The 56,208-nt window shown below is 45.6% G+C and carries 60 protein-coding genes, 2 tRNA genes and 1 pseudogene (1 of these 63 only partly in view); 35 read left to right on the top strand and 28 right to left on the bottom strand.

The features are described from left to right. The 5 genes in view from GC130_RS00310 to GC130_RS00290 are tightly spaced (at most 8 nt apart) and all read left to right on the top strand, a layout consistent with a single transcriptional unit that may run on beyond the window. A protein-coding gene (locus GC130_RS00310; protein WP_151996252.1) for a RidA family protein crosses the window boundary here: on the top strand, positions 1-304 show its 3' portion. The gene continues 80 nt to the left of window position 1, outside the view; the window shows 304 of its 384 coding nt (coding positions 81-384); its start codon lies beyond the left edge, outside the window; the stop codon is at positions 302-304. Further along, a complete protein-coding gene (locus tag GC130_RS00305) occupies positions 301-762 on the top strand; it encodes a hypothetical protein (protein ID WP_151996251.1) in 462 nt (153 codons plus the stop codon). Before GC130_RS00310 ends, GC130_RS00305 begins: the two co-directional genes overlap by 4 nt. Next, the gene (gene gltX / locus GC130_RS00300) at positions 759-2,309 is read left to right on the top strand and encodes a glutamate--tRNA ligase (RefSeq protein ID WP_151996250.1); all 1,551 of its coding nucleotides are present in this window, start codon (positions 759-761) and stop codon (positions 2,307-2,309) included. The genes GC130_RS00305 and gltX overlap by 4 nt, the downstream gene beginning before the upstream one ends. Continuing rightward, positions 2,306-2,518 carry a hypothetical protein gene (locus GC130_RS00295; protein WP_151996249.1) on the top strand — a complete coding sequence of 71 codons (213 nt, stop codon included), beginning with the start codon at positions 2,306-2,308 and terminating at the stop codon, positions 2,516-2,518. The genes gltX and GC130_RS00295 overlap by 4 nt, the downstream gene beginning before the upstream one ends. A gap of 8 nt (positions 2,519-2,526) precedes the next feature. Then, entirely contained in the window at positions 2,527-3,297 is a 771-nt protein-coding gene (locus tag GC130_RS00290) for a TIGR00266 family protein (protein WP_151996466.1), read from the top strand. Positions 3,298-3,299: 2 nt separating this feature from the next. Here the strand turns inward: GC130_RS00290 and GC130_RS00285 are convergent, their stop codons facing one another. Then, positions 3,300-3,860: an isoprenylcysteine carboxylmethyltransferase family protein gene (locus GC130_RS00285; protein WP_151996248.1), complete on the bottom strand. Its 561-nt coding sequence runs from the start codon at positions 3,858-3,860 to the stop codon at positions 3,300-3,302. A 59-nt stretch (positions 3,861-3,919) separates the two neighbouring features. Here GC130_RS00285 and GC130_RS00280 point away from each other — a divergent pair, with 59 nt between their 5' ends. After that, a complete protein-coding gene (locus tag GC130_RS00280) occupies positions 3,920-5,134 on the top strand; it encodes an NAD(P)-dependent oxidoreductase (RefSeq protein WP_151996247.1) in 1,215 nt (404 codons plus the stop codon). A gap of 72 nt (positions 5,135-5,206) precedes the next feature. Here GC130_RS00280 and rho read toward each other — a convergent pair whose 3' ends face one another. Then, positions 5,207-6,952, bottom strand: a complete 1,746-nt coding sequence (rho, locus tag GC130_RS00275) for a transcription termination factor Rho (protein WP_151996246.1) — start codon at positions 6,950-6,952, stop codon at positions 5,207-5,209. 264 nt (positions 6,953-7,216) lie between these two features. Here rho and serS point away from each other — a divergent pair, with 264 nt between their 5' ends. From serS to GC130_RS00255, 4 genes are all read left to right on the top strand, one after another. Then, positions 7,217-8,491 (top strand): serine--tRNA ligase, encoded by a 1,275-nt coding sequence (serS, locus tag GC130_RS00270; RefSeq protein WP_151996245.1) that lies wholly within the window; start codon positions 7,217-7,219, stop codon positions 8,489-8,491. A 62-nt stretch (positions 8,492-8,553) separates the two neighbouring features. Beyond that, a complete protein-coding gene (locus GC130_RS00265) occupies positions 8,554-10,692 on the top strand; it encodes a prolyl oligopeptidase family protein (RefSeq protein ID WP_151996244.1) in 2,139 nt (712 codons plus the stop codon). Positions 10,693-10,788: 96 nt separating this feature from the next. Next, positions 10,789-11,550: a hypothetical protein gene (locus GC130_RS00260; RefSeq protein WP_151996243.1), complete on the top strand. Its 762-nt coding sequence runs from the start codon at positions 10,789-10,791 to the stop codon at positions 11,548-11,550. A gap of 21 nt (positions 11,551-11,571) precedes the next feature. Further along, positions 11,572-12,021: a GNAT family N-acetyltransferase gene (locus tag GC130_RS00255; RefSeq protein ID WP_151996242.1), complete on the top strand. Its 450-nt coding sequence runs from the start codon at positions 11,572-11,574 to the stop codon at positions 12,019-12,021. A gap of 5 nt (positions 12,022-12,026) precedes the next feature. Here GC130_RS00255 and GC130_RS00250 read toward each other — a convergent pair whose 3' ends face one another. Together GC130_RS00250 and GC130_RS00245 are read right to left on the bottom strand one after the other, a co-directional pair. Continuing rightward, positions 12,027-13,601, bottom strand: coding sequence for a serine hydrolase (locus GC130_RS00250; RefSeq protein ID WP_151996241.1), 1,575 nt, complete (start codon positions 13,599-13,601; stop codon positions 12,027-12,029). A 92-nt stretch (positions 13,602-13,693) separates the two neighbouring features. Then, on the bottom strand, positions 13,694-13,996 hold the full coding sequence (locus tag GC130_RS00245; RefSeq protein WP_151996240.1) for a DUF4286 family protein: 303 nt from the start codon (positions 13,994-13,996) through the stop codon (positions 13,694-13,696). Between the two features lie 105 nt (positions 13,997-14,101). Between GC130_RS00245 and GC130_RS00240 the strand changes: the two genes are divergently transcribed. From GC130_RS00240 to GC130_RS00195, 10 genes are all read left to right on the top strand, one after another. Next, complete coding sequence (locus tag GC130_RS00240; protein WP_151996239.1) at positions 14,102-14,725, top strand: carotenoid biosynthesis protein; 624 nt, start codon at positions 14,102-14,104, stop codon at positions 14,723-14,725. Between the two features lie 98 nt (positions 14,726-14,823). After that, positions 14,824-15,717 carry a MerR family transcriptional regulator gene (locus GC130_RS00235; RefSeq protein ID WP_151996238.1) on the top strand — a complete coding sequence of 298 codons (894 nt, stop codon included), beginning with the start codon at positions 14,824-14,826 and terminating at the stop codon, positions 15,715-15,717. A 212-nt stretch (positions 15,718-15,929) separates the two neighbouring features. Next, a complete protein-coding gene (locus GC130_RS00230; protein WP_151996237.1) occupies positions 15,930-16,442 on the top strand; it encodes an RNA polymerase sigma factor in 513 nt (170 codons plus the stop codon). Positions 16,443-16,445: 3 nt separating this feature from the next. Beyond that, entirely contained in the window at positions 16,446-17,924 is a 1,479-nt protein-coding gene (locus GC130_RS00225; protein ID WP_151996236.1) for an NAD(P)/FAD-dependent oxidoreductase, read from the top strand. A gap of 10 nt (positions 17,925-17,934) precedes the next feature. Then, the gene (locus GC130_RS00220) at positions 17,935-18,777 is read left to right on the top strand and encodes a phytoene/squalene synthase family protein (RefSeq protein ID WP_151996235.1); all 843 of its coding nucleotides are present in this window, start codon (positions 17,935-17,937) and stop codon (positions 18,775-18,777) included. Next, positions 18,777-19,472, top strand: coding sequence for a lycopene cyclase domain-containing protein (locus GC130_RS00215; RefSeq protein WP_151996234.1), 696 nt, complete (start codon positions 18,777-18,779; stop codon positions 19,470-19,472). Before GC130_RS00220 ends, GC130_RS00215 begins: the two co-directional genes overlap by 1 nt. A 21-nt stretch (positions 19,473-19,493) precedes the next feature. Next, complete coding sequence (locus tag GC130_RS00210; RefSeq protein ID WP_193217718.1) at positions 19,494-20,339, top strand: 4-hydroxy-3-methylbut-2-enyl diphosphate reductase; 846 nt, start codon at positions 19,494-19,496, stop codon at positions 20,337-20,339. Positions 20,340-20,364: 25 nt separating this feature from the next. Next, a complete protein-coding gene (locus tag GC130_RS00205; RefSeq protein WP_226940346.1) occupies positions 20,365-20,820 on the top strand; it encodes a beta-carotene hydroxylase in 456 nt (151 codons plus the stop codon). A 46-nt stretch (positions 20,821-20,866) separates the two neighbouring features. Next, positions 20,867-21,502 carry a DUF4190 domain-containing protein gene (locus GC130_RS00200; RefSeq protein ID WP_151996233.1) on the top strand — a complete coding sequence of 212 codons (636 nt, stop codon included), beginning with the start codon at positions 20,867-20,869 and terminating at the stop codon, positions 21,500-21,502. Between the two features lie 196 nt (positions 21,503-21,698). Beyond that, a complete protein-coding gene (locus GC130_RS00195; RefSeq protein ID WP_151996232.1) occupies positions 21,699-22,229 on the top strand; it encodes a DUF4190 domain-containing protein in 531 nt (176 codons plus the stop codon). A 46-nt stretch (positions 22,230-22,275) separates the two neighbouring features. On the opposite strand, the gene GC130_RS00190 is transcribed toward GC130_RS00195, so the two are convergent. The 3 genes and pseudogenes from GC130_RS00190 to GC130_RS00185 all read right to left on the bottom strand — a co-directional run bounded on the left by GC130_RS00190 (position 22,276) and on the right by GC130_RS00185 (position 25,209). Then, positions 22,276-24,642, bottom strand: a complete 2,367-nt coding sequence (locus tag GC130_RS00190) for an ABC transporter permease (protein ID WP_201568620.1) — start codon at positions 24,640-24,642, stop codon at positions 22,276-22,278. Between the two features lie 45 nt (positions 24,643-24,687). After that, positions 24,688-24,873: pseudogene (locus tag GC130_RS29185) on the bottom strand (permease prefix domain 2-containing transporter); the annotation flags it as partial. Positions 24,874-24,876: 3 nt separating this feature from the next. Then, positions 24,877-25,209, bottom strand: a complete 333-nt coding sequence (locus GC130_RS00185; protein WP_151996230.1) for a PadR family transcriptional regulator — start codon at positions 25,207-25,209, stop codon at positions 24,877-24,879. Between the two features lie 127 nt (positions 25,210-25,336). On the opposite strand from GC130_RS00185, the gene GC130_RS00180 reads away from it, so the two are divergent. Further along, the gene (locus GC130_RS00180) at positions 25,337-26,107 is read left to right on the top strand and encodes a thioredoxin family protein (protein ID WP_193217717.1); all 771 of its coding nucleotides are present in this window, start codon (positions 25,337-25,339) and stop codon (positions 26,105-26,107) included. 13 nt (positions 26,108-26,120) lie between these two features. Here GC130_RS00180 and GC130_RS00175 read toward each other — a convergent pair whose 3' ends face one another. Then, positions 26,121-27,380, bottom strand: a complete 1,260-nt coding sequence (locus GC130_RS00175) for a dipeptidase (protein WP_151996228.1) — start codon at positions 27,378-27,380, stop codon at positions 26,121-26,123. Positions 27,381-27,656: 276 nt separating this feature from the next. Here GC130_RS00175 and GC130_RS00170 point away from each other — a divergent pair, with 276 nt between their 5' ends. Genes GC130_RS00170 through GC130_RS00155 form a run of 4 tightly spaced genes read left to right on the top strand, consistent with a single transcriptional unit; the run spans position 27,657 to position 30,154 of the window. Next, entirely contained in the window at positions 27,657-27,926 is a 270-nt protein-coding gene (locus tag GC130_RS00170) for a cytochrome b5 domain-containing protein (RefSeq protein WP_151996227.1), read from the top strand. Next, complete coding sequence (locus GC130_RS00165) at positions 27,923-28,786, top strand: BadF/BadG/BcrA/BcrD ATPase family protein (protein WP_151996226.1); 864 nt, start codon at positions 27,923-27,925, stop codon at positions 28,784-28,786. Before GC130_RS00170 ends, GC130_RS00165 begins: the two co-directional genes overlap by 4 nt. Next, complete coding sequence (gene murQ, locus GC130_RS00160) at positions 28,783-29,592, top strand: N-acetylmuramic acid 6-phosphate etherase (RefSeq protein WP_151996225.1); 810 nt, start codon at positions 28,783-28,785, stop codon at positions 29,590-29,592. The genes GC130_RS00165 and murQ overlap by 4 nt, the downstream gene beginning before the upstream one ends. Further along, positions 29,585-30,154, top strand: a complete 570-nt coding sequence (locus GC130_RS00155; protein WP_151996224.1) for a hypothetical protein — start codon at positions 29,585-29,587, stop codon at positions 30,152-30,154. The genes murQ and GC130_RS00155 overlap by 8 nt, the downstream gene beginning before the upstream one ends. A gap of 7 nt (positions 30,155-30,161) precedes the next feature. On the opposite strand, the gene GC130_RS00150 is transcribed toward GC130_RS00155, so the two are convergent. The 7 genes from GC130_RS00150 to GC130_RS00120 form a co-directional block, all read right to left on the bottom strand. Next, positions 30,162-30,650 (bottom strand): hypothetical protein, encoded by a 489-nt coding sequence (locus GC130_RS00150; RefSeq protein ID WP_151996223.1) that lies wholly within the window; start codon positions 30,648-30,650, stop codon positions 30,162-30,164. Next, complete coding sequence (locus GC130_RS00145; protein ID WP_151996222.1) at positions 30,634-31,341, bottom strand: hypothetical protein; 708 nt, start codon at positions 31,339-31,341, stop codon at positions 30,634-30,636. Before GC130_RS00145 ends, GC130_RS00150 begins: the two co-directional genes overlap by 17 nt. Before the next feature lie 10 nt (positions 31,342-31,351). Continuing rightward, positions 31,352-32,077 (bottom strand): hypothetical protein, encoded by a 726-nt coding sequence (locus tag GC130_RS00140; RefSeq protein WP_151996221.1) that lies wholly within the window; start codon positions 32,075-32,077, stop codon positions 31,352-31,354. A gap of 208 nt (positions 32,078-32,285) precedes the next feature. After that, a complete protein-coding gene (locus GC130_RS00135) occupies positions 32,286-32,888 on the bottom strand; it encodes a transcription elongation protein SprT (protein WP_151996220.1) in 603 nt (200 codons plus the stop codon). Between the two features lie 6 nt (positions 32,889-32,894). Continuing rightward, positions 32,895-33,248, bottom strand: a complete 354-nt coding sequence (locus GC130_RS00130; protein WP_151996219.1) for a hypothetical protein — start codon at positions 33,246-33,248, stop codon at positions 32,895-32,897. Between the two features lie 14 nt (positions 33,249-33,262). Continuing rightward, entirely contained in the window at positions 33,263-34,573 is a 1,311-nt protein-coding gene (der, locus tag GC130_RS00125) for a ribosome biogenesis GTPase Der (RefSeq protein ID WP_151996218.1), read from the bottom strand. Between the two features lie 173 nt (positions 34,574-34,746). Continuing rightward, positions 34,747-34,819 (bottom strand) — tRNA-Met (locus GC130_RS00120). Positions 34,820-34,896: 77 nt separating this feature from the next. On the opposite strand from GC130_RS00120, the gene era reads away from it, so the two are divergent. The 6 genes from era to GC130_RS00090 all read left to right on the top strand — a co-directional run bounded on the left by era (position 34,897) and on the right by GC130_RS00090 (position 40,515). After that, the gene (era, locus tag GC130_RS00115) at positions 34,897-35,811 is read left to right on the top strand and encodes a GTPase Era (RefSeq protein WP_151996217.1); all 915 of its coding nucleotides are present in this window, start codon (positions 34,897-34,899) and stop codon (positions 35,809-35,811) included. A gap of 203 nt (positions 35,812-36,014) precedes the next feature. After that, on the top strand, positions 36,015-36,845 hold the full coding sequence (locus GC130_RS00110) for a hypothetical protein (RefSeq protein ID WP_151996216.1): 831 nt from the start codon (positions 36,015-36,017) through the stop codon (positions 36,843-36,845). Between the two features lie 2 nt (positions 36,846-36,847). Further along, complete coding sequence (locus GC130_RS00105; RefSeq protein ID WP_151996215.1) at positions 36,848-37,681, top strand: tail fiber protein; 834 nt, start codon at positions 36,848-36,850, stop codon at positions 37,679-37,681. A 47-nt stretch (positions 37,682-37,728) separates the two neighbouring features. Continuing rightward, complete coding sequence (locus tag GC130_RS00100; RefSeq protein ID WP_151996214.1) at positions 37,729-38,505, top strand: phage tail protein; 777 nt, start codon at positions 37,729-37,731, stop codon at positions 38,503-38,505. Positions 38,506-38,595: 90 nt separating this feature from the next. Next, on the top strand, positions 38,596-39,489 hold the full coding sequence (locus GC130_RS00095; RefSeq protein ID WP_151996213.1) for a bile acid:sodium symporter family protein: 894 nt from the start codon (positions 38,596-38,598) through the stop codon (positions 39,487-39,489). Positions 39,490-39,504: 15 nt separating this feature from the next. Next, a complete protein-coding gene (locus GC130_RS00090) occupies positions 39,505-40,515 on the top strand; it encodes a 1-acyl-sn-glycerol-3-phosphate acyltransferase (RefSeq protein WP_151996212.1) in 1,011 nt (336 codons plus the stop codon). Here the strand turns inward: GC130_RS00090 and GC130_RS00085 are convergent. The 6 genes from GC130_RS00085 to GC130_RS00060 form a co-directional block, all read right to left on the bottom strand. Beyond that, entirely contained in the window at positions 40,512-41,684 is a 1,173-nt protein-coding gene (locus tag GC130_RS00085; protein WP_151996211.1) for an AIR synthase related protein, read from the bottom strand. The two genes, GC130_RS00090 and GC130_RS00085, sit on opposite strands and share 4 nt — an antisense overlap. A gap of 88 nt (positions 41,685-41,772) precedes the next feature. After that, positions 41,773-42,321: a 2'-5' RNA ligase family protein gene (locus GC130_RS00080; RefSeq protein WP_151996210.1), complete on the bottom strand. Its 549-nt coding sequence runs from the start codon at positions 42,319-42,321 to the stop codon at positions 41,773-41,775. Next, entirely contained in the window at positions 42,321-44,339 is a 2,019-nt protein-coding gene (locus GC130_RS00075) for an OmpA family protein (protein WP_151996209.1), read from the bottom strand. Before GC130_RS00075 ends, GC130_RS00080 begins: the two co-directional genes overlap by 1 nt. Positions 44,340-44,394: 55 nt before the next feature. After that, a complete protein-coding gene (locus GC130_RS00070; protein WP_151996208.1) occupies positions 44,395-44,898 on the bottom strand; it encodes a hypothetical protein in 504 nt (167 codons plus the stop codon). Between the two features lie 99 nt (positions 44,899-44,997). Further along, positions 44,998-45,795, bottom strand: coding sequence for a (Fe-S)-binding protein (locus GC130_RS00065; RefSeq protein WP_151996207.1), 798 nt, complete (start codon positions 45,793-45,795; stop codon positions 44,998-45,000). Between the two features lie 3 nt (positions 45,796-45,798). Next, positions 45,799-47,133 (bottom strand): (Fe-S)-binding protein, encoded by a 1,335-nt coding sequence (locus tag GC130_RS00060; protein WP_151996206.1) that lies wholly within the window; start codon positions 47,131-47,133, stop codon positions 45,799-45,801. A gap of 85 nt (positions 47,134-47,218) precedes the next feature. On the opposite strand from GC130_RS00060, the gene GC130_RS00055 reads away from it, so the two are divergent. Beyond that, positions 47,219-47,291, top strand: a tRNA-Phe gene (locus GC130_RS00055). 262 nt (positions 47,292-47,553) lie between these two features. Here GC130_RS00055 and GC130_RS00050 read toward each other — a convergent pair. The 7 genes from GC130_RS00050 to GC130_RS00020 form a co-directional block, all read right to left on the bottom strand. Next, entirely contained in the window at positions 47,554-48,684 is a 1,131-nt protein-coding gene (locus GC130_RS00050) for a pseudouridine synthase (RefSeq protein WP_151996205.1), read from the bottom strand. A 26-nt stretch (positions 48,685-48,710) separates the two neighbouring features. Then, the gene (gene scpB, locus GC130_RS00045) at positions 48,711-49,277 is read right to left on the bottom strand and encodes an SMC-Scp complex subunit ScpB (RefSeq protein WP_151996204.1); all 567 of its coding nucleotides are present in this window, start codon (positions 49,275-49,277) and stop codon (positions 48,711-48,713) included. Between the two features lie 21 nt (positions 49,278-49,298). Then, on the bottom strand, positions 49,299-49,688 hold the full coding sequence (locus GC130_RS00040) for a TraR/DksA C4-type zinc finger protein (protein ID WP_151996203.1): 390 nt from the start codon (positions 49,686-49,688) through the stop codon (positions 49,299-49,301). Between the two features lie 110 nt (positions 49,689-49,798). Beyond that, positions 49,799-50,095 (bottom strand): ribosome hibernation-promoting factor, HPF/YfiA family, encoded by a 297-nt coding sequence (gene hpf, locus GC130_RS00035; RefSeq protein WP_151996202.1) that lies wholly within the window; start codon positions 50,093-50,095, stop codon positions 49,799-49,801. Positions 50,096-50,121: 26 nt separating this feature from the next. After that, positions 50,122-51,000: a tyrosine-type recombinase/integrase gene (locus GC130_RS00030; RefSeq protein WP_151996201.1), complete on the bottom strand. Its 879-nt coding sequence runs from the start codon at positions 50,998-51,000 to the stop codon at positions 50,122-50,124. A 48-nt stretch (positions 51,001-51,048) separates the two neighbouring features. Continuing rightward, complete coding sequence (rpsU, locus tag GC130_RS00025; protein ID WP_151996200.1) at positions 51,049-51,243, bottom strand: 30S ribosomal protein S21; 195 nt, start codon at positions 51,241-51,243, stop codon at positions 51,049-51,051. 56 nt (positions 51,244-51,299) lie between these two features. Further along, a complete protein-coding gene (locus tag GC130_RS00020) occupies positions 51,300-52,463 on the bottom strand; it encodes an acyl-CoA dehydrogenase family protein (RefSeq protein WP_151996199.1) in 1,164 nt (387 codons plus the stop codon). Positions 52,464-52,657: 194 nt separating this feature from the next. Here GC130_RS00020 and GC130_RS00015 point away from each other — a divergent pair, with 194 nt between their 5' ends. From GC130_RS00015 to rfbB, 3 genes are read left to right on the top strand one after another with little or no spacing between them, the layout of a single operon-like run. After that, entirely contained in the window at positions 52,658-53,974 is a 1,317-nt protein-coding gene (locus GC130_RS00015; RefSeq protein ID WP_151996198.1) for a UDP-glucose/GDP-mannose dehydrogenase family protein, read from the top strand. Further along, positions 53,964-54,995, top strand: a complete 1,032-nt coding sequence (gene galE, locus GC130_RS00010; RefSeq protein WP_151996197.1) for a UDP-glucose 4-epimerase GalE — start codon at positions 53,964-53,966, stop codon at positions 54,993-54,995. Before GC130_RS00015 ends, galE begins: the two co-directional genes overlap by 11 nt. Continuing rightward, positions 54,992-56,044 carry a dTDP-glucose 4,6-dehydratase gene (gene rfbB / locus GC130_RS00005; protein ID WP_151996196.1) on the top strand — a complete coding sequence of 351 codons (1,053 nt, stop codon included), beginning with the start codon at positions 54,992-54,994 and terminating at the stop codon, positions 56,042-56,044. Before galE ends, rfbB begins: the two co-directional genes overlap by 4 nt. The last annotated feature ends 164 nt before the right edge of the window (positions 56,045-56,208 follow it).

The raw sequence follows: 56,208 nt of genomic DNA, 5'->3' as shown, positions 1-56,208 counted from the left end.
GCTGGTATCAGGTCAAGTGGCTATCAACCCTGCAACGGGTCAGTTTGAGTCGGGTGATATTAAATCACAGACAAAATTGGTGATGGAAAACCTAAAGGCCATCCTTTTGGAAGAAGGCCTTTCCTTTGCAGAGGTGTTAAAGTGTTCCATCTTTATCAAAGACATGAACGACTTCCCGGTGATCAATGAGATTTACGGAGGATACTTCAAGAGTGAGCCCCCGGCACGGGAAACCGTTGAGGTGGCCAGGCTGCCCAAAGACGCCCTGGTTGAAATTTCCCTGATTGCCGGCATTGATGCATGAGGTTAGTACCTTTTGAAAGAGAGACGATTGTTTCATCGGCCAAGGCCGCCAGCATCATCGCTCTTTTAAAAACGGAGACTAAATCAGAAGCAAGCGCAGGAAAAGACTTTTCATTTACCGGCCTTGTCTACGAAAAATCATTCCGGGTTTCGGTGAACGTAGCCAAGCCTCAAAATTTCATTCCATTGTTAGAGGGAATCGTCGACCAGACATCGACAGGCTCGCTGATTCAGGTAAAGTATCGCCTTTTCCCCAGCACCCGTTTCTTTCTGGTTTTCTGGTGCCTGTTGACTTTTCTACTCACACTTATTTTCCTGGGGCCAGCCAAAAATTACCTCTACGGTTGTCTTTCTTTGGCAGGCTGCATTGCCAATTATCTGATAGCATTGGCTAACTTTGACGTCCATTTGAAACAAACACAAAAAGCACTTTACCAAGTACTTGATAAGTTAACATGAACAACTCAGAAGTTAGGGTTCGTTTCGCTCCAAGTCCCACCGGAGCCCTTCACATTGGAGGTGTAAGAACCGCTCTTTATAACTACCTCTTTGCCAGAAAAAACAACGGTACAATGCTTTTGCGCATAGAAGACACCGACCAGTCGAGGTTTGTGCCAGGCGCCGAAGCCTATATTGTAGAGTCGCTAAAGTGGGTCGGGATAGAGATTGACGAAGGCCCTTTGAACGGCGGCCCCCATGCCCCCTATAAGCAATCTGAAAGGAAAGATATTTATGCGCAGTATGCCCAGCAGTTGATCGACCAGGGCAAGGCCTACTACGCCTTCGATACGTCGGAAGAGCTTGAAGCTATGCGTGAGAAGTTGAAGGCTGCCAAGGTAGCCAACCAGCAGTACAACGCCGTGACACGCAACTCTATGCAGAACTCCCTTACCCTGCCCGAGGCTGAGGTAAAAGCAAAACTTGCCAACGGAGATCCCTATGTAGTCCGTTTGATGGTGCCTCGCAAAGAGGACATTAGGTTTCATGACCTGATAAGGGGCTGGGTGGTTGTGCATTCATCTGTGCTAGATGATAAAATATTATTGAAGTCGGATGGCATGCCCACTTATCATCTCGCCAATATCGTCGACGATCACCTCATGAAAATCACTCATGTCATCAGAGGAGAAGAATGGCTGCCGTCGGCACCACTGCATGTGCTGATGTACAGGTACCTTGGCTGGGCGGACACCATGCCAAAGTTTGCTCACCTACCGTTGCTGTTGAAACCAGACGGCAACGGCAAACTGAGCAAGAGGGACGCCGACAAGGCAGGCTTCCCGATCTTTCCACTCAATTGGACAGACCCGGTGTCGGGAGAGCTTTCTCAAGGGTTTAGGGAAAAAGGCTACCTGCCAGAGACGATGATCAACTTTCTGGCTTTGTTGGGCTGGAGCCCTGGCACCGAAAAGGAAATATTCAGCATAGAAGAACTTATCCAGGAGTTCTCCATTGAGCGCATAAGCAAGGCCGGAGCCAAATTCGATATTGACAAGGCCAACTGGTTCAACCAGCATTATATAAAAAGCAAATCAGCAGAGGAGCTGGCTGTTTATTTGGAAAAAGACCTGGAAAAAGCCGGTTTAAAGGCTTCCTCAGAAAACACAATCAGGATTTGTGAAGTGCTAAGAGAGAGAGTCTCCTTTCCACAAGAGCTGTGGGAACAGGGCAGGTTCTTTTTTGAAGCTCCAACCACCTACGACCAGCAAGTTGTTGAAAAGAAGTGGAACCCGGACGTGGCAGCGGTTCTTCAAGACTTATCGAAGCGTATTTCCCAACTTGAAGGTTCGGTTACGGCCACAACCGCTCATGACACGATAGAAAATTTCTTTGCTACCAAAGAGTTGAAAATGGGCAAGTATATGCAGCCTCTAAGGCTGTCAATTACCGGACAAGGCGGCGGACCCGATCTCATGGCCATCATAGAAATACTTGGCGCCAAAGAAACTGCTAAACGAATTGACTCGGCTATCGTTATATTAGGAGGACAAAGCACACAAGCATGAGCAAGAAAGAAACCGAAAAAAAGAAACCGAAAGTAGCCAAAGACCTGAGCGGCTTTGAAATAAGCATAGATACGTTTGGCGAAATCTCCTCCAACCTTCAGATTGATAAGATTAACGAGTTTCTTAACAAAAACGTAGATGACAAGAAGCTGCGTGACAGAGAAGACATCGAAGAAATAAAAAAGAAAACAAGCAAAGACGAAGAGTAACTATGGCGATACGGTCACACGAAATTGATTACAAGATTTTTGGTGAAAGCATTCAAACAGTTGAAGTAGAGCTTGATCCACGAGAAACTGTCATAGCCGAAGCTGGGGCGATGCTGTACATGGAAGATGGCATCATCTTCGAAACCAAAATGGGAGATGGTTCCGAGCCCGATCAGGGTTTCCTGGGCAAGCTACTTTCAGCCGGCGCCCGGGCGTTAACGGGCGAGTCTGTTTTTATGACGCATTTCACCAATCACGGCGTTGGCAAAAAGAAAGTAGCCTTTTCTGCCCCCTATCCCGGCACCATCATCCCTATTGACCTGGCTACGCAGCAGGGCAACCAATTAATTGTACAGAAAGATGGGTTTCTATGTGCGGCACTTGGCACCAAAGTATCCATCACTTTCAATAAGAAAATTGGCTCCGGACTTGTCGGTGGTGAGGGCTTCATTCTTCAAAAGCTCCAGGGAGACGGGAAGGCATTTGTCCACGCAGGCGGTACGGTGATAGAAAAGCAACTCAATAACGAAACGCTAAGGATCGACACAGGCTGCGTTGTGGCCTTCGAACATACACTGGACTTTGATGTGCAGAGCTCAGGAGGACTAAAGTCGATGCTTTTCGGTGGAGAAGGCCTTTTTCTGGCCACTCTAAAAGGCACCGGAAAAGTTTGGCTACAGTCGATGCCAATCAGAAAACTAATTCAGGTATTGGCTCCCTACGGTAAAAACAGCGGCAAGGAGAGTAGCTCTATTCTTGGAAGCATCCTTGAATCATAGGTCTAGAATAACTTTGGAAACACGGCAGGGACTCTGGAACGGTACTCTTCATAGTCTCTGCCATATTTTTTTATAAGTTTCTTCTCTTCCAGCCAAATCCCAATCGGCAAGTAGGCGAAAATCCACACGACAGTTACCAAATTGATCATTTTAGGAATGTAAAGCAGAAAGCCCAGGCAAAGCAATATTGTGCCCGAGTAAATCGGGTGCCTGACCCTTTCAAGAATACCTCCCGACTTAAACTCGATATCCTCTACCTCCCTTTTCAAACCAAGAAAAGCACGGAGAGAAAATTGTCGAAAAGAAAGCCTTATGATAATGACTCCATATGCGGCCAGAGAAAAAGCGAAAAAGTCAGTAACGGGTGTCTTACCAAATACAAATGGCGAGTCGACGGTAGCCATGTAAAGCACAATAGCCAGCAGTGACAGCAGGGCCACAGTGTTGTAAAAAAGCCGAAACCATTGGCTACTAAACCTCCGTTTCACAAAATCTGTCGCCAGAAAGCTATGGAGGGAAAAGTAAAGCACCCAGAACAGGCTTACCAAAATTAATCCTTCCATATGATTATGCTTGTCTTTGCATCTTAGTAATATTGGGCAAGAATACAACTCCCAATTCAATGATGAAAACAAAGGTAGGCATAATCAAAGAGGGAAAAGTTCCCATCGACAAAAGAGTCCCTATTACTCCCGATCAGGCACTTGAAATACAGGCGAAGTTCCCGAATGTAGAAGTCCTTGTGCAAAGAAGCGATGTCCGCTGTTTCCCCGACGCCGCCTACGAGGAAAAAGGGCTGAAAATGGTTGATTCTATGGACATGTGCGACATCATATTTGGGGTCAAAGAAGTGCCTATGGCGCAGCTCATCCCTGGCAAAACCTACTTCTTCTTTTCACACACTATCAAAAAGCAGGAATACAATAAGCCATTGCTAAAAGCGCTGCTGGAAAAGAAAATCAAAATGGTGGACTACGAAACCCTTACTGACGAAAACGGTCAGCGGGTGATCGCCTTTGGTCGGTGGGCAGGGATAGTGGGTGCCTACAACGCTATTTGGACATACGGAAAAAGATATAATCTTTACCATTTAAGGCGGGCGCATGAATGCTTTGACCTTGAAGACTTGAAAACCGAGTTTTCTAAGGTAAAACTGCCCCCAATTAAAATGGTAGTGACGGGTGGTGGCCGGGTAGCCAAAGGAGCCATGGAAGTACTGGTGGGTATGAACATCAGAAAAGTGACACCAGCTGCCCTGTTAACACAGTCCTTCGACTTTCCTGTATTTGCTCAGCTGAATTCAAGAGACTACAATACGCACAATGAAGGCAAAGAATTCAACCGTGGTGAATTCTATTCCCATGCTGAAAACTTTCATTCTGACTTTCTTAGATATGCCAAAGTAGCTGAGATCCTAATTGCAGCAGCCTTCTGGGAGCCAAAGGCACCCACACTCTTTGAACGGGCGGATGCCACAAAAAACGACTTTTGTCTGCATGTGATCGCCGACGTTACCTGCGACATTGAAGGATCGATCCCGTCAACAAAAAAGCCGTCGACAATAGATGACCCGGTTTACGACTATGACCCTACTCAAGACGAGATAATGCCCGCATTCAGCGAGGAGGGTAACATATCGATGATGGCAGTCGATAATTTGCCATGCGAGTTGCCGAGAGATGCTTCGAATGATTTTGGGAATATGCTGGTCAGTAATGTACTGCCTCACCTGTTCACAAATGATGAGTTCAGAATAATTCAAGACGCCACAATAACCGATGACGGAAAACTAACAAGCCGCTACCAATACCTTAAAGAATGGGTTGAAGGAAGTTAGTCGATCAGGTTTAGCAGGGCACAAAAAAAGAGCGGTTTTAGGCCGCTCTTTCAATTTACAAGTGTTTATTTCTTATCCGTTCATGGAGATCAGGAACTCGGCATTGTTCTGGGTTCCCTTCATTTTGTCGAGAAGGAATTCCATCGCCTCCTGAGAAGTCATGTCGGACATGTATTTTCTGAGTATCCAAACCTTGGATAGCTCGTCTTTTTCCATGAGAAGATCTTCACGACGAGTTCCGGATGCTGGCACATCAATAGCAGGGTACACACGCTTGTTGGACAGCTTGCGATCCAGTTGCAATTCCATGTTACCAGTACCTTTGAATTCTTCAAAGATAACCTCGTCCATTTTAGAGCCTGTCTCGATCAATGCAGTTGCAATGATTGTCAACGATCCACCGTGCTCAACATTCCTGGCAGCACCGAAGAATCTCTTAGGCTTGTGCAGTGCGTTGGCATCCACACCGCCTGAAAGTATTTTGCCTGATGAAGGAACTACGGTATTGTAAGCCCTCGCCAAACGAGTGATCGAGTCAAGAAGAATAACAACGTCGTGTCCACATTCCACCATTCTCTTGGCTTTCTCAAGCACGATGCTCGCCACTTTCACGTGACGGTCGGCCTGCTCATCGAAAGTTGATGAAATAACCTCAGCATGCACGCTGCGAGCCATATCGGTTACTTCTTCAGGACGTTCGTCAATGAGAAGAATGATCAGGTAAATCTCAGGATGGTTCTCTGTAATGGCGTTCGCAATTTGCTTTAGAAGAACCGTTTTACCAGTCTTCGGCTGTGCTACGATCATTCCACGCTGCCCTTTTCCAATTGGAGCAAACAAGTCGAGAATTCTGGCTGAGTAATGATCAGGTCTCTTAGGAGAGCTAAGTCTAATTTTTTCTTCAGGGAATAGCGGCGTCAGGTATTCAAAGGAAACCCTGTCCCGTATTTCCTCAGTTGTTTTACCGTTAACGGTTTCAACTCTTAGCAAGGCGAAATACTTTTCTCCTTCTTTTGGAGGCCTGATTTGACCCTTTACAGAATCCCCAGTTTTTAAGCCAAACAGCTTAATCTGCGAAGGTGAAACATAAATATCGTCAGGACTAGCCAGGTAGTTATAGTCAGGAGAGCGAAGGAAGCCATAGCCATCCTGCATGATTTCCAGCACGCCTTCGTTGACTATAATGCCGTCGAACTCTTTGATATTGGTGTTATAATTTCTTTTGGGCTTGAATGGAGCACGTTGCTCTTTTTGATCGCCCTTGTCTTCTCTACCAGGCTGATCACCTCTGTCTTCACGATTTCTCGTGTCTTCTCTAAGCTCTCCTCTCGAGTCGTTAGATATTTCTTTTTCAACCTTCTTACCTTCTTCTACCACTTCTTTTGCTGAGGAGTCACTGCTGTTGTCATCGTCATCAGTTTCCAGATTGAAAGACTGAAGGAGCTCATCGGCACTGCTTACCTCTCTCTTCTTCGGACGGTCGTCCGATTTGCCTTCAGCAGGCTTTGCTGCGTCCTTTGCTACCACATTCTCCCTGCGAATCTTCGGCTTGTTGTTAGGCCTTCTATCGTCGTCCCTTGGCGGGCGAGCGGGCTTGGGTTTGTCCTCCGGGGCCGGAGCTGCGGCTACAGGAGTCGCAGCCTTATCTGATTTCTTTATTTTAGATACTTCCTCTTCTGGCATGACGGCCTGGTGATCGAGGATTTTGTAGACTAATTCTTGTTTTGCAGCTTTTTTGTAGTTGGGAACTCCAAGTTTTTCTGCGATGTCTTTTAATTCTGAAAGAAGACGGACATTAAGGTCGTCAATGCTGTACATAAACTATGAATTGAGATAGTAATATTCTAAATGAAGTGGTTACAAAAAAAAGGTCGAGATTCTATTCCGTTAAAACAAAATTGATAATGAGAAACGGCCTGAGGTTTGTCGGAAAATGACGCCGCAATTATATGCTAAGCATTCATTAATAACAAGTAATTGCTGAAAAAAGACCGCTGGAGACACAAGAGAATTTAAGCGGAACCCAGCCTGAATATTTCTTTGTAAATCTCTTACTTTTGCAAACTTAACTAATTAGGCATAATGTTACAAGTTTCTGAAATACGTGCTAATAAAGAAAAGGTTCTAATCGGGCTCCGAAAAAGAGGTCTGAAAGAGGTAGAGGAAAAGATTGACGAGGTGCTGGCCCTGGACGACAAGCGGAAATCTCTGAAAACAGAGATGGATGTGGCTCTGGCAGAAGCGAACCAACTAGCCAAACAAATTGGGCAGTTGATGCAAAGTGGCCAAAAAGAGGAAGCTGAGAAGATCAAATCACAGACATCAGATCTCAAGGAAACTTCTAAGAAATTAGGTGGTGAGCTGGAATCTACTGAAGAGCTGCTTACAAATAAACTCTATGAGCTTCCCAACGTACCGCATGAAAGCGTCCCGGAAGGACGAACAGCCGAAGATAATGAAGTAGTGTTTCAGGTAGGCACGTTACCCAAGCTACCGGAAAGTGCCAAGCCGCATTGGGATCTCATTAAGGAGTACGACATCATCGATTTTGACCTTGGCATAAAAATAACCGGAGCTGGCTTCCCTGTTTACAAGAAACAAGGGGCCAGAATTGTGCGGGCAATGATCAACTACTTTCTTGATCAGGCATTGGATGCAGGCTACCTCGAAATGAGACCACCAATCGTGGTTAATAAAGAATCGGGCTACGGAACGGGCCAGTTGCCTGACAAAGAGGGGCAAATGTATCATGCCACCGCCGACGACTTGTATCTTATCCCTACAGCAGAAGTGCCCATTACCAACCTTTACCGGGATGTAATTCTGGCTGATGACGAGCTACCTGTAAAGAATGTGGCTTATACGCCCTGCTTCAGGAGAGAAGCTGGAAGCTGGGGAGCGCATGTGCGTGGGCTTAACAGGCTACACCAATTTGACAAAGTGGAGATAGTACAGGTAACTACGCCCGAGGAGTCGTACAAAGCACTCGACGGAATGAAGAACCATGTGGAGCGGCTTATCAAAAACCTGGAGCTCCCTTACCGCATTCTGAGGCTGTGCGGAGGAGATATGGGCTTTACCTCTGCGCTTACATTCGACTTCGAAGTATATTCTGCGGCTCAGAAAAAATGGTTGGAAGTGAGCTCTGTATCTAACTTTGAAACTTACCAGGCTAACAGGCTCAAGCTGAGACGTAAGGTGGACAAAAAGACTGAACTGCTTCACACCCTCAACGGAAGTGCACTGGCCCTGCCAAGGATACTGGCAGCTATGTTGGAAAACAACCAAACGCCTGATGGAATCAAGATTCCGAAGGTGCTGGTTCCGTACACAGGATTCAATATGATCAAGAAATAATTTAACGCATAAGCCTGAAACCAATCTTTCAGGCTTTTTTTATCCCTTTAACCCATTCAACCATGAGAAAATTTTTCATTCTTGTCGTTTTAGCCGGCTTTGTCAGTTATTGCTCACAACCTCCGAAAGAAGAAGCTGTCATTTACCCTACCACCGAAAAGGTAGCACATGTTGACGAGTACTTCGGCACCAAAGTAGAGGATCCCTACCGATGGCTGGAGAACGACACATCAGCAGCCACCGCTCAATGGGTAGAAGCAGAAAACAAGGTAACCTTTGGCTACCTGAACAATATCGACTTCAAAGACGCAGTGAAAGAAAGGCTTACGAAGCTTTGGGACTATGAAAAAGTGTACGCCCCGTTCAAGCGTGGAGATTACTACTACTTTTATAAGAATGACGGGCTTCAAAATCAGAACGTCCTTTACCGGGTGAAAAATCTTGGTGATGAACCTGAAGAGTTTTTGAACCCGAATACTTTTTCTGCTGACGGTACTGTGTCACTCGCAGGTCTGAGCTTTTCTAAAGACGGTTCACTTGCCGGTATGCTGCTGTCTGACGGCGGCTCCGACTGGAGAAAAGGGGTGCTTTTTAATACCACCACCAAAGAGCTTGTTGGAGATACTTTGAGAGACTTGAAGTTCACCGGCTTTTCATGGAGAGGCAACGAAGGCGTGTATTACAGCAGCTATGACAAACCTAAAGATGGTAGCGTGCTTTCGGGTAAGACTCAACACCACAAACTGTACTTCCACAAGCTCGGCGAACCTCAGGCCAGCGACAAACTGATCCTGGGCGGGGCTGAATTTCCCAGGCGCTATGTGGGAGCTAACCTGACAGAAGATGAGCATTTCCTGGTTATTTCCGCTTCTGTTAGTACTACTGGCAATGAGCTCTACATTCAGGACTTAACGGTTCCCAACAGCCCAATAAAGCCAATTGTTGACAATGTAGACAAAGAGCACTATGTAATCGACAACGACGGAGAAACCCTATTTATCTTCACTAATCTGGACGCACCCAACAACAGGATTGTGAAGACCTCGTTTGCTGATCCAACACCAGCCACATGGGCAGATGTGATTCCCGAAACGAAAAACGTACTCAGTGCGAGCACTGCCGGAAAGAAAATTTTTGCTGAGTATCTGGTAGATGCCAAGTCTGAAATCAAACAATACAACCGAAAGGGCGAGCTGGAAAGAGACGTTGAACTACCCGGCATCGGAAGCATTTACGGCTTTGGAGGCGAAGAAAGTGACACTCACATCTATTACACGTTTACCTCATTCACTTATCCAAGTTCGATCTTCTCTTATAACATTGCCTCAGGAAATTCCACCCTGTATCAGCAACCAAAGGTCGACTTCAACCCAGAAGACTACACTACAGAGCAGGTTTTCTATAGCAGCAAGGACGGCACCAAAATCCCTATGTTTATCACCTATAAGAAAGGGGTTGAAAAAAATGGAAAGAACCCCACCTACCTTTACAGCTATGGCGGGTTTAATATCAGCATGACGCCTGGCTTCAGTGTTTCCAGGATTGTATGGTTGGAAAACGGCGGCATCTATGCGCAACCCAGCATCCGTGGTGGTGGAGAGTACGGCGAAGAATGGCACCTGGCTGGCACCAAGATGAAAAAGCAAAATGTGTTTGACGATTTCATAGGTGCAGCAGAGTACCTGATCAAAGAAGGTTATACCAGCAGCGACTACCTGGCTATTGCCGGTGGTTCCAACGGAGGGCTTCTGGTGGGTGCTACGATGACACAACGGCCTGAGCTATTTAAGGTGGCGCTCCCGGCAGTAGGCGTAATGGACATGCTTCGCTATCACACTTTCACGGCAGGCGCCGGCTGGGCCTACGACTATGGAACTTCCGAGGAATCGGAAGAGATGTTCAAGTATATTCTGGGTTATTCTCCTGTTCACAATGTGAAAGCAGGTGTGAAATACCCTGCGACTTTAGTTACCACCGCCGACCATGATGATCGGGTGGTGCCTGCTCACTCATTTAAGTTTGCTGCTCAGCTGCAAGCCAAGCAGGCGGGAGACAATCCAGTGTTGATAAGAATTGAAACCAGGGCAGGTCATGGGGCCGGAAAGCCAACCTCCAAAATAATTGAAGAGGCAGCTGATCTTTACTCTTTTACCTGGTATAACATGGGTGTTGTGCCTGAAGTAGCAAAAAAAGCAATGTAAATAGCAGCTGGCTTGATGTATCAACTGAAAGGGGCATTTTGGCCCCTTTTTTGTTTACAGTTCGACAGGTTCATTTTTTCAACTAAGGACAATTTTATGAAACGAGCCAAAATACTGTGCCCGCTACTGGGGCTAATGTTGGCTTTCGGCACCGCCGAGGGGCAGGTAGGCGAGGTAAGAAAAGACGCCCGGGCAAACAAGGAGAGCACGAAGTCCAACAACAATGGCGACAGGCGTTCTGGAGAAAGCAGCGCATTTATGGGAAGGCTATTCATCGACGCATTCAGAATAAGTTTCCGTGGCATTGGGCTTGCCCATCATAAGATGCTCGACCGCCGATTCGACCAGCCATGGATTGTTTCGCTGGATGCGAGTATGCCCCTCGGTTACCACTTTCCTCATCACACTAAATTCATTGCGCCGGAAATCACCGGCAAATGGGGCCTTTTTGCTACCAACGCACGTATTAACCGAATTTGGGATCGAACTGGCAACTTCCAAACAGTCGACTGGCAAATCTTGCAGTTCAATTTTGCTACCAGTGCTCATTTTTCATTGCGGGCCGGGGTTGGCATCTCCGTTGATACCGAGTTTAATCAGGCCTACCCCGAATTTACCATCAATTCGGGAATTCACTTTCAAGAGAGAAGCCTGAACACTTTGCTGGAATATCGGGTGTCGCATGATCCGGAAAATGGAGCTACACCCCGGAGGGAGTTCATTATAAAACAGGAAAAGCTATTGGCCACTACCGGCCCATTCAATTTTGGAGGTTTTGGAGGCTTCACGTTTCAACGCTGGTTTAGTAATACTAATTTTTATTTCATTCAGGCTGGGATGTCTATACATTTGAGGTAATACCTACCCTTTTTATCAGGCATGGAAATAAAAATACGTGAAGGTCAAATTGAAGACCTGGCCCAAGCACTGGAGCTGGTGAAGGAGTTGGCTGAATACGAAAAGGCATTAGATCAGGTCAACAACAGCGTAGAACAAATGGCAGTGGATGGCTTTGGTGAGCACCCAGTCTTCGGTTTTTTTGTGGCGGAGAAAGGCGCAACCATCGTAGGCATTGCCTTGTACTATTACCGTTACTCAACCTGGAAAGGCAAGAGGATTTACCTTGAAGACATAGTGGTCACCCAGTCGGAAAGAGGAAGCGGAATTGGCAAACAACTCTTCGACGCCACCATTCAAAAAGGAAAAGATGCGAGTTGCACAGGTATGATGTGGCAGGTTCTTGATTGGAATGAACCTGCCATCAATTTCTACAAGAAATACGGCACAAGGTTTGACGATGGATGGCTCAATTGCCATCTCGACTTTTAACCAACTTACTGTGCCTCCATCAGTTCCCCTTCTATCACCGGTGCCTTCATAGTTGGCGCAAAGCTCCATTTGAAATCAAGCATGACATCTTCACCTTCAAAAGTGCAGGTGATTGTCTCGGTATGGGGGCTTTCAATATATCGCAGGGTTAACTCCAGCACATTCTCTTCTTTCCAGGAATAGGCTGCGGCCACTTTGAATGGTGGCAATCCATTCAACGCATTTTTCGCTCTCGCTACCAAATATGGGCCTGGTCTTTGTGTCTGTGAAAATTTCCACTCCCCCCAACCAATGGGTATGGCGTAGGTGGTGTCCTTGTATTTCATCACCACGTTACTGCCTGTCGCTCCAAACTGGAATTGAATACTTTCTATTTTCCTTCCATTTGAGTCCAGCTCAAAGACTTTTTCGGAAATAGCGCCCTCCAAGGTGGAGGCAAGGCTGGCAGCAGGAATCGTGAGCGCTAGTGAGGCAACCTTTCTTTCAAGCGATGCAACGGCCGCCGCATCAACGGGCAGCTCATCGTCGGACATCGCTGGCAGCAACTGATCCCAAACCATGTTTAAGATTCCCTGCATATCAGACGTCTCCGAGGTAATAGCAATGACTGCGTCCTGATCTGGCATCACGATGATGTATTGACCAAATGCACCGTCGCCCCGAAAGGCATTATTGCGGCACCGCCAAAACTGGTAGCAATAGCCCTGCAGCCAGTCACTCTTTGCTTTGGTTTCTGCCGACAGCTCCGGCGACTGCTGTATTTTGAAAGAAGTTGCTTCGGCTATCCACTCCTCTGAAAGGACTTGCTCCCCGTTCCACTTACCTTTTTGGAGCAAAAGTTGTCCAAATTTAGCCATGTCCTCGGTCTTCAGCCTTAGCCCCCAACCACCCGTGTTGTTGCCCGCCGGATCAGTCTCCCAATCAATCCCCTGTATATGCAAAGGATCGAACAGCCTTGGCTTCAAATAGTCGATGACTTTTTGCCCCGTTACTTTAGTAACAATAGCCGACAGCATATAAGTAGCCATCGAATTGTAGAGAAATTTAGTTCCAGGCTCGTTGATGATGGGCGTGTAAAGAAATGACTTTACCCAGAGGCTGTCGCCAGGTATGGTGGCCGACGGGTCTGGATCCTGCCCCACCGACATGGTGAGCAGGTCTTTGACAGTGAGGGCTGCCATGAAGTCGCTAACTGTATCAGTAACATATTCTGGGAAAAACGAAATAACCGAGTCATTGACAGTCAACAGCTTTTCCGTGACCGCAAAACCAATGGCGGTTGAGGTAAAGCTTTTGCTTGTAGAGTACATGGTGTGAGGCAGCTCTGGCCCATAAGGGCTCCACCAGCTCTCTGCGATCACTTTCCCATGGCGGAGAAACATGAAACTGTGGAATTCGTGCTTGCTGGTATCGGCCGATTCAAGAAAGGCCTGAATGCTGGATGAGGGCACACCCTCTGCTTCCGGAAAACCCCTTGGAAGGTCAATGATTTTTTCCTCTACAGGCTTTTCGCAGGCGGCAAGAAAAAGAAAAAACAGGTATGCCCCATAAAGGGCCTTCATATTGAACTGCTTGACCATAACGAAAGTAGTATAGAGTAAATTTAGCTAATAAAACTACTACTACTTCCTTTGATTAGCAATGGGATGATGCAAGGGCAGAACAGCAATTACTACACCTCCTCCATCAGCGTTCGAAAAGCTACGTGTTTATTTTTATACCTTTCCATATGAGCTTGTACAAGAGCTGGTGCGTAAGTTTCAAGATATTCGTTTACCTGTTTCACAGAGGCAGCAAAAAACTGCACACTGTATGTGGCACTTCCGTCCCCTTCGTCGTGCAATAGCTTGAATATTTTGCTCTCAACAAACATTCCGGTCGCCATTACTTTTGGCACATGGATGGACTTTATCCAATGCAGCCATTCGTCTTCAACTACTGATTCTATATTAACCGTTACGTTGTATAATACCATAAATTCAGCCCTTTGGTAGGGGTAGACTGTTAAACAAGTTGGCAAATTCTGTACTATTTTCAAACCAAACAAGCAGCGGCAAGTTTACCTTTCTAACTTTGAATAATGAGCAGTAAAAACAAGGCGGCACTGGTAATTGTGGTACTTCATGTGGTTGGCACTATCGGTATGCTGCTGCCTGAATGGGCGCCCTTAATGAGGCAGCTGACCCCGCTGAACCTTTTGATAGTGGCAGCGCTTGTGATCGTTTTTCAGCAAAACAAAACCCCTTCCTTCTACGCCTATGCATTGCTGTGTTTTCTAATCGCCTTTTTTAGTGAGGTAGTTGGCGTACAAACCGGCTGGCCATTCGGAAGTTACGAATATGGAGCCACATTAGGGCCCAAGCTCTTCGGCGTGCCTTTGCTTATCGGCACCAACTGGCTGATACTGGTAGTATGTACAGCTTCTCTTACACGCTCCATCAACAACAAGTGGCTCGCATCACTGGCTGGTGCATTGCTAATGGTGGGATTGGATATATTGCTGGAGCCGGTAGCTATCATGTCGGACTACTGGAGCTGGCAAGGGTCGGGCATTCCAATTCAGAACTATATTAGCTGGGGAGCACTTGCCTTTATTCTCCATATCGTACTCCACAATTTTGGTTTTGAAAACAAAAATGAGTTAGACAAATACGTTATTTTGTCTCAGGCATCTTTCTTTGCGCTCGTTGGCTACCTGGGCTAGCAAAGTTTTTCAAACATTTTAGTTGAGCATTAAGTTTGTCTCATCATAAACCGATTATAAGATCACATTTAAATTAGAGTGCGATAACGTTTAAGTAAGTGAGCAACTATTCAATCAAAGACCTCGAGCATTTATCTGGCATCAAAGCCCACACTATCCGGATTTGGGAGCAACGGTACAATTTTATCAAACCCAGCCGTTCCGAGACTAATATAAGGAGCTACGACGATCTCGATTTGAAGCTTATCCTCAATGTTTCGTTGTTGAAAGACAACGGATTCAAGATTTCTCACATTGCCGACATGAGTTCTCAGGAAATAGCCGAGGAAGTGCTATTGCTGACTGAGAAACACCTGCGTTTTCCAGAGCAAATTCATGCACTCACTTTGGCGATGATTGATATGGACGAAGACAGGTTCGAAAAGATCATGTCGTCTAACATTCTAAAGCTAGGGTTTGAAAAAACCATGCTTAATATCGTCTATCCTTTTCTCTCTAAAATCGGCGTCCTTTGGCAAACCGGAAGTATCAATCCCGCACAGGAGCATTTCATTTCGAACCTGATCCGTCAAAAGCTGATAGTTGCCATTGACGGGCAATATTCGTCGGACCCTTCAAATGCACCCAAATACCTCCTTTATCTTCCGGAAGGTGAGCTTCATGAGTTGAGCCTTCTTTTTGCCGACTATGTGATCAGGTCAAGGCACAATAAGAGCATTTACCTTGGGCAGTCGCTACCTCTTCAGGATCTGGTGTCTGTTTATAACCTGCACAAGCCCGAATTTATTCTTTCCATTCTCACATCGGTTCCTGGTATCGACCAGGTGCAAGGCTATGTCAATAAGCTTTCGGGGCTTTTCCCGGAGTCAACCATTCTCCTGTCAGGGTATCAGGTAATAGGACAGGATATCCAAACCCCCGACAATGTGATCATTTTTACACGCTCAGAGCAGATCACGAGTTTTGTTGAAGAACATAGCGCCGAAGCGTAGTATTCTCAAAGTCCACAGTCTTCTTTTTTTTGAAAAAAACAGGATACACGTGTATTGACAGGTAAAAAACCGCATGCCATGTTTCGGTTTGCGCACGGGGTTACTCTGTCTTTCCTAACTATTTTGTTTAACTATTTTAAAATTAAATTAAACAAAACATTGTAATCTGTTTAATAGTTTGTAGTTTTGATTAAACAAAATAACTGAACGATATGACGGCTTTAGAATTCAATTACACTCTCAAAGAAATGTCAGGATCATTGAAACCATTCGCACTGAAGCTAACCAGGGACATGGAAGATGCGAATGACCTCATTCAGGAAACAATGTTGAAGGCATTCAAAAACCGTGAAAAATTTGCCCCCGGCACCAATATCAAAGCATGGTTATACACAATTATGAAGAACACCTTTATTACCAACTACCAAAGAATGGTGAGAAGGAACACCTTTATAGACACTACTGATAACCTGCACTACATCAACTCATCAGGGAGCAGTGTGCAAAACGATGCCTATTCCAGCTTTACAATGGAGGACATTGAACAAGCGCTGAACAACGTAGATGATGTGTACAAGAGCCCGTTCATGATGTATTTCCGGGGATTCAAGTACCACGAGATTGCAGACAAGTTACAAATACCAATTGGAACTGTTAAAAACCGTATTCATATTGCCCGCAAGGAATTAAAAGCTAAATTGACTCCTTACGCTCACAGCTTCTAATTTATGCCAGCACTGGATATTTGCGTCATCGGCTCAGGTTTTGCGGGGCTATCAGCAGCCACTTGCCTGGCTGATCATGGTCACAATGTCACTTTACTAGAAAAAAATAAAACGATAGGAGGCAGAGCAAGGAAACTTGAGGCCGATGGCTTTGTGTTTGACATGGGCCCCTCATGGTATTGGATGCCTGATGTTTTTGAGCGGTATTTTGCGCTTTTCGGCAAGAAGCCCTCTGACTACTATCATTTGAAAAGGCTTGACCCATCTTACACTGTGGTGTTTGATAAGAATGACCACATGAAGATCCCTGCCAAAATGAGCGAACTGGAGGCTCTTTTTGAATCACTTGAAAAGGGTGCCGGAAAAAAATTGCAAGCGTTTCTTTCACAGGCTGAATACAAATACGAAGTTGGTATTAACGACCTTGTATACAAACCAAGCCGGTCACTACTCGAGTTTATTGACCCACGGCTCTTAAAAGGCCTGGTAAAGATGGATGTGTTTCAAAGCATGCACAGCCATGTCCGAAAATTCTTCACTAACGACAAACTCATCCGGCTGATGGAGTTCCCTGTGCTCTTTCTTGGTGCTATACCCGAAAACACACCGGCATTGTACAGCCTGATGAATTATGCCGACATGTCGCTGGGCACCTGGTACCCGGAGGGAGGCATGTATAAAGTGATTGACGCAATGGTCAGCCTGGCAGAGGAGAAGGGTGTGAAGATCCTGACTGACCATGAAGTGGAGAAAATAGTGGTAAAAAATGGGAAAGCTGAAAGTGTGCTTACCTCCAAAGGCGCCTTCAAGGCTGATGTGGTGGTGGCTGGTGCCGACTACCACCATGTAGACCAGCACCTGCTCGACTACGAATACAGAAATTATACCCCAAAATACTGGGAGAAAAGAACCATGGCTCCTTCCAGCCTTTTGTTCTATATCGGGCTGAACAAGAAACTAGAAAATATTACCCATCACATGCTGTTCTTCGACGAGGATTTTGGCCCTCATGCGAAAGAAATTTATGAAACGCCGGATTGGCCAAGCAATCCTTTATTCTACTTGTCTGCCACTTCTGTAACAGATGACACCGTGGCCCCAAAAGGTTGCGAAAACCTTATTCTACTCATCCCGGTAGCACCTGGGCTGAAAGATGATGAGGCAACGAGAGAAAAATATTATAACATCATCATGGACAGGCTGGAGATTTTAATCGGGCAGGAGGTGAAAAACCATGTGACTTTTAAACAAAGCTATGCGCACAACGATTTCATAAAGGATTACCATGCATTCAGAGGAAATGCCTATGGCCTTGCAAATACGCTGAAACAAACGGCTATTTTGAAACCATCCCTAAAAAATCGACATCTAAAAAATTTATATTATACCGGGCAACTGACAGTACCCGGTCCTGGCGTGCCTCCTACGCTTATTTCGGGCCAGGTGGTAGCCAACGAAATAAAAAAAGACTTTGTCAGATAATAGTAACACTATGAACCACATAGATCTTTTTGACAGCACCGCATTAAAAGTCAGCCAGCTGGTGACAGAGCGCTACAGTACGTCCTTTACTCTCGGGATTAAAACGCTGCACAAAAAATTTAGAGATCCTGTGTTTGCCATTTATGGGTTTGTCAGGTATGCCGACGAAATCGTGGATACGTTTCATGACCACAACAAAAAGATGCTGCTGGAAAGGTTTAGAAAAGACACCTACGATGCAATTGATGAAAAGCTAAGTTTCAATCCGATACTGCATTCATTTCAGTCAGTTGTCAATCAATACAAGATAGAGAGCGAACTCATCGACGCCTTTCTGCACAGCATGGAAATGGACATTCTTCAGAATGAATACAATGAAAGTGGCTATCAGGAGTATATCTACGGCTCGGCAGAGGTTGTTGGCCTCATGTGTCTTAGAGTGTTTTGTGAGGGGGATGACAAAGAATTCCAATCGTTGAAAGCACCTGCCCGAAGGCTGGGAGCGGCCTTCCAGAAGGTGAATTTTCTAAGAGACATCAAAAGCGATTTTAAGGACAGGGGGCGCACCTATTTTCCAGGTGTAGACTTCAATAATTTCTCACAAATCAGCAAGGCTCAGATTGAATCAGACATTCAGCAGGACTTCGACGCTGCCTACGAAGGCATCAAAAGGTTGCCCAAGGGGGCCCGGCTTGGTGTGTACCTGGCTTACGTGTACTATCTGACACTTTTCAGCAAAATTAAGAGGCTGCCGGTTACCAGAATTATGACTGAAAGGATCAGGATACCTGACTCGAAGAAGATCATTTTGCTGTTCCAAACTTACCTGAAACACAGTTTAAACGGCTTCTGATGTCACTCTATCTTTGGCTACATATTGCCACAGTCTCATTTCCCCTCGTCAGGTCATTCGAGCCAAGAATTGCCTATGCATCCAGATGGAGGGCGCTATTTCCAGGTATCTTGCTCACTGCTGCTTTTTTTATTATTTGGGATGTCATCTTCACAAAAGATGGCGTCTGGGGCTTCAACGCCGATTACCTCACCGGGCTGTTTTTATTTCATCTTCCCATTGAAGAATGGCTCTTCTTTTTCACCGTCCCATTCGCATCTGTGTTTATTTATGACTGTGTTGTTTATTTTGACAAAGGAAATAAGCTAAACATAAAGCTAAACTGGCTGGCGACTCTACTTGGAGCATTGCTAATCATTCTGGCTTTGGTGTCCTATGGAAAAGACTACACCTTCTACAATTTTCTGTTCGCCGGACTCCTGTTGGTTATACATGGCTTATGGTTAAAATCTGCTTACCTCGGGCATTTCTTTATAGCATACCTCATCCACCTTATCCCTTTTCTTCTGGTCAATGGTGTCCTTACTGGAGGGGTGACCGAGGAGCCTATCGTCTGGTACAACAATGCAGAAAATATCGGAGTAAGGATTTGGACGATACCTGTTGAAGACACGGTGTATGCGCTGCTGCTGTTGCTCATGAACATTACATATTACGAATTCTTTAAATCGAGACTTGGTCTCAAACATAATTGAAGTTAGACGGTTAAGTAAAGTATGTTGGACCTACGTGTAAATATCGATCCTCATTCTGGCTTCTGCTTTGGAGTGGTGTATGCCATAGAAATGGCGGAAGACATTCTGGAGGAGGAAGGTCGGCTGTTTTGCCTCGGCGATATTGTACACAACGACGAGGAAGTGAAACGGCTTGAAAAGAAAGGCCTCAAGATCATCAATCACGACGAGTTAGGTGACATCAGGGACGCCAAAGTGTTGATCAGGGCACATGGCGAGCCGCCATCGACCTATTCTTTGGCCGTTGACAACAACCTGGAGCTGATAGATGCGTCGTGCCCTGTGGTGCTCAAGCTTCAAAACAGGATCAAGAATTCTTTCGACAAAAAGGAAACGATCTACATCTATGGCAAGCCAGGCCACGCCGAAGTGGTGGGACTGCTTGGCCAAACTAACAATCAGGCAGTGGTTTTTCAGGACATCGCCGAATTAGACATCCCGTCGCTGCCAAGGGAACTGACACTATATAGTCAGACTACCAAAAGCACTGATAAGTTCTATGAAATCACCCGCTTGCTTACAGAAGCCGGCATAAGAGTGAATCCCAATGACACCATTTGCCGACAAGTGTCGAACAGAGATAAGGAACTGAGAGACTTTGCCCGGCACTTTGACAAGATTGTGTTTGTGTCAGGCACAAAGTCGTCGAACGGCAAAGTGCTTTATCAGGTGTGCAAAAACACCAACCCCGACACGCACTTTATCAGCAACGCTGCTGAGTTGGAGAAACAATGGTTTAAGCCCGGCGACACTGTCGGCATTTGCGGTGCCACCTCCACACCCATGTGGCTAATGGAGTCAGTAAGAGATGAATTGCTGACTTATTGATTATCTTTGGTAAGAATTTCTTCGAATGATCTGGCTGTTTTACACCTTTCTTGTCATAGGCACTTTCTTCTTTATGGAAGCTGTGGCCTGGTTTACTCATAAATACATCATGCATGGGATTTTATGGACGTGGCACAGATCGCACCACAAGCTGCACAACCACACACTAGAGCGAAATGATCTCTTTGCACTTGTCTTCAGTATCCCATCCATTGCCTGTATAGTCTTTGGATCCGAATTTCCCGAAATTCGCTGGCTGATGTTCGTGGGCTTTGGCATTCTGGCGTACGGCCTGTTTTACTTTATTTTCCATGATGTGATTGTGCATCGACGCATCAAGATCAAGTACAAAGCCAAAAGCAAATACATGAAGCGGATCATGCATGCCCACCACGTGCACCACGAAGTGCATACGAAAGAAGGAGCAAGAGCTTTTGGGTTTTTGTATGCGCCCAAGAAGTATGAAAAAGAAATAAAGTAACCCCAAGGCACCTATTTCTCCTTTTCGACTGTATTTTGCCTGCCAAATGAGGCAGATTGTTCCATTTCTACTTTTTGGGCTTTTGTTCACTCACTGCAAGACCAGAAGCTATTACATTTTCTCACCTCCACCCACAAGCACTAACGCATCACTCTACGCTTCCGCATCAAACCATATAGGCTACCAGAATGCAGCGGTCGATTCTCTCATGCCCAACGCCACTACACCCGGAAACTTTAACAGCGGACAAGATAGTGTCAATCTTTACTCACATGATGAAAGACCAGGCAGCCAAAAAAAGGCTCGCACCGCTTCTAAAAAACCTCCCTCTGTTAGACCCCCACACAAAAAACAACCAAAAAATGATGCTAGTAACAACTCCGCCACTGTACCTGATGAGGGCGACCAGAAACCCAATGCGCTTGCACACGTGAGCTTTTTTTCTGCTATTGGGCTCATACTTTTATACGTGTTTTTATCATTTTCATCGCCCATCGGCGCCATATTGGCTCTCTCACTTCCCGTTATTGCCATAGCAACTGGCATAATCGCCCTTCCCCAGATCAAAAAATATCACGAGATGGGTAAACATTTAGCCATTTTTGGAATATGTATTGGGGCGCTGGCGTTTATTCTAGCTATTTTAGCCTTGATATACGTTAATCAATCTCGCCCAAATTGATTACTATGGTATTTGAGCACACTGGCAATAGGAAGAGGTAAATTTCAAAAATCGAGTTGCGTGCTGCGTTAAATGTGACGGACTATTTATTATTTTGGCTGCAAAATAAATATGCTCAATGAGGCAAGTAGTAGCTGGTTTGCTTTTCTTAGTGATTTTGATCCAATGTAAAGCCCCTAAACCGTATCAATTTCACTTGCCCTTTTCAAAAAAGTCCGAAAAAATCCATTCAAATAAATTTGTGCCAGGTGCAGAGGAAGAAGATCCTTTTTTTGATACGCTGACGTATTTCGAAAAAGAGCAAGAAAAAGAAGCGCTATACTCTCCCGAGTTCAAAGCCAAAAATTTAAATCTGGGTCTTGCGGGAAGTCCCTCTGATTCATCCATTGTACCGATCGACCCGGAAATCCTCAAAAGGGACACCTCCCAACTATCTCCCAGAAATAGCACCATTCAAAAAACCAGCAGTTTGGCGCAAATCAGTTTCTTCTCAGCATTGGCCACTATTGCACTCTTTCTTTTACCTCTTTCGTACCCCGCTCTTGGCTCCTTTTTGTTCTTAGCAGCAGCTGCCTCCGCCCTAACCACCGGGCTGATCGCTATTCAACGCATAAGAAAAAAGAATCAGGGTGGTTACGGCATGGCCGTGTTTGGTGCAAGCATCGGCGGCCTCGTGCTATCGATCCTCGCCATACTCATCTTCTATGGCTATGTCATCAATCAGTAATCGGCCACGCCAGAAGATCACCTTCTACCATTCAATTCAGCATAGTTTACTCATCCCTCAGCGCTAGCACCGGATTCTCTTTCGCCGCCCTTAAAACAATGAGCCCAACGCTGATCATGGCTAACAACAAAACGAGCCCGCCTGCAATCACGAATATTGTTGGATCCAAAGCTATGTGATAGGCAAAGCCCTGCAAAAATTCGCTCATCAGGTAATATGAAGCTGGGGTAGAGATGGTGAAGGCAACCAAAACCAAAAGCAAATAGCCTTTCATCAGCGACACAGACAATTCGGACAAAGATGCCCCCATCACCTTCCTTATGCCTATCTCCTTGCGCTTGCGACGAATAAGAAACGACGCCACACTGAACAAGCCCAGCGAAGCAATGACGATGGCGAGAATAGAAAAGAAGGCTGCTGAGATGCCGATCCTTTCCTGCTCTCTGTACATGCCGGCAAACTCCTGATCGAGAAAAAAGTAATCGAAACTACTCAGCGACTCCAGCCCATTCCACTCCTTTTCCACCCGAGCCAGCACTGAGGATGTTTTGCCAGGCTGGAACCGGACCACGATCAGGCTGCCATACATATTATCCAAAAAGTGAATGAGAGGCTGAACTTCACCCGCCAGGGATTGATAGTGGAAGTCTTCCGTTACGCCAATCACTTTGTAGAGTGTGCATCCGTTTTGTCCACCCTCGCAGAGTGTTTTGTCCTCAATATTCTGCCAACCAAATGCCTGCATAGCCTTTCTGTTGATAATGACTGCAGCGGTGTCACCGGCACGGGTTGTATCGAAGTTGCGGCCTTCGACGAAGCTGACGCCCAGGGCAGGAAAATAGTCAGCACCAACATACGACTGTCGCAAGCTGTGAACTATCGTTGGATCAGCTTTATCGCTAAAACGATTGTAGTTTTGCCAGTAACGGCCGGGTACATTTTGGGCCCTGGTCACCACCTCTACACCAGGTTCGGTCGCAAGCGCTTCTTGCATCACTTTAACACGCTGCATGGCTTTTTCAATATCGGGAAAGTCTTGCTCCGACAGGGGCACTACCAACACCTGACTATCGTCGAAGTTCAGGTTCTGGTTTTTCATAAAGGTGATCTGCTTCCAAATCACCACCGTGCCTACGATCATTAAGATGGAAGCAGCGAACTGAAATGTCAGGAGCCATTTCCTGAAAACAGGATTGGTGCCTTTGTTGCTACTCTTTCCCTTGAGCCCATCTGTCGCTTTGATGGAGGTGATCAGCAGAGCTGGAAAAAGCCCACTTGCCATACCAAGAAGCATGGAAAAAAAGAGCGTTGCGCCAACCATGACTGCCCAGCCGCCCGACGTATAGGTAAAGGCAATAGAGAATATTTCTTCCATGTAAGGAATGGCAAAAAACAGCATCAACCAGGCTGCCAGGGTAGCCAGAAAGTTCACTATGAAAGCTTCTGCCAAAAACTGAGAAACAAGCTGCCTTTTGGAAGAGCCAAGCACCTTCCGTATCGTTACTTCCTTGATTCTCACAAGCGCTTGTGCAGAGGCCAGGTTCACGTAGTTCACCGATGCAATGGCAAGAATGATGATTGCAACTATGCCCAGCAGGTTGATGACCATATCGTTGTTGGCCTCCACTGCCCTGGAGCTTTTTAGTGGGAGCAAATGAATGCTGGTAGCATTGCCAGCTGGCAAAAAATTGTCGGCAACGATCTGATCAAGCTTATCGGCAAGCTGCTGTGGAGTCGCATACTCGTCCAACATCACATATGCGGTCATAAAGGTGTTGTACCAGTTGGCCAGCTCGGGGTCGGCGAGGTAGTCGGGAATATTGCTCCAACCCGACAGGATGCTGAACTGGATGGTCGAATGAGTTGGGATGTCTTGCAATACGGCGCCCACTATCCATGTTTTGTCGCCAAGTACTTCTTTCACCTGTTTTCCCACCGCACTGTCATCGCCGAAGAGCTCCCTGGCCTTTTTTTCTGCAATGACCATCTGGCCTTTGGTCGCCAGCGTTTGCTTCAGGTCACCCTCCAGCACTGCGAAGCCAAACATATCGGCAAAATCTTCGTCCACAAACTTGATTGTCTCCTGAATTCGCCCATGCTCAGCTTCGAGCCACGGACTGTCCCACCCTGCAAACCGGGTTGCGGCCACCACCTCGGGCAGGTCGGCCTTGAGTTTAGGGGCCAGGGGCGTTTTGGTGAGGTAATCAGGCTCCCCGCCGTTTTCCATCTCACCGATTTTGTAAATGCGGGCACTGTTGGGATGGAAACCATCGAACGATTTTTCGTAGCTGACAACAAGGAATAGCAGAATGGCAGAGGCAATTCCGAGCGAAAGGCCCAGAAGGTTGATCAGCGTGTAGCCCTTTTGCCGACGCAGATTGCGGTAGCTTACCTTGAAATGATCCTGAAACATAAAAAATGGATTTACTGATGAGGGAATAAATGACTTTAAAAGTTTCGGTCGGATGAGTCGGGTGATCTCCCAAATAAAGAGCCACCTGAGTTTCGAAGGAGAATTCTCCTGTGCCTTTTGCTCATAGATTTCCAACAAATCCCCTTCAATCTCTTCTAGAAAATCTGCTTTACAGATTGCCCTGAAAAATCGCATCGGAAGGCGAGGTGGAACAAATTGAGGCGATCTCATGGGCTACATATATTTTAAAACCATCGATGGTATGTCAGACCACAGCTGGGCACGGATGTCTTTGATCTCCTGTAAAGCTCTTTGGGCAGAGGCCGTAATTTTGTAATACTTCTTCCGCTTGCCTCCACGCACGTTGGAGGTTTCGCCCCATGCTGAGTCGAGATAGCCTTTCTCTTCCAGCCTCTTTAGCGCTGTTTGCAGCGCACCTACGCTGGTGCCATAACCCAGCCTGCTCTCCAGCTCGTTTTTTATTGACACACCATAAGCGTCATTATGCAATACAGCAATAGTCAGCAGCACAATTTCCTCAAATTCCCCCAGCTGTGTTTTCTTCATGATTTATATTTTTCCGAAATGTAGAGGTTATCATATTAAATTCCTAATTGAAGAGGTTATAAGACTTCTTTTGCTGATTGTCAGCCACCTTACAGCATGCGAGGCCTCTGCTCTGTACCTTTACATCATGAAAAAGTGGGCAATTGCTATAGGCGTTGTGCTAGCAGTGGGACTTACAGCTTTTCTAAGCTCGAAGCCTTTCGTTGAAAAAGACACCCCATTGTTCACCTCCGGCAGTGGAGGTTTTGCCGTCATTGAGCTGTTCACCTCGCAAGGCTGCTCGAGTTGTCCGGCTGCGGATCAGCTTCTTAACTCAATTATCGAGGAAGCCTCCGCTAAGGGCGAGCCCGTCTTCGGTTTGTCTTTTCACGTAAGTTACTGGGACTACCTTGGCTGGAAAGACCCGTACGCCAGCTCCACGTACAACGTTCGACAAGGCAACTATGTCAACAGACTAAAGGCTGGCAATGCCTACACCCCCCAAATGGTGGTCAATGGAAAAGCTGAATTTGTGGGCTCCTCCCGGAAGGAAGCGGATAGCGCCATCAAAAATGCTTTGGCCAAACCGGCCAGTTATTCGCTAAAAGTCTCTGTTGTTGACAACGGCGAAGAGCTCCTGGTGAAATATGTCCTGGACAAAGCACCTAACCAGACATTGATCAATTTCGCCCTGGTGAAAAAGGAGGCAGAAAACCATGTGCCGAGGGGAGAGAACAAAGGACGAACGCTGACCCACAAAAATGTAGTTGTGGGGTTTCATGCAGTAGCAGCACAGACGGCTGGAGAAGTTTCACTTTACCTGCCAAAAGAATTTGAGACCGAAGACAGTTCCGTAATTATTTACCTCCAAAATAAAAATGACCTGGCCATCATCGCTGCTTGCCAGGTCATCCTGTAATTTTTTGTGAGGGTCAGGCACCCTTCAGTTCTTTAGATTTATCAAGCACTGTGTTCCAAACCCTGAACACGTTCTGGTAACAAATCTTGGCAATATCCTCTTCAGTGTAGCCCCGCTTCAAAAGTTCGTAAATCAGGTTAGGAAACTCAGAAACGTCTTTAAGGCCAGTTGGCAGCGAGTCACCCACGCCGTCGTAGTCGGAGCCCAAACCGACGTGGTCAATACCAGCTATCTCCACCACATGGTCAATGTGGTCAGCTACCACACCTACCGTAGCGAACAGATTGATGGCTGAGTCAACCACATATTGCTTCATATAGGCCTGCGCAGTAGAGTCTCTGTAGCTCAATCCGTTTTCAGCCAACCAGTTGGTCATGTGCTCCCGCACCTTTTCGCTTTGTTCCCTCACTTCACCGGAAAGGAAGCTCGACCCGAAGTTGATTTGGATCACACCCCCATTCTCGCCCAACATCTTGATCATTTCATCCGACATATTGCGCTCAAAACCTGGTGTGAAATATCGGCATGATGAGTGAGATGCGATAGCAGGCACGTCAGTCAGTGCCATCACATCATAAAATGTGCTGTCGGACACATGCGATATGTCCACCATGATGCCCTGCTTGTTCATTTCTTTCACAACCTCCTCGCCAAATGGGCTCAGGCCGTTCCAGGTGTAAGTGGTGTCGTAGCTGGAGTCGCAAATCTGGTTGTCTTTGCCGTGTGTGAGCGTGATATAGTTGATCCCTCTTTCAGCGAAGTACGCCACGTTGGCCAGGTCCTCCATTAAGGGAGCACCGTTTTCCATTCCCATGGGCAGCGATATCAAACCAGCTTTAAAATTCTCTTCAATTGCTGCTGGCGTCTTGGCCAACGCAAACTTGTCGGGATAGGTAGTTGTCAGCTTCTCCACCATACCTATGAGCGAATCGGCCAAGTCTTTGGCTTCCTGTGTCACACCGTAGCTCGACGGAATATAAATCGACATCATTGGCGCATCCAGGCCACCCTCCTTTGCCCGCACATAATCGAAGTTGCCCTCCGGCGTGCGAACTGACACGTCCATAATTTCCTTTTTCAGGATGAAGCCTGCTACCTTCATTCGATAGGGCAAATCAACGTGGCCATCAGTCAGTATGTATTTATGAGCAAGCGTGTCTGCGTAAGCCCTCAGCTCGTCGTCCGACATGGCCGAAACATCCTTCTTTTCTTCCTTTGGAGTACTGCAGGCCGCTAATACAGCAATTAAAAGGCAGTAGACTAGTTTTTTCATTGTTTTGGGTTTAGTTACGCCATGAAATTAAGTGCAAATGACAAAGAAACCAATAGTTTGTTGTAGAGAACGAAGTAAAACAGCACTTAATTCGCTGTTTCATCTAACAAAATGAGAAAATGATTAATAATAGTATAATATTTAAACCGAAGTGAATGCGGTACTTCGAATTAATTAACTTGCCTGAAAGTGGAGCCTTACGTCAAAATCTGTAGTTGGGCCATGAAGCTGAAAAAATCAAAAACAGCCTAAAATTGAATTGTGTGCGCACACAATATGGATAATTCAAATTTATTGCCGATATTTACAGCCAATCAGCTGGCGCTTCGCAACGGACAGGACAGAGAGGAGGTTTGGATTGCCTACAAGGGGTTCATTTACGATGTGAGCCTTTCCAGGCTTTGGCGAACCGGACTACACTACGAACACTGGGCGGGGCAGGATCTTACCGGTGAATTACCCGATGCGCCACACACTGATTCAGTTTTTGATAAATTCAAATGCATTGGGCGCTTGTCCGGGCATGAAAACACCCAAACACAATGATTCTAATTGCAGACAGTGGGGCAACAAAAATAGAATGGCGTTTGATAACGGAAGATGGCCAAATCAAGCAAGCCAGCTCTGAGGGTTACAATCCCTACGTTCAGGAAGATGAAGACCTTCGTAAGGGCGTGCAAGAACACGTGCTTCAAGTGGTGGGAGCACACAAAATAACGGAGTTGGCCTTTTATGGTGCTGGCTGTGGAAGTGCAGAAAAAAACAAAAAAGTAGCTGAAGTCCTCAGACCTTTTTTCCCTGAAGCATCTATTGAAGTAAACAACGATCTATTGGCTGCCGCACGGGCACTTTGTGGTAATGAGCCAGGCATTGCCTGCATCTTGGGCACGGGCTCTAATTCGTGTTTTTACGATGGTGAGAAAATCGCTGCTCAAGTACCCTCACTCGGCTATGTGCTGGGCGATGAGGGCAGCGGCGCCAACATGGGAAAAAAGTTACTCATCGCAGCTGTAAGAAACAGACTACCTTCTTCATTGCAGGAGGCTTTCAACAAAAGATTTGCATTGACAGAAGAAGACCTGTTGGAAAACGTATATAAAAAGAAGTACCCCTCCCGGTTCCTGGCCAGCTTCATGAAGTTTCTTATGCATCATATCAAGGAACCCTATGTGTACAAGCTGATCTACGATTCTTTCACAGAATTCTTCACTGAGATCATCATGTCGTACAAAGACCACGATAAACTTCCCGTGCACTTTACTGGTTCAGTAGCATTTTACTATGGCAATATTCTCCGCCAGGTAGCAAGCGATCAGGGTATCACAGTCAAAAACATCATTGAGGGCCCAATAGCAGGCCTCACGCTGTATCATCAGGAAAAAACCTTTGGAACGAGCAAAGTATGAGCACCACCGAAAGCAGTTCATATTATAATCACCTGGAACAAATGTCTGTTCTGGAGCTGTTGACCAACATCAACAAGGAAGACCAAACAGTTCCTTTGGCTGTTCAGAAAGCATTGCCACAAATTGAGGCCCTGATCTCTCAGATTGTGCCCCGGATGAAAGATGGTGGCAGACTGTTTTACATTGGTGCTGGCACCAGCGGCAGGCTGGCGATTGTGGACGCCTCCGAATGCCCGCCAACCTATGGCGTTTCGCCTAATATCGTAGTGGGTATTATGGCCGGCGGCGACAAAGCCATCAGAAAATCGGTCGAGCATGCCGAAGACGACCCGAACCAGGCATGGAAAGATCTTGGGACATACAAGCCAACATCAAAAGACACACTTATAGGAGTTGCGGCATCCGGAAGAACACCTTATGTCATTGGCGGAGTGTCTGAAGCCAGAAAAAAAGGACTGCTCACAGGTTGCATCACCTGCAACTCAGGCACTAAGCTGGCAGAGGCTGTAGAATACCCGATCGAAGCGGTAGTAGGGCCAGAATTTGTAACAGGCAGCACCCGCATGAAGTCGGGCACAGCGCAAAAGCTGGTGCTCAACATGATCAGCACTACGGTGATGATACAGCTGGGCCACGTGAAAGGCAATAAAATGGTGGACATGCAGCTGAGCAATGAGAAGCTGGTGCAACGGGGCGTGCGCATGGTGATGGATGAGCTGAAAATCGAAGAACCGCTGGCTGCGGAGCTCCTGCAGAAATATGGCTCAGTGCGAGGTGCTGTAGACAATTATCCAACGCATGCATGAGCTAGAGCCCTTTTACCGGTGGCTTACTTACTACGACCCTTCCACGGATCCCAACTCCCCTTTTGAAGGGAAAGAATACAACTACGACGTTTACTCCGAAACTGTATACGGCTACTACCTGGCCCCTGGCTGGGACTATATAGGATCCGAAACGCTGTACATGAAAATCCTCTACGCCGAGTACGACGAAGGCTATGTAGTCTTCGAGTTCATTGGCGAATGGAACGATGCTCTCCACAACGACATTATGCATCTCAAAAGAAATATCGTTGAGCACTTTGAGCGGTACGACATCAACAAATTCATCCTCATAGGTGAGAATGTGCTCAACTTCCATGGTTCCGACGACTCCTACTACGAAGAGTGGTTTGAGGAAGTAGAGGATGGCTGGATTGCCATGGTTGGCTTTCGGGATTTTGTGCTCGATGAAATGAAGAACTTCAATATCGATTCTTATGTGAATTTCGGCGGCACGCTACAGATCGACAACTGGAGAACGTTGACGCCGAAAATCTTCTATCAATTAGTGGAGCAGCAGATTCAGAGGAGGCTTGGGGGGTGAATATTAACTAAATTTTCTCTCTAATCGATGGGTTTAAGTCCTCAAGTTTCAACTTACCAGTATTAATAGCATCTTCGATAAGCTGTTTTAAGGCGGTTCGTGTGAACCTTTTGAACTTATCCATTTGTATCCTCTCCACAATATGATCCTTAATTGTGCCTAATTTCATGAAAGTCAGTTCCTCTAAATCTCTGTGACTATGAACCAGCTCCTCCAATGGTGTCTTGCCTGGTGTTGCTACAATTTTAATATTGTAGTTGCTTAAATGCTTCTCTTCCAGAATAACAACATCAATAGTTTCCAAATGCTGTAAATTAGATGCAATTGCGAGAACGGCCTTTTCGAGGTCATCTTCAGTATCTATTTGCCAGACAGACAGAGTATTTCTGGTTGTTTTAAGGCAATTAGTTATCGCATCTGCTGACACATCTGATTGATAATCAACATCTTCTGCAGGCCACTTAGCTCTATTAATTTTTCTAATTAACAGAGACATACTCTTTTTCTAAGTCCTTTATTACTTGGCTCAAATAATCCTTAAGCCATTTGACTTCAACCTCGATGTTCTTTAGAACCTGAAGGCTGGTTTGACTATTCCAGTTTTCAAACGCTCTTATACCAAGCTCCTTAATTTCATCATTTTTATGCATCAATGCCGCTAAGGCCATAGTCTGGCCCTGGGGAAATATTATTTCTTCACTAAATCTTCCAAGTATTCTTAACAATCCGATCAAGATTTTTTCATTCTGGAAATTCTCTATGAATATTTCATTAAGCCAATTTTTTGTGACAAGTGCATTAATTTCAAATTGTTTTTTGATAATTGATTCACTTTTTGATTTGTAACCAAATTCGAACTCTTCCTCCTCAAGGCACTTTGAAAGATCTTTTGTAAATTTCGACTTCAGAACTTCCTGCCTTTCTAGATTGATTTTATTTTCAGAGGAACTTGAAACGTCAATTGCGTATTCATCTCCAAAAAAAAGGGCTAATGCGACTGAGCTATCTTCATAGGTCTTTTTCCGATCTAGAAGTAGTTTCCTCCTATTTGGAGTTGCGTCATCTGAATTCGTCTCGGCATCAATGTCAACGTTAAAATCCCTAAACCCAATTTTTTTGACATTGAGGACATCTTCGATATCTATCGCTTTAGATACACCTGTCTCTATTGATTTAGTCTCTATCATAACTATTCATTTAGAACAAATACTCCAACTCATCTCTTAAGCTCTGCTCCCACTTTACAACTTCATCATAGAATGCTTCTATATCTGGCTGCTCAAATCGAAAATCCGTATTATCCTGAAATGTGTTAATGTCCAGTTTTATCTGCAGGCGTTCAATATTCCGTATCGAGGACTCAATATTTAAACTGCCTTTAATTCTGTTGATCTCAGTGATCACATTATGAACCTCAATACGACTATTGAACTCTCGATTTATTCTAGAAACCATTCTTGAGCCCCATTCTGTTCGATCATTATTTTTGTATGTCGGCATTGGCTTAAACAGGTTGTTAAAAATCACCGTGAATTCGTGCTGACTTAATTTATTCACTATATGAGTTGTAACAAACGCAAGTCGATTTGCATTCCTTGGGTATTTAGTAAAAATAATGCCCGCAATCTTTTTTACCTCATCTCGAAACTCTTCGATACTTCCAATCTCAGTAACACCCAAATTTGGATTCGATTTAATGATGTCAATTCTATTTGAACTAAACCCAACACTCCATATTCCTTTCGAATCATTTAAATTGAACCTTTCCAAAATTCCTGCCGGGCCAATCTCTTGAAAAGTCGCGGGTATTAACTCTTTATCGGCAAAGGCTCCAATAAAGTATGTAAGCACATCGGGCTTGGGTGTTATTTCGGAGACGTTAACAAAAATAGACGCCTGATATGTAAGATTAAATCGCTCCATAGAAAAATAAATTTAGCACAAAATCCACTTAAAAAAACAGTGGTAAATAAAAATTGATGTGAGAACCCCTCATCCATTCTTTATTCCGATCAAATTTCATTTATAAAATTTGAAATGTCGCTTATAAAGTAATCAATACTCGATAAACTTTAGAGCTTTCAATCAATTACAAACAATGACTTTCGTCTTTCGAAATATTGTCATTTTGCTAGTTCACTCTCTCCACCCTCGCCACCTCGGAAATCAAGTACTTTCTACCTGTCTTCATTTCCAGGCAAATAGAGCGGGTGCGTTTCTTCCCTTCTTTTTTGAAATGACGGGACTCCAGCAAAAACTCTTCTCCAATGACAAGCTCTGCCAGCAATATGCCGCTTTTGTGCACATCGTATTTGGAAAGGGCCATCATCAGGGCGGGGTCGGAGCAGGAAGCGGCTTTGGGGTTGGCCAGGTGGCGGCGCAGTTTCAGTCCCAGCTCATCAGGAAATGCTCCCGCTTCCACCATAGGAAACAGCACTTCCTTAAAAGTGTTTTTCCATTCGGTGCCATGAGGGGCTATTCGTCGGCCATACTTTTCAAAAGCCTGCAGGTGAGCTACCTCGTGCAGGTAGGTTACTGTAAATGCGTAGGGATTGAGGTCTTGATTGACCGTAATAATGGGCTTCTTGCCTTTGTTGAACCGGAAGTCACCCAGCTTGGTGGAGCGGCCTTTAACCACCTTCAGTGTAAAGCCATGCTTCACCCAAAGGTCAAAGCAATATCGGGAAGCCTTTGGCGGCAGGTATTTTTCGAAAACTGCAAACTGTGATTGCAAGCGGGCTTAAGGTAAGTCTTCTACGTCTCTTTCAATGGTGATTTTCACATCCTTTAAATCACGATGGATGTTGCGAAGCTCTTTCCTGATTTGCTCTCTTATTTTTCGCACATCTCTGTCTGACACGTCTACTTTAATCACGATATCGTCGAGCCCATCCTCCAGATCGATCCTGATCTCCTCCACATCATCCATGGCATCGTCGAGCGATTTCTCCACGTCGTTGAGGGCTTCGTTGATGATATCCTCAATTTCGTCGGTGCTGGCTTCTACAGTTATACTGAACCGATTATCGTCACGTCGGTCGCTGCACGAGCTGATCGTGAAAGCGACGAAAAGTATTGCTAACAACTTCTTCATAGAATAAAAATACCCTATTTCTGTCTGAAAAACAACGTGATGGGTGAGCCGGTAAAGCCAAAGTGGCCACGCAGCTTATTAATCAAATACCGCTGATAGGATTCTTTGATGTACTGCGGGTTGCTACAGAAAAAGGCAAAAGAGGGCGTCTTTGTCGGAAGCTGCGTGATGTATTTGATGTTGATAATTTTGCTTTTGACAGACGGAGGAGGAAATTTTTCTATCTCCTTTAACATAATATCGTTCAGCTTGGAGGTTGGAACCTTTTTTATTCGGTTCTCGTGGATTTCCATGGCCAGCTCAATCGCCTGAAAAATTCTCTTCTTGGTTACTACAGACGTGAATATGATGGGCACATACGCCATGTCACCAAGCTTTTCTATCATGGCTTTGGTAAACTTGTCGGCGGTTTTCTCGTCCTTCTCCACCAGATCCCACTTGTTCACCATGATCATGATGCCCTTTTTGTACTTGTGGGCCAGGTTGATAATGCTCATGTCCTGCGCTTCCAGACCAAGTGTTGCATCGATCATGACAATACTCACGTCGCTGTCCTGAAGGGCCTGAATGGATCGCAACACAGAGAAGAATTCAATGTCTTCCTTCACCTTGGCTTTCTTGCGAATACCAGCGGTATCTGTCAGAATAAAATCCTTGTTAAAAAGGGTATACCGTGTGTCGATAGCGTCACGGGTGGTGCCCGCCACGTTGGTTACGATGGTGCGATCCTTGCCAACCAACATATTGAGGAACGAAGATTTGCCTACATTGGGCCTTCCCAGAATGGCGATGCGAGGAATGTCCTTGCCTGGATCTTCGTCGCCATCTTCCTCAAAATGCTTTACCACTTCATCCAGCAACTCGCCGGTGCCTGAACCGCTATTGGAAGAAATCGGGAACATGTGTTCTCCCAGTCCCAGCTCGTAAAACTCATTCGCAGCAAAAATTCGTTCAGTGTTATCGGCTTTGTTAGCCACCAGCAGCACGGGCTTGTTCACACTTCTCACTACGTTGGCAAAGTCTCTGTCCCATGGTGTAACGCCCTCACCGCAGTCAACCATGAACAGGATAACCGATGCTTCTTCGAGCGCTTCCACTACCTGTTCCCGGATGGCTGATTCGAAAATGTCGTCGGAGCCAACAACATACCCGCCGGTATCAATCACCGTAAAATATTTACCAATCCACTCGGCGTAGCCATAGTGGCGATCCCTGGTCACGCCGGGTTCGTTGTCCATAATGGCCTTCTTCTTCTCAATCAGTCTGTTGAAGAAAGTGGATTTGCCCACATTGGGCCTGCCTACAATTGCTACGATATTTGCCACTGGAAAGTAAAAGATTAGTAATAATGAATGAGGAAATCAGCCACGACGGCTCCGCTGAAAACAAATATTATTGGTAAAATTCGTCATAATAATTCAAAAAAGCTCCTCCGGCTTTTTCACTTCTATAACAACGCATAACAAAAAGGCCTCAGCGTGCGCTGAGGCCTTGTTAGTAGCGGGGACAGGACTCGAACCTGTGGCCTTCGGGTTATGAGCCCGACGAGCTACCAACTGCTCCACCCCGCGATATGTTTGTTAAAGGGCTACAAATGTAAGGCAGCTTTTAAGCAAAAACAAGTACCTTTATAGAATAATTCAAAAGAATGTCAAAAAAATCTACTGAACCGCCATCAAAAGAGTTCCGCTCGGGATTTGTGTCCATCATCGGCAAACCCAACGTGGGCAAATCTACCCTGATGAACGCCCTCATTGGCGAGCGCCTCTCCATCATCACTGCCAAAGCCCAAACTACCCGCCACCGCATTTTTGGCATTCTGACAGGTAAAGATTTTCAGATAGTGTACTCCGACACACCCGGGGTAATGAAGCCTCAGTATGAATTGCAGGAGGCAATGATGCGTTTTGTGTACCAGTCGCTGGAAGATGCCGATATGATCCTTTTTGTTGTCGAGCTTGGCGACAAAATGGATGGAGACAACGTAGAAATTCTGGAGCTGCTGAGGAAGAGTGGTGTACCGGCCCTTTTTGTGATCAACAAAATCGACAAGTCCAAAGGTAGCCAGCTGGAGGACAAAGTAACCTACTTCAAAGAGTTTTCGGGTGATATCCCTATTCTCTGCATCTCCGCCCTCGACAAGACCAACCTGGAGCCACTGTTCGACCAGATATTAGAAAAACTGCCTGTCCACCCACCGTATTTCCCTGACGATGAAATGACAGACCGCACCGAGCGGTTTTTTGCCTCGGAAATCATCCGAGAGAAAATATTCCTGAACTACAAAAAGGAAGTGCCCTATAGCTGCGAAGTAATTATTGCTTCATTTAAGGAGGAAGAAAAAATTATCCGTGTAATGGCCGAGATTTTTGTTGAGCGAGCTACGCAAAGGGCGATCATTATTGGTCATGGGGGGTTGGCACTGAAAAAAGTTGGTATAGAGGCTAGGAAGGACATGGAAGCATTCTTCGGCAAGCAGGTTCACCTCGAAACCTATGTGAGGGTTGAAAAAGACTGGCGGCAAAATAAGCTCAAATTGAAAAGGTTTGGCTATGTGGATTGAATCCCGGCCAAAAAACGACTTCTACCGCATGCTTTTGAGCTATGGAAAGTCAGTCATAATTCACCAAAAATAGATTCCCAAAAATCTTTCTCTCCTACCAACAAACAGAAAAAGATTGCCCTTATCCAACATAATAAAACTATCAGCTTTTCCATTTTATAAATTATTCCTATTTTAAGCACTTGCTCAAACAGGAATAACCAATGCTATCCAGAAAAAATAGCCTCATATCGGGTATTATAATATTTACATATTTTTTTCCACAAACGTTCTACGGGCAGGAAGTTAACATAGGGAACGCCTTGAGCTCCGACAATGCGCTTTTGAATATTGGGTCAGACAAGGGCATTTTACTTCCCCGGCTTACTTCCGGACAGCGGGCTGCAATACCCAGCCCCGCCAATGGATTGATTGTATTTGACATCGAACAACACTGCTATTACTACTATAACGGCCGCAGCGGCTGGGAGGCAATGAAGCCGGTTCCAGCGGGAACAATTACGATGTGGTACTCAACCAACATCTCTGCTTCCTTTAACCTTGGCACTGGTTTGGGAACGGGGCACATGGCTGGCTGGGCCCTTTGCGATGGACAAAATGGAAGACCGAACCTGAAAGAGAAGTTCGTGGTTGGCTACTCAGGGTCAGGAGACTATGCGGCCATTAAAGCACCAGGGGGACAAGCATCAGTAGCACTTGGGGTAGATAACTTGCCAAGCCACACTCACACCATTACTGACCCAGGTCACAACCATACCGTCACACTGCCTGCAAACACAAGTCATACGCACACTATCAGCTACAGCTCCAGTAGCTTTGGAGCAACTTTCGGTCGGGCCGACGATCATCTCTCCACCATCGCCTATAGAGACGGTGGTACTACTGTTGACTATGACGTCACTACTGGCAACGGCTCCTTCACCGCATCAATGGATCCCGCTAGTTCAAACATTTCATTGCAAAACAATGGGTCGGGTGCTGCGTTCGACAATCGCCCACCTTTCTATGTTCTTGTTTACATCATGAAATTATAGTTATGAAGTTTCCAGCTAAGATTGTTTTACTTTTTGCAATTACAGTGCCATTTACGCAATACGCCTTTGGCCGACAAGGCGCAGCCATAGGGACTACCAACCCAAAGCCGTCGGCGGCTTTTCAAGTCGGGGAAAGGGTATCCAGTATTAATAAAGGAGTGCTCATTCCACGGGTTGACTTAAGCAGTGACCCCAAACCAATCCCTACGCCCACTGATGGCCTGCTGGTATATAACAAGTCCTCTGGGTTTCTTGCATACTCGAATGCAGGAATCTGGACTGACATTGCTCCGGTACCTTCGGGCACCGTTATCATGTGGGGAGGAGATGTCTCAAGCTTGCCGGATGGCTGGGTGCTCTGCGACGGAAACACCTATAATCTGCAGGGGGCTGTAACATCAGGTGGCATCCCAACGCCCAACCTAAGGAGCCAATTTGTAGCTGGCTATTCTAACGCCGGAGACTATGCCACACTGAATCCCGTCACAGCAGGTGGGGCCTTTCATGCACTCACGGTAGCTGAAATGCCTTCGCATTCGCACAGCATTTCATCGGATCATAGGCACACTGTAGGTTTTTCCGCCAGTTCTCACGACCATGATTTCTCCGTCAGCGATGCCGAAAAGAGCACGGGCGTTATCGCAGGCGCAAGCACTGCACCTGTTGCCGGGTTTCACTATCTCCCGGTAGACAACCCCAAGTCAACCTCGAGGGTGGGAACCACGGTAAACGTTAGCAGTTCAGCGACGGGAATTTCCGTGGGGGACACCGGCTCAAGTCAGGCCATCGACAATAGACCGCCGTATTATGTATTAGCCTTTATAATGAAGCTATGAAAGAGACAACTAAGCCATATTGTTGGTTAATGATTATTGCCTTCCTTATGATAAGTTTTTGTACCAAAGCACAAAATCCAGATTTCCTTTTCATAGGCACGGGGGCGACGCCGACAGGTATCGATGATGCAGTCGTAGTCATTGACGTCCAGGAAAAAAACAAAGGTGTGCTATTGCCCAACTACGCTGCCGGAAACAACGACGGCACCAACCATAGAAGCCACCCGTTAGCGGCCGAAGCAGGAATGATGTACTACGACTCTATCGGAAATAACATAAGTGTATACAATAGCACCAATGGTGTTTGGAATTCATTGGGTTTTCTTCCTGTCAAAAGCATCGTGATGTGGAGTGGCAACCCAAACGCACTTCCATCTGGCTGGTATCTCTGCGATGGTCAACATGGCACGCCAGATTTAAGGGGCAAGTTTATTGTGGGCCTGAACCCAGGTGGTTCAGACTATCCCTCCAAGGGCCCGGGTGGCGGGTTTGACCATATAACGATTAACGAGGCCATGCTGCCTAACCATTCGCATGGGGTAAACGACCCTGGTCATACCCATGCAGCTGCGTTATCTCATGACCATCCCTATTCTGTCACAGAATACCGCTCTATTATCCCGAACACTAGCAAAAGCATGGTGGGGCCGGGCGGCTCACCGAGTACTACTAACACAGTCACGACAAGTTCTTCCTCATTTACCGGCACATTTTCTGTCTCCTCAATCGGTGTTGGAGCATCTGCTGGCGCTACTGGGGGAGGTCAGCAATACGACAACCGGCCACCTTACCTTGTGCTAGCCTTTATTATGCGTGTAAACTAGCATAAACCGGCGGTCGAAAAAGAAGCTGCATTTAACTCAGCAGCCGAACAAACATTTTTCTTCCTATCTTTCGCCTTGCATTAAAAATACATGGAAGCGATCGATAGTGTGCATCTTAATTTTAGTCAGGGATCTGCCTGGGGTCTTAACTTGCTGCTGGCCTTCATCATGTTCAGCGTGGCTATTGAGCTTTCGGTGGGAGATTTTAAAAAAATCGCACAATACCCGAAAGCGGCGGTTGTAGGTATCATCTCACAGTTCCTCGTCCTTCCTCTTCTGACTTTTCTTCTCATACTGGCGTGGGAACCGGCCCCAAGTATTGCTCTGGGTATGATCATGGTAGCGGCCTGTCCTGGTGGTAATGTCTCGAATTTTTTCTCTTTCATGGCCAAAGGCAATGTGGCACTATCCGTCACCCTCACCGCATTTTCAACTGTAGGTGCTATTCTTTTCACCCCTATCAATCTATCATTCTGGGCCAGCCAATATGAGCCTACCGCCAGGTTGCTTACAAAAGTGGATCTTTCTGTTTTAGATGTTTTTACGGCCGTATTCATCATACTTGGCGTGCCACTTATCGTAGGCATGACAGCAAAGCACAAAGCCCCGGAATGGTGCCTGAAATATGGCAATGTATTTCGCAAGGTTTCGCTGGGGATCTTTGCGCTATTCGTTGTTGGAGCCCTTACCGCCAACTACGAAATATTTTACAACCATATTTACCTGGTCGTCATTCTGGTATTGATCCACAATGCGCTTGCCCTGGGTGGAGGCTATGCCCTGGCCAGATTTTCCGGTTTGACTTCCACTGATCGTCGTACGATTGCTATTGAAACAGGAATTCAAAACTCGGGCTTGGGACTTTTGCTCATATTTACTTTTTTTGACGGCTTGGGAGGCATGGCGCTGATTGCCGCCTGGTGGGGCATCTGGCACATGGTATCCGGGATGACCGTCAGTTACCTGTGGTCCCGTTCCAACTAAACTTTAACGTTATACATGATCTATTTCATTTTTCGGCCAATTGTTAGGGTCGCTCTATGGTTTTTTTACGGCCATTTCAAGGTTTCCGGTCTCGAAAATTTACCAAGGAATGCACCTGTCATCCTTGCCCCTAATCATCAGAACTCATTTTTGGATGCCATTCTCCCCGCCTGTTTTCAGCCCAGGTCGCTTCATTTTCTCACCCGCTCCGACGTGTTCAAGAAAGGGCTGATACAAAAAATTCTTTTTGGTTTTCATATGTGGCCTGTCTATAGGCAGCGAGACGGCAAGGATACGCTCGGTAAAAATGAAGAAGTATTTAAAAACTGTAGTCTGCTACTGAGAAATAATGGATGTCTCCTACTGTTTCCGGAAGGGGATCAGATCTGCGCACACAACCTTAGGCCGCTCAAGAAGGGGATGGCTCGTATTGCATTCCAGTCAGCACAGGAGTCTAACTTTGAAAAGGAAATTTATATTGTGCCGGTGGGACTGAACTACGAGCACTACTGGAATTTCAATACGGCGTTTCAGATGCGTTTCGGCAAACCGATCAAAGTGCTCGATTTCAAGAAAGATTATGAAGAGAGCGAACAAAAAGGACTGCTGTCGCTTACCAAAGCGGTGAGTGACGGTATGGAGCAGGAGATCATCCAGATTGGCAGCAGTGCCAATGAAAATTTTTGGTTCGAAGAAGCTGGGCTTTCGGGGGTAGATTTAACGTCGCCTGAATTTTTCAGAAACATAGACGTCGACTCAAGACCTGCACCCAAACCAAAGAAAAGAAAAATTAACCCACTGGCTCGTGCTTTACACTGGCCCGTGCTCGCACTCCTTTCCCGTTTCTTGAAAAGTAAAATCAAAGACAACAAGTTTCTCGGCGCCGTAAAGTTCGGAATGGGCATGGTCTTCTTCCCAATATATTACCTGATTGTATTCACCGCCGCTGTAGCCCTTTCTGGTAGTTGGTGGCTGGGAACGGGATTAGTTGTTTTTATGATTCTATCCCTGAAAGTAAAAAGCTAAGCTTTACTGTATTCAAAAGTGCCATGTGCACTGGAAATCGTCACAAGCGGGCTGGCTGAGGCCTTCACCTGACCTATGATTTTCGCATCAACTCCGAAACTGTTAGCAATTTGAATCATCTTCTCTGCTGAGTCAGTGTCGGTGTATATTTCCATACGATGCCCCATATTGAAGACTTTGTACATCTCCTTCCAATCTGTACCACTTTCTTCCTGAATGATCCTGAATAAAGGCGGAACCTCAAACATGTTGTTTTTCACAACATGGTTCTCAGTGATAAAGTGGAGTACTTTGGTTTGTGCTCCGCCACTGCAATGGACGATTCCATCAATCGCTGCCCGGTGGTGTTTAAAAACCTCCATCATCACCGGTGCGTATGTCCTTGTGGGCGACAATACCAACTTCCCCATATCTAACGGCACGCCTGCTACCCTGTCGGTTAGCTTGTATTTTCCGGAGTATACCAAATCTCTTGCAACAGCGGCATCATAACTTTCCGGATATTTGTCCGCATAAGCCTTTTCAAAAACATCGTGACGTGCAGAGGTTAATCCGTTGCTGCCCATACCTCCATTGTAACTGGTTTCGTACGTAGCCCGGCCATAGGACGCCAGTCCGACAATCACATTGCCCGGCTTTATTCCGTCTGTTGTGATAACGTCCGAGCGCTTCATTCTGGCAATCACTGTGCTGTCGACTATAATCGTTCTAACCAGGTCGCCGACGTCGGCAGTCTCGCCGCCCGTCAATGCTATATTCACACCGTGGTCTCTCAATAGCTGCAGAACTTCCTCCGTCCCGTTGATAATGGCTGAGATGACCTCTCCCGGCACTTTGTGCTTATTACGTCCAATGGTAGAGGAAAGTAGAATGTTGTCGGTGGCACCCACGCAGAGCAGGTCATCGGTATTCATTATGACAGCATCCTGGGCAATACCCTTCCAAACACTCAGGTCGCCCGTTTCTTTCCAATACAGGTAGGCTAGCGATGACTTGGTGCCGGCACCATCAGCATGCATAATATTGCACCATTCAGCGTCATTGCCCAGCATGTCGGGCACAATCTTGCAAAATGCTTTGGGGAAAAGACCTTTGTCAAGTTTCGAAATTGCCTGGTGCACGTCTTCCTTGTCGGCCGACACACCTCTTTGCAGGTAGCGCTCGTTCATCCGACAAAAATAAGCGACCCACAAGAATTGTTCGCCTTCTTTAGCCAATTAATTGAAGACATGCGAGCGACTGGGCTGTAGATTATGATTAGATAGTAAACTCCTTTAAAAGGATGTTCTTCCTCGTTTCGGGATCTTCCCTGTAGATCACAATTCTTCGGCACTCGAAAGCATCGGGAACAGACGCACTGGCAAGGAACTTAATCGCCTTGTCGTAATTGTCACCTTTGATGTAGTTGCCAATGGTGATGTGGTGTCTCAGGTATTTTTCAAAATCTTCGTGCTGAGGTTTCTCTCCAGTCAGATAATCTTTGAAGGCCTGGTGAAGGCTATTGGTTAATACTCTTAGAGGGAGTGACTTCTCCACATCCACAAAAATCAAACCCCTGCCGGGTGCCGTAATTTTATTCAATGAGATGTCGAAAGGAAGAACACCTGTCACTACTTTTTCAACAGCCTGCACAAGCGGCTCGAGGTGACCCTGTTCAACTTTCAGATAAATAAGGGAAATGTGCGGCTCATAGTCCCAATAGAAAAAGTTGCCTATTTTCTCCTTAAGCTGAAGCTTGAGTTTTTGGATATGAGAATAGACCGGCTCCGTGGGGAGTAAAAATACCTTTACAGTGTCGAGCGCCATTACTGTTGTTCTCCCCCGTTTCCTCGTTTAAAATACTTATCAAACTCATCGTCTTCCAGCGAGCCGGGCTGATCTTCGTCTTCGATGATAAACTTAGACTTATCGTATTTTGTCACCTTGAATTCGGTGCGGCGGTTGACCTGATGCTCCTCCTCAGTTTGTGCATCTTTGATAATGAGTTGCGTTTCTCCGTAGCCTCGGGCCACCATTCGAGAAGCATTTATTCCCTGAGTGACAAGATACCTGACAGCCGACCTGGCTCTTCTATCAGAAAGATCAAGGTTATAGTCGTCGGGTGCCCGGTCGTCCGTATGAGAAGCCAACTCAATTTCAATTTCAGGGTTGTCTCTCATGAGTTGCGCCAGTTTGTCAAGCTCCACTGCAGCATCAGCCCTAATATCGTCCTTGTCCAGATCGTAGTAGATATTTTCCAGTACGATCGGCTTTTGCATGATAATTTTCTCGAGTCGAATTTTTGTCTCAAAAGTTACGTTAGTGATCAGCTCAGTAAGTGTGCTTCTGTCAGGGGTTTTACCTACAGTGCTAAAGTCGATCCTTGTGGTGAAGTAGTCTGGCTTTTCGGCAACCAGGTAATAGTTTTCTTCTCCAAAAACCTGAAAATTAAAAGAGCCATCATCACCCGTAAATGTTTCGCTAATCAGCTTGTCATCTTTTTCATCCAGAAGCCTCACTTTGGTATTGCCAAGAATCTCATCCGTTCCTGTAACCCCTGGTGTGACTGTTGTGCCCGCCAAATGGAAATTAATAATTTTCAAATTAGGGTCGTCATTGACAAAGGTATAGATGTCGTCATCGCCCTTTCCACCGGGTCTGTTGGAAGAAAAGAAGCCTCTCGTAGGATTAAAAAGGAACAAGCCAAAATCGTCTCCTTCCGAGTTGACAGGTGCCCCAAGGTTGTCTACCCTCATCGCTCCCCCCTGTCGTTTGGCCACAAAAATATCCATGCTGCCGAGCCCCGGATGCCCGTTGGAAGAGAAGTAGAGCGAGCCATCCTCGGCCATATATGGGAATGCTTCGTCACCCGCTGTGTTGATTTCAGGTCCCAGGTTTCTGATATCCACCCAACGGCCCCGGTTGTTTAGGGTAGCTGAATAAATGTCGCTGCCACCCAGTCCGCCTGGTCTGTCCGACGCCCAGTACAAAGTGGTGCCATCAGGACTCATAGCCGGGCTGCTGTCCCACGACGAAGGCTCATTGACATTGACGGGCCTTGGGGTAGACCAGCGCCCGTTCCTATATCGGGTAAAAAACAAGTTAATTTGCTCGGCATCACTGCTTTTTCCTGTGTTGCCTTTGGCAAAAATCATCGTAAAGCCATCTGAAGAAAAGGCAACAGACCCTTCGTTAACTCCCGGGTCATTAATAACCGGGTCCAGGGCTTTCAGCGAGGTGAGGTCGACAACGGCACCTCTTGTTTTCACACTGTAAATATCTGTAAAACCCGTACCAGTGGCCTTGTACACTTTTCCACCATCTCTGTTTGAGGTGAAATACAGGTCGCCCTTATTGTAAACAGGGCTATATTCAGCAGCTGGTGTGTTAACCGTTTCAAGGTTTTTTACCCTGTAGTACGACTCTCTGTCTTTCAAAAGATCAAGCTTCTCAAGGCTCGCCAGATCATCTTCTGCGAGCTTCTTGATAGATGGCGTTGAAGCTTTCAGTAAGTAGTCTTTCAACGCATCTTTAGCGTCGTCATATTTCCCTACTGCTTTGAGGGCTTGAGCATATTCAAACCAGGCCATTTCGTCATCAATACCATTCTGAATGGCAGCACGATAGTAGGGCGCTCCCTGGCCAATTTTATTTGACTTCTTGTAAGCTTCCGCAAGCCGGTAATTGAGATCAGGATCTCGTGGATTTTTCTTCACCAGTGTCTGATACTGGTCGATAGCAACGTCATATTCCGCATTGGCATATGACTTTTCTGCTTTTTTAGAAACACTGCATCCAGCCAGAAAAAACAATCCCAATACTAGTCCCAAACAGGTGTTTCTCATAACAACTACTATTAAACGAGGTACAACCTTCAAACACTCAATTTAACGAATGTCCCTATTGAAAGGTATGCGCAGTTTTAAAATAACGTTTCAACCATGTGTCTCCAGCCGCCACCAGCCAATTTACTTTCAGGTCTTCCTTTGTACTTATCAGTGTATTGAATACCAGAGAATCGGCCTCCAGTTCACCACTCACTACTTTTGGCTTTATTTCTTGCAGCTTAACCCTTTCAAGAGATTGACCATTTTTAAAAATCACGGTGTCTCTTGTAAAAAAGTCTACTTTCAGTTTTTCCTGAAGTATTTGGAGTTCGTGAACAGATGCATCAATACTACAACCTGAAGCACCATAAGACGCTTCGTCGACTGCGATAATGACAAACACCTTATTTTCTATAATAAAAGAACTCGTAAGCGGCTGGTTATGGGCCTTCCACGAATCAAGAAATGAAGTAAGCGAACCGGAAAGCCACTCCACCTGTTCGTCGGTAAGGAATCTATCGCATTGGTACACCCACAACCTGCTGGTGTCCTGCATCTGATCAAAAGGAATAAACATGCCTTATAATTTTTAGTAAATATAAAAGCCCGGGGCTACATGAACTAATCGAGCCGTCGCTATTACTAATAATTACAATAAAACTAAAGTTCCAATCATCTACGAATTTGACAGGTCAGGTTTTGACGCCAGAATAAGCTCCGCCAGATCAAGCACTCTCACCTGACTTTCCTTTTCCTTGTTCTTTACCCCATCCGACAGCATGGTCATGCAGAACGGACAAGCGGCGGCTATTACCTCCGCACCGGTTGACAGCGCCTCCTCCGTTCGTTCAATATTAATTTCCTTGTTCCCTTTTTCAGCGTCCTTAAACATTTGCGCTCCTCCAGCACCGCAGCAAAGGCCAGTAGTCCTGCATCTCTTCATTTCTACCAGGTCAGCATCAAGTGCGGAAATCACCTCTCTAGGCGCTTCATACACCTGATTGGCCCGACCGAGATAACAGCTGTCGTGATAAGTAATCTTTTTACCCTTAAAGGCCCCTCCAGCCACCTTCACTCTGCCTTCATTGATAAGTTGCTGCAGGTAAGTAGAGTGGTGGATCACCTCGTAGTCGCCGCCAAGGCTGGGGTATTCATTCTTCAATGTATTGAAACAGTGAGGGCAGGCAGTCACTATCTTTTTTATTTCATAGCCATTAAGCACCTGAATATTGGCCATGGCCTGCATTTGAAACAAAAACTCATTTCCCGCACGCTTGGCCGGATCACCGGTGCAGGCCTCCTCCTGGCCCAAAACTGCAAATTTTATCCCGGCATGGTTTAGGATTTTAACAAAGGCAGTCGTCACTCTCTTGTAACGGTCATCAAAAGAACCGGCACAGCCTACCCAGAACAACACTTCCGGCGACTCTCCTTTGGCGGCCATTTCGGCCATGGTTGCTATCTTATACTCCATTGTTTAGTCTTTTGAAGGTTCTTGTTTCAGTTCGTTGGCCCAATTGAACCGGTCGGAGGGCGAGAACTTCCAGGGGGCAAAATTATTCTCGATATTCGAAAACATAGTGTTCCACGAGGCTGGCGAGCCCGATTCTTCCATGGCCACATACTGGCGCATCTGCACAATGATATTCAAAGGGTCAATATTGACCGGGCAGGCTTCGGTGCAGGCATTGCATGTGGTACAGGCGTTGATCTCTTCTTTGGAGATATGGTCACCCAGAAGAGACTTGCCATCTGCACCAGGCTCGCCACCTTTAGCAAGAAAACTCCCGTACTCTTCCATCCGATCTCTCGTATCCATCATAATTTTACGGGGCGAAAGTTTTTTGCCAGTTATGTTAGCCGGGCACTCAGAGGTGCAGCGACCACATTCTGTGCAGGCATAGGCATCCATCAGGTTCTTCCAGCTCAGATCCATTATGTCTTTGGCGCCAAATCTTCCTACCTCTGCCGGAGGTGCGGCCTGGTCCGATTGGATTCCCAGCATCATCTTCACCTCATTGGTCACCGTCTCCATGTTCTCAAATTTCCCTTTCACATTGAGGTTGGAGTACCAGGTGTTCGGGAACGCCATGAAAATGTGTAGATGCTTTGAGTAGGTAACATAAATAGCGAAGGCCAGAATACCAACGATATGAAACCACCATGCAAACCGTTCAACAACTACCATCGTGCCAGTGCTCAGTCCGTCGAATAATGGAATAAGCACAGAGCTGATATACAGAGTGCCTGTCTGATGATATGCCTCCGGCAATTGAGTCTGCAACAACTGATCGGTGGCATTCATAGTCAGTATCGCAAGCATCAGGATGCTTTCAATTACCAAAATAAGGTTACCATCCAGTGCAGGCCATCCTTTCATCTCAGGCTTTGCGAATCTCGCCACCCTCAAAATATTTCTCCTTATCAGGAAGACAACACAGGCAACTAAAACGGCCAGCGCAAGAAATTCGAAAAAATTGATGGCCACTCCATAAAAGCTGCCAATAAAAGGAGCAAATAACCTGTGCGTTCCCAATAAACCATCGAGCACAAACTCCAGCACCTCCAGATTAATGATGAGAAAGCCCGCATAAATGAAGAAATGAAAAAAGGCTGGAATAAAACGCTTGAACATCTTCTGCTGTCCGAATGCCACAAGCAGCATGGTCTTCCATCTCTCACTCTTACGATCCGATCTATCAAGAGGTCTTCCCAGTAAAATATTCTTTCTTATCTGCCGGATTCGACCGAAAAGCATAAAGCCCGCAACGGCCAGAATAGCTAAAAACGCAATTTGCGGAAGGTAGGTCATGTTGTTTGTCGCTAGTTTCCTTTATTTTTCAAATTGTTTTTGGATCAAATCATTTAATCCATACTTTTGCATTCTCATTTCTGAGGGTGCTGTAGCTCAGTTGGTAGAGCATCGGACTGAAAATCCGTGAGTCGGTGGTTCGAATCCACTCAGCACCACATCACTTAAATGCCTTCGCTAGCGAAGGCATTTTCTTTTTCTATCCTCCTCATCCCACTTCTTCACGCAGCGATAGTCATCCGACTTTGCTTTCATTATTTCGAAGATATAAAGGATTTATGAAAAATAGTATGCATGCATACTAAATAGTTGACCAGCGACGCTCCAGGCCTACGGCAGTCCGAAAAACAATTCATAAAAGTTACCAAGGAACCGGAATGGCTCCCACGCAGCAGCGGTTCTAAAGCCTGTGAAGCTGAATTAGGTGAAGTTCTTCAGCATATTAATTTCCGACTTAGTAAGCATACGCCACGTGCCCCTGGTAAGGTCTTTTTTGGTAAGCCCTCCATACATCACCCTATCGAGCTTCACTACATCGTAGCCCAGGTACTCAAAAATACGTCTAACGATCCTGTTTCTACCGACATGGATCTCGATGCCAATTCCTATCGAGTCTGGCGATACAATCTGAATGTCGTCTGGCTGAACGGGGCCATCCTGCAACTCCAGTCCGGCCTTTATTTTAGCCAGGTCCTCAGGCTTTAATGGTTTATTCAGCTCAACATAGTAAATCTTCTTTACCATGTGAGATGGGTGACTCAGTTTTTTAGCCAGTTCACCATCGTTGGTAAAAAGTAGCAGCCCACTTGTGTTCCTGTCCAGTCTGCCAACAGGGTAAATCCGCTCTTCACAGGCATTAGCCACCAGTTTCATCACAGTCTTCCTGTTCTGCGGATCGGTAACTGTAGTTATAAAATCCCTGGGCTTGTTCAACAGCAGATAAACCAGCTTCTCAGCCTTCATCACTCTTCCATCAAACTTCACAACGTCCTTTGGCCCTACCTTAAGCCCAAGCTCGGTTACCACCTTACCATTGATGGTCACTTTTCCCTCTTCAATCAGCTTATCAGCCTCCCGGCGTGAAGCGATGCCAGCATTAGCCAAGTATTTATTCAAACGAACTGGCTCATTGGGAGACACAGGCTTCTCATCGTATTTCTGTTTGAAGGGTTTTCCAGCCGCTCCACCCTTTCTTGGGCCTTTTGGTGCACCTTTACCTTTTGGCTTACTGGCAAAGCGGGAAGTTCTTTCGAACGCTCCTTCCGTAGCATTGTCAGGCGAACTTCTTTTCACATGACCAGTCGGCTTTTCACCAAAGCTCCCTGCTGACCTCTTAGGACGGCTGGTGCCCTCTGAAGAACCTCGCCTATTCCGGCCTTCCGACGGCTGGCCTGAGCCGTCAGCAGAGCCGGTAGCAGGCCCCTTGCGCCTCGCAGAAGGCCCTGACCTTTTAGGGTCATCGCTTCTCTTGCCTGGCTCGCTGCGTTTGCCCGCACCAAAAGATGGCTTATCGTCGGAGAATTTTTTTCCTCCTTTAAATGGTTTCTTCATAAGTGGAATGTAATAAAAAAGAAGGGTTATTCTTCCGATTTGGTCTCCCCAATCTCATTTTCTTCTTTGAGAAAGTCTTTGGGGGTCGGCATTTCTTTCAAATCGTTAATGCCAAAGTAGTCCATAAATTTGCTGCTTGTGCCGTACAAAAGAGGTCTGCCTACCCCTTCTGACTTTCCCTTAATTTCGACCAGCTCTTTTTCAAGCAGCTTTTGTACAGCGTAGTCGCAATTGACACCACGAATTTGCTCGATCTCCGATTTGGTCATGGGTTGCTTATAAGCGATAATCGAGAGCGTTTCCAAAGAGGAGGTAGAAAGTCTTCTTTTCGATTGCTGCTTTAACAGAATACCGATACTGGCCTGATACGCTGGTTTGGTAAGAAACTGATAGCCTCCTCCAGACTTTACAGGCTCGAAGGCAAAGGTTTCCGTCCTATATTTTTCTTTTAGCTTTTCAATCGCAAGGGAGATATCATCTCCAGGCACTTCAGTGCCGAACATTTCTTCCAGCGTACTCTTCAAGTCTTCATCCCTTACTGGCTTGGGTGAGCAAAAGATGAGTGCTTCAATATGATTGACAAGATAATCCAACTGCTATAAACCCCTACTACTTTAGTTTCGTGACTGCTTCAATTTAGCTTCAATAGAATGCATAGTATGAGGAACAGCTTTTAAGCGCTCCTTAGAGATTAGCTTTCCGGTATCTACACAAATGCCATAGGTGCCATTTTTTATCCTCACCATGGCATTTTCGAGTTGCACCATAAATTTTTGCTGCCTGGAGGCTAGCTGGCTCAGATTTTCCTTTTCCATCATGTCGGCGCCGTCTTCCAGCACCTTTATGTTTCCAGAAGTATTATCCGTGCCTTCATCGTTGCTTCTGCTAAGCGACTCCTTGATGTATTTAAGCTCACTTCGTGCCTTATCGAGCTTTTGAGAGATTATTTCCTCAAATTCTCTAAGCTCTTCATCTGAGTATCTGGTTCTTTCGTCTTGGCTCATAGCATTTCAAGTTTTACCTGACCTGGCGTCCCAAAGGTTTTCAAAAATAAGGCAAATGTATGTTTTCATACCTGAAAAAGAAAGGCCCGCTACTAAACGGGCCTTTCTTTTTAAGCGACTTTTTGCTTTTCCTTAAATTTTTTCAGCTGCCTTCGCAAGGCTTCCACTGCCAGATCGGTTGCAGCTTCAAAAGATTTAGACTGCTCCTTGGCAAACAATTGTGAGCCGGGAATATTCAGCTTTATTTCAACTACTTTATTTTCAACATCATTCTTTTCGAGACGCATAAATACTTCGCCATCTATAATCCTGTCATAAAAGGTATTTAGCTTATCGGTTTTCTTTTGAATGAAGTCCAACAATTTAATGTCGGCGTCGAAGTGGATTGAATGCATCTGCAGTTTCATAATACTAAAATTTAAGGGTACAACAATCAAGCCTTTGGATGGGCTTGTTTATAAACAGACTTCAGCTTGTCAAGTGTATTGTGTGTATACACCTGAGTAGCTGCTAAATTGGCATGACCAAGTAAATCTTTTACAGCGTTAAGATCAGCTCCCTTGTTTAGCAAGTGGGTAGCGAAGGTGTGTCTAAGTACGTGTGGACTTTTCTTTTCCGAGCTAGTAACCATATTCAAATACGCTTTTACCGTCCTGTAAATCATCATAGGATAGGCTTTATCTCCCTCATCAGTTACTATCAAAAAGTTAGAGAAATTTTCAGACAAATGCCCCTTCTTAAGGGTAATATATTTTCTAACTTCTTCAACAAGTGGCGCTGGAATAGGGATCACCCTTTCTTTGTTTCGCTTGCCTAATACCTTAACGTGCCCCTGATAGAAATTGATGTCCTCATCCTTCAAATTAATTAATTCGGAAAGACGTATGCCTGTGCCATACAAAAAATCGAGAATAAGCTTATCTCTGACACCAACAAATCCCTCCGGAAAAGGAATTTGGTCAAGTAGAATGGTCATTTCACTCTCCCTTACGAATGAGGGGAGCATTTTGGGGGTTTTGAGAGGCTTAAGCTTGTCGGCCGGGCTTTTTTCTATCTCCTCTCTGCGCAGAAGAAACTTGTAGTATGATTTGAGGGATGCAATCTTCCTGTTGACTGACTTGCTCTCCAGGCCTTGTTCAACAAGGTGGATAAGCCAGGTTCTCAATGCCTGGTAGTTGGCATCCTTTAACCCGTAAGAAAATTCACTATTTAGAAATGACTCAGCCTGAGTTAGATCACTCTTATATGAGGTAAGGGTATGGGGGCTAAGCCTCTTTTCGAATTGGAGGTATTTGAGAAAAGAATCAATCATAAGTTAGTGAAATCACCTTATTCACTAACTTATGAAATATATCCGCTATTATAAATTTTCCTGACCCATCATTTGCTGACGGTAGGCGGCTTTGATTTTTTCTTCTCTGTTTTTTACAGAAGGCTTAACAAAGAAAGTACGGCTGCGAAGCTCCTTAAGAACACCTGTTCTTTCGAATTTCTTCTTGAATCTCTTAAGTGCCTTGTCGATTGACTCGTTTTCCTTAATGTTTACTACGATCATTTCGTTAATTAATTATGGGCTGCAAAGATAAAGTTTTTAATTCCAAAAACTCAAATTTATTTCAATAGTTCTCTTGAGATCACCACCTTTTGGATTTCGGAGGTTCCCTCGCCAATGGTACAGAGCTTGGCATCTCTGTAAAATTTCTCCACCGGATAGTCCTTGGTGAACCCATAGCCACCGAAAATCTGCACCGCATTATTGGCCACTGAAACAGCTACTTCGGAGGCATAGTACTTCGCCATGGCAGATTCCTTTGTTACTTTCCCCTTTCTATTTTTTATGGTACCTGCCTGATAGGTGAGCAGTTTGGCTGCTTCCAACTGGGTAGCCATTTCAGCAAGCATAAACGAAATTCCCTGAAATGAGGAAATAGGCTTATTGAACTGATGTCTCTCCTGGGAGTAGGCCAAGGCAGCATTAAGAGCCCCTTCGGCAATTCCGCAGCTCAAAGCAGCTATTGATATCCGCCCCCCATCCAAAACTTTTAATGATTGTATAAAGCCGTCGCCAACTTCTCCCAGAAGGTTTTCCGCTGGTATTCTACAGTCCTGAAAAATCATTTCAGCTGTTTCAGACGCCCTCATGCCCAACTTGTCTTCCTTTCTTCCGCCAGTAAAGCCCGGCGTGCCCCGTTCTATTGCAAAGGCCGACATTCCATGCGAATCTCCCGTTTTGCCAGTTCTTGCTATCAAAACAGCTATGTCGCCAGAAATGCCATGGGTAATAAAATTTTTGGCTCCATTGATCACCCATTCATTTCCATCTTTCACTGCTGTAGTTTTCATATTGGCTGCGTCCGAGCCGGTGTTAGGTTCGGTAAGCCCCCAGGCGCCTATCCATTCGCCGGAGGCTAACTTGGGTAGCCACCTCTTTTTTTGCTCGTCATTTCCGAACTGAAGCAAGTGCCCCGTACAAAGAGAGTTGTGTGCTGCTAGCGAAAGTCCAATAGAAGGATCCACTTTCGATATTTCTATGATAGCAGTAATGTATTCGAGATAGCCAAATCCTGACCCTCCCAGTTCGTGCGGCACCATCACTCCCATAAGGCCAAGCTCACCCATTTTATGAAATAGCTCTTTAGGAAAATGCTGGGACTCATCCCATTTTTTGATGTTTGGCGAGATTTCCACGCCGGCAAAATCACGCACCATTTCCTCAATCATTCTTTGGTTTTCCGACTCGACTTCCTCGTTTCGTTCTTTTGTCAATGTATCCATGTTGTTTATTCGGGCTATATAATAAAAACGTAATTATCCATCGTTAGTTTAAACTGACAAGCGGCATTCTCGTACAGTTGGTCTTAACGCCGAGTTTAATTAACTCCAAAAAACGTTCATTTACCGAAAGAACTGGTGTAATTATTTTGCAGATTGATAGATTTGCACCAGACTAATAAGAAAATCCGAACAATATGAAAATTGCTGTAGTTGGAACTGGCTATGTTGGACTTGTAACAGGTACCTGCTTCGCCGAGACGGGAAACCACGTAACGTGCGTTGACATCGACGAAAAGAAGGTTGAAAAACTTAAGAATCAGATCATGCCGATTTATGAGCCTGGTTTGGACGTTCTCTTTGAAAGGAACATTAAGCAAGGCAGACTCGATTTCACCACCAACCTTAAAGAAGGTATCAAGGATGCCAAAATCATTTTTCTGGCCCTGCCCACACCTCCCGGCGAAGATGGCTCTGCTGACCTTAAATACATATTGAAAGTGGCCAGCGACTTGGGCCCAATTCTTAGTGAGTATACAGTGATTGTTGACAAGAGCACAGTGCCCGTTGGCACAGCCGACAAGGTACATGCTCAAATAGCCAAAAATGCGAAAGTGCCTTTTGACGTGGTCTCAAATCCTGAATTCCTCAGAGAAGGTGTCGCAGTAGATGATTTCATGAAGCCAGACAGAGTGGTCATTGGCACAAGCTCAGAAAAAGCCAAGAAGGTAATGGATCAGCTTTATGCCCCATTCGTACGCCAGGGCAACCCGGTTATCTTTATGGATGAGAAATCGGCCGAGCTGACCAAGTACGCAGCCAACTCCTTCCTCGCCACCAAAATCACATTCATGAATGAGATTGCTAACATGTGTGAGCTCCTGGGAGCAGATGTTGACATGGTTAGAAAAGGGATTGGTACGGACACCAGGATCGGAAAAAGATTTCTTTTTGCCGGCATCGGATACGGTGGAAGTTGTTTTCCAAAGGACGTGCAGGCACTTGCCAAGTCGGCGCAGGAAGTTAAATATGATTTTAAGCTTCTAACCTCGGTAATGGATGTGAATCAGGAGCAGAAAACCAAGTTGATCCATCGGGCCAAAGCTTTTTACAATGGAAGCCTAAAGGGCAAGACTTTCGGTATCTGGGGTCTCGCATTTAAGCCATATACAGACGACATTAGAGAAGCGCCAGCCTTAGAGAACATTAAAGAGCTTCTTGCACTTGGTGCTAAAGTAAAGGTATACGATCCGGAAGCCATGGAAAACGTGAAAGAACTCTTTGGCGACACTATAGAATTCTGTAACGACGAATATGCGGCAGTTGAAGGTGCTGATGCGCTGTTTATTATGACCGAATGGCCCGTTTTCAGAACGCCTGAGTTTGATAAGCTTCAATCTCTGCTGAAGTCTAAGGTTATTTTTGACGGCAGAAACTTGTACGACACACAAGCGATGGAAGATCTTGGATTTACCTACTTCAGCATCGGTAGAAAAGACGTCGATGGCAAATAATCAAATTCTCGTCACAGGCGGACTTGGCTATATTGGCTCTCATACGGTTGTGGAGCTGATCAATGCCGGTTTCGAGCCGATCATTATCGATAACCTGTCTAATTCGGACGTCAAAGTATTAGATGCTATCGAGAAGATCACCGGCAAACGGTGCATATTTCATGAAATTGAAATGTGCAACTATGGCGAACTTGAATCGATTTTTGCAAAATATCCGGATATGAAGGCGGCGATCCATTTCGCTGCCTTCCTTCTGGTAAACGAATCGGTTGATAACCCACTCAAGTACTACGAGAACAATCTGTTGTCAACCATCAATCTTCTGAAGTGCCAGTCAAAGTTTGGAACCAAGGGAATAATTTTCTCATCGTCCTGCACTGTGTACGGAAATCCGGAAGTATTGCCTGTCGCTGAAAACGCCCCCATCCAGGAGGCTGTTTCTCCCTATGGCAACACCAAAAAAATGTGCGAGGACATCATCAGAGACACAACTGTTGCCTCCGACGTAAAGGCGATAGCTTTGAGATACTTCAACCCCATTGGAGCACATCCTACGTCATTAATCGGCGAGGTTCAGCATGGGATGCCACATCACCTGGTGCCTTTCATTACAGAAACGGCGCACGGGAAAAGGGAGTTTCTCAGAGTTTTTGGCGACGACTACAACACAGTTGACGGATCTTGTGTCAGGGACTATATTCATGTAATGGATGTGGCCAAAGCACACGTGAATGCCGTGCAGCGATTTGCAAATGGTGCCATGGAGTCTTCATACGAAGTATACAATCTGGGCATGGGAGTAGGCATGTCGGTGATACAAATGATTCAGGCATTCGAAAGAGCAACAGGTATTAACATCCCTTATAAAATTGTTGACCGAAGGGGGGGAGATGTCGAAGCAGTTTATGCAGATACGTCTCTTGCTAACAAAAAATTGAATTGGAAAACTCAATTCGGCATTGAAGAAGCTTTAAAATCAGCCTGGGACTGGGAAATAGCACAGGCAAAACTGAAACAATGAAAAAAATATTAATTACCGGAGGAGCTGGCTTTATTGGCTCCCATGTGGTGAGGCTGTTTGTTAATAAATATCCTGATTATAAGATTTTCAATCTTGACAATCTTACGTACGCCGGCAACCTGGAAAACTTACGGGATATTGAAAGTCTGCCTAACTATACTTTTGTAAAGGGGGACATCACGGACGACAAGTTCATTTTTGATCTTTTCAAAAATGAACAATTTGATGGCGTGCTGCACCTTGCAGCTGAGTCACACGTAGATAGGTCTATATCCAACCCCATGGAGTTTATCAAAACGAATGTGATTGGCACAGTAACGCTGCTGAACGCAGCCAAGGATACGTGGAAGGACTCATTCGAAGGGAAACGATTCTACCACATTTCAACCGATGAAGTGTATGGCTCACTTGGGGATGAGGGCTTCTTCACCGAAACTACTTCTTACGATCCTCAGTCTCCGTACTCTGCTTCGAAAGCAAGTTCAGACCATTTTGTGCGTGCTTATGCCAACACTTATGGGCTCCCTGTAGTGGTTACAAACTGTTCGAACAACTACGGGCCCTATCATTTTCCGGAGAAGCTTATTCCACTTTGCATTCATAACATCAAAAACAGCAAACCTTTGCCAGTTTACGGAAAAGGCGAAAACATCAGGGACTGGCTGTACGTGGTGGATCATGCAAGAGCCATAGATACTGTGTTCCACAAGGGCACAATTGGAGAAACCTACAACATTGGAGGATTCAATGAATGGACCAATATTGATGTGGTGAAGCTTCTTTGCAAAATCATGGACAAAAAACTTGGCAGAGCCGAAGGCACTTCTGAAAAGCTAATTACGTATGTAAAAGACCGTGCCGGTCACGACATGAGGTATGCCATTGACGCCAACAAGATCATGAAAGAGCTGGGCTGGGAGCCTTCGTTGCAGTTTGAAGAAGGCCTGGAAAAAACAGTCGAGTGGTACCTGGCCAATGACGCCTGGTTAAGCAATGTTACTTCAGGCGATTATATGAAGTACTACAGTGATCAATACGAAAAGAGGTGATTAAACTGATTGGGCTTATTCTTCGTAAGCCCAATCACTCGACTTTGGCCTTTTACTAGATAAGCAATAAATAAGCTCAATATTTTGATTTTGAGTTTATTTTTTGTGATTTTTATATCTAGTTATATGACTAGATATTTAGATATGGGGTTTCCAACAAAGAT

It is taken from the genome of Imperialibacter sp. EC-SDR9 (genome assembly GCF_902498805.1).
Lineage (GTDB): Bacteria > Bacteroidota > Bacteroidia > Cytophagales > Cyclobacteriaceae > Imperialibacter.
The sequence above is the reverse complement of the archived record's forward strand: the minus strand, read 5'-3'. Positions and strand labels throughout refer to the sequence as shown.

What these genes read in the sequence shown, in the direction of transcription:
- GC130_RS00205 (WP_226940346.1), top strand. Translation starts at nt 20,365, where the DNA reads ATGATCTGGCTGTTTTACACCTTTCTTGTCATAGGCACTTTCTTCTTT.
- GC130_RS00145 (WP_151996222.1), bottom strand. Translation starts at nt 31,341, where the DNA reads ATGATAGAGACTAAATCAATAGAGACAGGTGTATCTAAAGCGATAGAT.
- GC130_RS00210 (WP_193217718.1), top strand. Translation starts at nt 19,494, where the DNA reads ATGTTGGACCTACGTGTAAATATCGATCCTCATTCTGGCTTCTGCTTT.
- GC130_RS00240 (WP_151996239.1), top strand. Translation starts at nt 14,102, where the DNA reads ATGAGCAGTAAAAACAAGGCGGCACTGGTAATTGTGGTACTTCATGTG.
- GC130_RS00140 (WP_151996221.1), bottom strand. Translation starts at nt 32,077, where the DNA reads ATGGAGCGATTTAATCTTACATATCAGGCGTCTATTTTTGTTAACGTC.
- GC130_RS00230 (WP_151996237.1), top strand. Translation starts at nt 15,930, where the DNA reads ATGACGGCTTTAGAATTCAATTACACTCTCAAAGAAATGTCAGGATCA.
- GC130_RS00070 (WP_151996208.1), bottom strand. Translation starts at nt 44,898, where the DNA reads ATGTTTATTCCTTTTGATCAGATGCAGGACACCAGCAGGTTGTGGGTG.
- GC130_RS00130 (WP_151996219.1), bottom strand. Translation starts at nt 33,248, where the DNA reads ATGAAGAAGTTGTTAGCAATACTTTTCGTCGCTTTCACGATCAGCTCG.
- serS (WP_151996245.1), top strand. Translation starts at nt 7,217, where the DNA reads ATGTTACAAGTTTCTGAAATACGTGCTAATAAAGAAAAGGTTCTAATC.
- GC130_RS00260 (WP_151996243.1), top strand. Translation starts at nt 10,789, where the DNA reads ATGAAACGAGCCAAAATACTGTGCCCGCTACTGGGGCTAATGTTGGCT.
- rfbB (WP_151996196.1), top strand. Translation starts at nt 54,992, where the DNA reads ATGAAAAAAATATTAATTACCGGAGGAGCTGGCTTTATTGGCTCCCAT.
- GC130_RS00065 (WP_151996207.1), bottom strand. Translation starts at nt 45,795, where the DNA reads ATGGAGTATAAGATAGCAACCATGGCCGAAATGGCCGCCAAAGGAGAG.
- GC130_RS00200 (WP_151996233.1), top strand. Translation starts at nt 20,867, where the DNA reads ATGAGGCAGATTGTTCCATTTCTACTTTTTGGGCTTTTGTTCACTCAC.
- GC130_RS00245 (WP_151996240.1), bottom strand. Translation starts at nt 13,996, where the DNA reads ATGGTATTATACAACGTAACGGTTAATATAGAATCAGTAGTTGAAGAC.
- murQ (WP_151996225.1), top strand. Translation starts at nt 28,783, where the DNA reads ATGAGCACCACCGAAAGCAGTTCATATTATAATCACCTGGAACAAATG.
- GC130_RS00100 (WP_151996214.1), top strand. Translation starts at nt 37,729, where the DNA reads ATGATAAGTTTTTGTACCAAAGCACAAAATCCAGATTTCCTTTTCATA.
- GC130_RS00075 (WP_151996209.1), bottom strand. Translation starts at nt 44,339, where the DNA reads ATGAGAAACACCTGTTTGGGACTAGTATTGGGATTGTTTTTTCTGGCT.
- GC130_RS00105 (WP_151996215.1), top strand. Translation starts at nt 36,848, where the DNA reads ATGAAGTTTCCAGCTAAGATTGTTTTACTTTTTGCAATTACAGTGCCA.
- GC130_RS00170 (WP_151996227.1), top strand. Translation starts at nt 27,657, where the DNA reads ATGGATAATTCAAATTTATTGCCGATATTTACAGCCAATCAGCTGGCG.
- GC130_RS00015 (WP_151996198.1), top strand. Translation starts at nt 52,658, where the DNA reads ATGAAAATTGCTGTAGTTGGAACTGGCTATGTTGGACTTGTAACAGGT.
- GC130_RS00020 (WP_151996199.1), bottom strand. Translation starts at nt 52,463, where the DNA reads ATGGATACATTGACAAAAGAACGAAACGAGGAAGTCGAGTCGGAAAAC.
- gltX (WP_151996250.1), top strand. Translation starts at nt 759, where the DNA reads ATGAACAACTCAGAAGTTAGGGTTCGTTTCGCTCCAAGTCCCACCGGA.
- rho (WP_151996246.1), bottom strand. Translation starts at nt 6,952, where the DNA reads ATGTACAGCATTGACGACCTTAATGTCCGTCTTCTTTCAGAATTAAAA.
- GC130_RS00050 (WP_151996205.1), bottom strand. Translation starts at nt 48,684, where the DNA reads ATGAAGAAACCATTTAAAGGAGGAAAAAAATTCTCCGACGATAAGCCA.
- GC130_RS00165 (WP_151996226.1), top strand. Translation starts at nt 27,923, where the DNA reads ATGATTCTAATTGCAGACAGTGGGGCAACAAAAATAGAATGGCGTTTG.
- GC130_RS00225 (WP_151996236.1), top strand. Translation starts at nt 16,446, where the DNA reads ATGCCAGCACTGGATATTTGCGTCATCGGCTCAGGTTTTGCGGGGCTA.
- GC130_RS00305 (WP_151996251.1), top strand. Translation starts at nt 301, where the DNA reads ATGAGGTTAGTACCTTTTGAAAGAGAGACGATTGTTTCATCGGCCAAG.
- GC130_RS00185 (WP_151996230.1), bottom strand. Translation starts at nt 25,209, where the DNA reads ATGAAGAAAACACAGCTGGGGGAATTTGAGGAAATTGTGCTGCTGACT.
- GC130_RS00280 (WP_151996247.1), top strand. Translation starts at nt 3,920, where the DNA reads ATGATGAAAACAAAGGTAGGCATAATCAAAGAGGGAAAAGTTCCCATC.
- GC130_RS00175 (WP_151996228.1), bottom strand. Translation starts at nt 27,380, where the DNA reads ATGAAAAAACTAGTCTACTGCCTTTTAATTGCTGTATTAGCGGCCTGC.
- rpsU (WP_151996200.1), bottom strand. Translation starts at nt 51,243, where the DNA reads ATGATCGTAGTAAACATTAAGGAAAACGAGTCAATCGACAAGGCACTT.
- GC130_RS00250 (WP_151996241.1), bottom strand. Translation starts at nt 13,601, where the DNA reads ATGGTCAAGCAGTTCAATATGAAGGCCCTTTATGGGGCATACCTGTTT.
- GC130_RS00190 (WP_201568620.1), bottom strand. Translation starts at nt 24,642, where the DNA reads ATGTTTCAGGATCATTTCAAGGTAAGCTACCGCAATCTGCGTCGGCAA.
- GC130_RS00060 (WP_151996206.1), bottom strand. Translation starts at nt 47,133, where the DNA reads ATGACCTACCTTCCGCAAATTGCGTTTTTAGCTATTCTGGCCGTTGCG.
- GC130_RS00180 (WP_193217717.1), top strand. Translation starts at nt 25,337, where the DNA reads ATGAAAAAGTGGGCAATTGCTATAGGCGTTGTGCTAGCAGTGGGACTT.
- galE (WP_151996197.1), top strand. Translation starts at nt 53,964, where the DNA reads ATGGCAAATAATCAAATTCTCGTCACAGGCGGACTTGGCTATATTGGC.
- GC130_RS00220 (WP_151996235.1), top strand. Translation starts at nt 17,935, where the DNA reads ATGAACCACATAGATCTTTTTGACAGCACCGCATTAAAAGTCAGCCAG.
- GC130_RS00295 (WP_151996249.1), top strand. Translation starts at nt 2,306, where the DNA reads ATGAGCAAGAAAGAAACCGAAAAAAAGAAACCGAAAGTAGCCAAAGAC.
- GC130_RS00150 (WP_151996223.1), bottom strand. Translation starts at nt 30,650, where the DNA reads ATGTCTCTGTTAATTAGAAAAATTAATAGAGCTAAGTGGCCTGCAGAA.
- GC130_RS00110 (WP_151996216.1), top strand. Translation starts at nt 36,015, where the DNA reads ATGCTATCCAGAAAAAATAGCCTCATATCGGGTATTATAATATTTACA.
- GC130_RS00155 (WP_151996224.1), top strand. Translation starts at nt 29,585, where the DNA reads ATGCATGAGCTAGAGCCCTTTTACCGGTGGCTTACTTACTACGACCCT.
- GC130_RS00085 (WP_151996211.1), bottom strand. Translation starts at nt 41,684, where the DNA reads ATGAACGAGCGCTACCTGCAAAGAGGTGTGTCGGCCGACAAGGAAGAC.
- GC130_RS00030 (WP_151996201.1), bottom strand. Translation starts at nt 51,000, where the DNA reads ATGATTGATTCTTTTCTCAAATACCTCCAATTCGAAAAGAGGCTTAGC.
- hpf (WP_151996202.1), bottom strand. Translation starts at nt 50,095, where the DNA reads ATGAAACTGCAGATGCATTCAATCCACTTCGACGCCGACATTAAATTG.
- GC130_RS00215 (WP_151996234.1), top strand. Translation starts at nt 18,777, where the DNA reads ATGTCACTCTATCTTTGGCTACATATTGCCACAGTCTCATTTCCCCTC.
- GC130_RS00255 (WP_151996242.1), top strand. Translation starts at nt 11,572, where the DNA reads ATGGAAATAAAAATACGTGAAGGTCAAATTGAAGACCTGGCCCAAGCA.
- GC130_RS00080 (WP_151996210.1), bottom strand. Translation starts at nt 42,321, where the DNA reads ATGGCGCTCGACACTGTAAAGGTATTTTTACTCCCCACGGAGCCGGTC.
- GC130_RS00285 (WP_151996248.1), bottom strand. Translation starts at nt 3,860, where the DNA reads ATGGAAGGATTAATTTTGGTAAGCCTGTTCTGGGTGCTTTACTTTTCC.
- era (WP_151996217.1), top strand. Translation starts at nt 34,897, where the DNA reads ATGTCAAAAAAATCTACTGAACCGCCATCAAAAGAGTTCCGCTCGGGA.
- GC130_RS00265 (WP_151996244.1), top strand. Translation starts at nt 8,554, where the DNA reads ATGAGAAAATTTTTCATTCTTGTCGTTTTAGCCGGCTTTGTCAGTTAT.
- GC130_RS00095 (WP_151996213.1), top strand. Translation starts at nt 38,596, where the DNA reads ATGGAAGCGATCGATAGTGTGCATCTTAATTTTAGTCAGGGATCTGCC.
- GC130_RS00040 (WP_151996203.1), bottom strand. Translation starts at nt 49,688, where the DNA reads ATGAGCCAAGACGAAAGAACCAGATACTCAGATGAAGAGCTTAGAGAA.
- GC130_RS00090 (WP_151996212.1), top strand. Translation starts at nt 39,505, where the DNA reads ATGATCTATTTCATTTTTCGGCCAATTGTTAGGGTCGCTCTATGGTTT.